The 53207-nt window shown below is 46.8% G+C and carries 45 protein-coding genes; 18 read left to right on the top strand and 27 right to left on the bottom strand.

Features of this window, described 5'->3' with window-relative positions:
• Window positions 1-71 precede the first annotated feature (71 nt).
• Entirely contained in the window at window positions 72-4025 is a 3954-nt protein-coding gene (locus KGF70_RS08635) for an MMPL family transporter (protein ID WP_216768380.1), read from the bottom strand.
• Window positions 4026-4240: 215 nt separating this feature from the next.
• Here KGF70_RS08635 and KGF70_RS08630 point away from each other — a divergent pair, with 215 nt between their 5' ends.
• Entirely contained in the window at window positions 4241-4780 is a 540-nt protein-coding gene (locus tag KGF70_RS08630; RefSeq protein WP_152704808.1) for a TetR/AcrR family transcriptional regulator, read from the top strand.
• A gap of 259 nt (window positions 4781-5039) precedes the next feature.
• Here the strand turns inward: KGF70_RS08630 and KGF70_RS08625 are convergent, their stop codons facing one another.
• The 3 genes from KGF70_RS08625 to KGF70_RS08615 all read right to left on the bottom strand — a co-directional run bounded on the left by KGF70_RS08625 (window position 5040) and on the right by KGF70_RS08615 (window position 7623).
• The gene (locus KGF70_RS08625; RefSeq protein ID WP_050337852.1) at window positions 5040-5732 is read right to left on the bottom strand and encodes a GTP pyrophosphokinase family protein; all 693 of its coding nucleotides are present in this window, start codon (window positions 5730-5732) and stop codon (window positions 5040-5042) included.
• Between the two features lie 44 nt (window positions 5733-5776).
• The gene (locus KGF70_RS08620) at window positions 5777-6061 is read right to left on the bottom strand and encodes a hypothetical protein (RefSeq protein WP_050337853.1); all 285 of its coding nucleotides are present in this window, start codon (window positions 6059-6061) and stop codon (window positions 5777-5779) included.
• A 167-nt stretch (window positions 6062-6228) separates the two neighbouring features.
• A complete protein-coding gene (locus tag KGF70_RS08615; protein ID WP_122211287.1) occupies window positions 6229-7623 on the bottom strand; it encodes an FAD-binding oxidoreductase in 1395 nt (464 codons plus the stop codon).
• Window positions 7624-7901: 278 nt separating this feature from the next.
• Here KGF70_RS08615 and KGF70_RS08610 point away from each other — a divergent pair, with 278 nt between their 5' ends.
• A complete protein-coding gene (locus tag KGF70_RS08610) occupies window positions 7902-8933 on the top strand; it encodes an LCP family protein (protein WP_216768381.1) in 1032 nt (343 codons plus the stop codon).
• A gap of 1248 nt (window positions 8934-10181) precedes the next feature.
• Here KGF70_RS08610 and KGF70_RS08605 read toward each other — a convergent pair.
• A complete protein-coding gene (locus KGF70_RS08605; protein WP_021338208.1) occupies window positions 10182-10439 on the bottom strand; it encodes a hypothetical protein in 258 nt (85 codons plus the stop codon).
• Between the two features lie 225 nt (window positions 10440-10664).
• Here KGF70_RS08605 and KGF70_RS08600 point away from each other — a divergent pair, with 225 nt between their 5' ends.
• Window positions 10665-10976, top strand: coding sequence for a hypothetical protein (locus KGF70_RS08600; RefSeq protein ID WP_216768382.1), 312 nt, complete (start codon window positions 10665-10667; stop codon window positions 10974-10976).
• 160 nt (window positions 10977-11136) lie between these two features.
• Window positions 11137-11424: a type II toxin-antitoxin system RelB/DinJ family antitoxin gene (locus KGF70_RS08595; RefSeq protein WP_216768383.1), complete on the top strand. Its 288-nt coding sequence runs from the start codon at window positions 11137-11139 to the stop codon at window positions 11422-11424.
• Between the two features lie 157 nt (window positions 11425-11581).
• On the opposite strand, the gene celB is transcribed toward KGF70_RS08595, so the two are convergent.
• The 3 genes from celB to KGF70_RS08580 form a co-directional block, all read right to left on the bottom strand.
• Window positions 11582-12904: a PTS cellobiose transporter subunit IIC gene (gene celB, locus KGF70_RS08590; RefSeq protein ID WP_088770184.1), complete on the bottom strand. Its 1323-nt coding sequence runs from the start codon at window positions 12902-12904 to the stop codon at window positions 11582-11584.
• A gap of 298 nt (window positions 12905-13202) precedes the next feature.
• Window positions 13203-13919, bottom strand: a complete 717-nt coding sequence (locus KGF70_RS08585; RefSeq protein ID WP_216768385.1) for a MurR/RpiR family transcriptional regulator — start codon at window positions 13917-13919, stop codon at window positions 13203-13205.
• 77 nt (window positions 13920-13996) lie between these two features.
• Window positions 13997-14284: a hypothetical protein gene (locus KGF70_RS08580; protein WP_216768387.1), complete on the bottom strand. Its 288-nt coding sequence runs from the start codon at window positions 14282-14284 to the stop codon at window positions 13997-13999.
• Between the two features lie 217 nt (window positions 14285-14501).
• On the opposite strand from KGF70_RS08580, the gene KGF70_RS08575 reads away from it, so the two are divergent.
• From KGF70_RS08575 to KGF70_RS08555, 5 genes are all read left to right on the top strand, one after another.
• Window positions 14502-15206 carry a response regulator transcription factor gene (locus KGF70_RS08575; protein ID WP_050337861.1) on the top strand — a complete coding sequence of 235 codons (705 nt, stop codon included), beginning with the start codon at window positions 14502-14504 and terminating at the stop codon, window positions 15204-15206.
• Window positions 15193-16563, top strand: a complete 1371-nt coding sequence (locus KGF70_RS08570) for a cell wall metabolism sensor histidine kinase WalK (protein WP_216768388.1) — start codon at window positions 15193-15195, stop codon at window positions 16561-16563. Before KGF70_RS08575 ends, KGF70_RS08570 begins: the two co-directional genes overlap by 14 nt.
• 257 nt (window positions 16564-16820) lie before the next feature.
• Window positions 16821-17072, top strand: a complete 252-nt coding sequence (locus KGF70_RS08565; RefSeq protein WP_050337863.1) for a hypothetical protein — start codon at window positions 16821-16823, stop codon at window positions 17070-17072.
• A gap of 49 nt (window positions 17073-17121) precedes the next feature.
• The gene (locus KGF70_RS08560) at window positions 17122-17433 is read left to right on the top strand and encodes a hypothetical protein (protein WP_101872708.1); all 312 of its coding nucleotides are present in this window, start codon (window positions 17122-17124) and stop codon (window positions 17431-17433) included.
• Window positions 17434-17522: 89 nt separating this feature from the next.
• Complete coding sequence (locus KGF70_RS08555; RefSeq protein WP_216768389.1) at window positions 17523-18164, top strand: hypothetical protein; 642 nt, start codon at window positions 17523-17525, stop codon at window positions 18162-18164.
• A gap of 69 nt (window positions 18165-18233) precedes the next feature.
• Here KGF70_RS08555 and KGF70_RS08550 read toward each other — a convergent pair whose 3' ends face one another.
• A complete protein-coding gene (locus tag KGF70_RS08550; protein WP_050337866.1) occupies window positions 18234-19628 on the bottom strand; it encodes an Nramp family divalent metal transporter in 1395 nt (464 codons plus the stop codon).
• A 169-nt stretch (window positions 19629-19797) separates the two neighbouring features.
• Window positions 19798-20487, bottom strand: coding sequence for a TetR/AcrR family transcriptional regulator (locus KGF70_RS08545; RefSeq protein WP_003637501.1), 690 nt, complete (start codon window positions 20485-20487; stop codon window positions 19798-19800).
• A gap of 184 nt (window positions 20488-20671) precedes the next feature.
• Between KGF70_RS08545 and KGF70_RS08540 the strand changes: the two genes are divergently transcribed.
• Window positions 20672-21112: an Rrf2 family transcriptional regulator gene (locus KGF70_RS08540; RefSeq protein ID WP_216768390.1), complete on the top strand. Its 441-nt coding sequence runs from the start codon at window positions 20672-20674 to the stop codon at window positions 21110-21112.
• A 188-nt stretch (window positions 21113-21300) separates the two neighbouring features.
• On the opposite strand, the gene KGF70_RS08535 is transcribed toward KGF70_RS08540, so the two are convergent.
• From KGF70_RS08535 to KGF70_RS08525, 3 genes are all read right to left on the bottom strand, one after another.
• Complete coding sequence (locus KGF70_RS08535) at window positions 21301-21609, bottom strand: hypothetical protein (RefSeq protein ID WP_216768391.1); 309 nt, start codon at window positions 21607-21609, stop codon at window positions 21301-21303.
• A 195-nt stretch (window positions 21610-21804) separates the two neighbouring features.
• Window positions 21805-22215, bottom strand: coding sequence for an amino acid decarboxylase (locus KGF70_RS08530; protein WP_216768392.1), 411 nt, complete (start codon window positions 22213-22215; stop codon window positions 21805-21807).
• A 2-nt stretch (window positions 22216-22217) separates the two neighbouring features.
• A complete protein-coding gene (locus KGF70_RS08525) occupies window positions 22218-22781 on the bottom strand; it encodes a UbiX family flavin prenyltransferase (RefSeq protein WP_216768393.1) in 564 nt (187 codons plus the stop codon).
• A gap of 257 nt (window positions 22782-23038) precedes the next feature.
• On the opposite strand from KGF70_RS08525, the gene KGF70_RS08520 reads away from it, so the two are divergent.
• Window positions 23039-23998: a L,D-transpeptidase family protein gene (locus KGF70_RS08520; protein ID WP_253954798.1), complete on the top strand. Its 960-nt coding sequence runs from the start codon at window positions 23039-23041 to the stop codon at window positions 23996-23998.
• Between the two features lie 188 nt (window positions 23999-24186).
• On the opposite strand, the gene KGF70_RS08515 is transcribed toward KGF70_RS08520, so the two are convergent.
• The 3 genes from KGF70_RS08515 to tagD form a co-directional block, all read right to left on the bottom strand.
• Complete coding sequence (locus KGF70_RS08515) at window positions 24187-27456, bottom strand: CDP-glycerol glycerophosphotransferase family protein (protein WP_253954801.1); 3270 nt, start codon at window positions 27454-27456, stop codon at window positions 24187-24189.
• A 109-nt stretch (window positions 27457-27565) separates the two neighbouring features.
• Window positions 27566-28783 carry a CDP-glycerol glycerophosphotransferase family protein gene (locus KGF70_RS08510; protein WP_216768395.1) on the bottom strand — a complete coding sequence of 406 codons (1218 nt, stop codon included), beginning with the start codon at window positions 28781-28783 and terminating at the stop codon, window positions 27566-27568.
• A 22-nt stretch (window positions 28784-28805) separates the two neighbouring features.
• A complete protein-coding gene (gene tagD / locus KGF70_RS08505; RefSeq protein ID WP_105961291.1) occupies window positions 28806-29210 on the bottom strand; it encodes a glycerol-3-phosphate cytidylyltransferase in 405 nt (134 codons plus the stop codon).
• Between the two features lie 318 nt (window positions 29211-29528).
• Here tagD and KGF70_RS08500 point away from each other — a divergent pair, with 318 nt between their 5' ends.
• Complete coding sequence (locus tag KGF70_RS08500; protein ID WP_216768396.1) at window positions 29529-30311, top strand: hypothetical protein; 783 nt, start codon at window positions 29529-29531, stop codon at window positions 30309-30311.
• A 57-nt stretch (window positions 30312-30368) separates the two neighbouring features.
• Here KGF70_RS08500 and KGF70_RS08495 read toward each other — a convergent pair whose 3' ends face one another.
• The 6 genes from KGF70_RS08495 to pnuC form a co-directional block, all read right to left on the bottom strand.
• Window positions 30369-32459, bottom strand: coding sequence for a PTS glucose transporter subunit IIABC (locus KGF70_RS08495; RefSeq protein ID WP_216786433.1), 2091 nt, complete (start codon window positions 32457-32459; stop codon window positions 30369-30371).
• Window positions 32460-32867: 408 nt separating this feature from the next.
• Window positions 32868-34865, bottom strand: a complete 1998-nt coding sequence (locus tag KGF70_RS08490; RefSeq protein WP_216768399.1) for a PTS glucose transporter subunit IIABC — start codon at window positions 34863-34865, stop codon at window positions 32868-32870.
• Between the two features lie 16 nt (window positions 34866-34881).
• Window positions 34882-36525, bottom strand: coding sequence for an alpha,alpha-phosphotrehalase (gene treC, locus KGF70_RS08485; RefSeq protein WP_216768400.1), 1644 nt, complete (start codon window positions 36523-36525; stop codon window positions 34882-34884).
• A 22-nt stretch (window positions 36526-36547) separates the two neighbouring features.
• Window positions 36548-37267: a trehalose operon repressor gene (gene treR, locus KGF70_RS08480; protein WP_216768401.1), complete on the bottom strand. Its 720-nt coding sequence runs from the start codon at window positions 37265-37267 to the stop codon at window positions 36548-36550.
• Between the two features lie 268 nt (window positions 37268-37535).
• Window positions 37536-39044 (bottom strand): DUF6056 family protein, encoded by a 1509-nt coding sequence (locus KGF70_RS08475; protein ID WP_216779189.1) that lies wholly within the window; start codon window positions 39042-39044, stop codon window positions 37536-37538.
• A gap of 394 nt (window positions 39045-39438) precedes the next feature.
• A complete protein-coding gene (gene pnuC, locus KGF70_RS08470) occupies window positions 39439-40227 on the bottom strand; it encodes a nicotinamide riboside transporter PnuC (protein WP_050337875.1) in 789 nt (262 codons plus the stop codon).
• Between the two features lie 361 nt (window positions 40228-40588).
• Between pnuC and map the strand changes: the two genes are divergently transcribed.
• The 4 genes from map (at window position 40589) to epsC (ending at window position 45392) form a co-directional block, all read left to right on the top strand.
• Window positions 40589-41380: a type I methionyl aminopeptidase gene (gene map, locus KGF70_RS08465; protein WP_003637486.1), complete on the top strand. Its 792-nt coding sequence runs from the start codon at window positions 40589-40591 to the stop codon at window positions 41378-41380.
• Between the two features lie 1405 nt (window positions 41381-42785).
• A complete protein-coding gene (locus tag KGF70_RS08460) occupies window positions 42786-43697 on the top strand; it encodes a PLP-dependent cysteine synthase family protein (protein WP_216768403.1) in 912 nt (303 codons plus the stop codon).
• An 11-nt stretch (window positions 43698-43708) separates the two neighbouring features.
• Window positions 43709-44854 (top strand): PLP-dependent aspartate aminotransferase family protein, encoded by a 1146-nt coding sequence (locus KGF70_RS08455; protein ID WP_216768404.1) that lies wholly within the window; start codon window positions 43709-43711, stop codon window positions 44852-44854.
• 4 nt (window positions 44855-44858) lie between these two features.
• The gene (epsC, locus tag KGF70_RS08450; RefSeq protein WP_101872690.1) at window positions 44859-45392 is read left to right on the top strand and encodes a serine O-acetyltransferase EpsC; all 534 of its coding nucleotides are present in this window, start codon (window positions 44859-44861) and stop codon (window positions 45390-45392) included.
• A 347-nt stretch (window positions 45393-45739) separates the two neighbouring features.
• Here epsC and KGF70_RS08445 read toward each other — a convergent pair whose 3' ends face one another.
• The 5 genes from KGF70_RS08445 to KGF70_RS08425 form a co-directional block, all read right to left on the bottom strand.
• Window positions 45740-46831: a DUF871 domain-containing protein gene (locus KGF70_RS08445; protein WP_216768405.1), complete on the bottom strand. Its 1092-nt coding sequence runs from the start codon at window positions 46829-46831 to the stop codon at window positions 45740-45742.
• On the bottom strand, window positions 46828-47091 hold the full coding sequence (locus KGF70_RS08440; protein WP_152704834.1) for a hypothetical protein: 264 nt from the start codon (window positions 47089-47091) through the stop codon (window positions 46828-46830). The genes KGF70_RS08445 and KGF70_RS08440 overlap by 4 nt, the downstream gene beginning before the upstream one ends.
• Window positions 47092-47098: 7 nt before the next feature.
• Window positions 47099-48376 (bottom strand): PTS sugar transporter subunit IIC, encoded by a 1278-nt coding sequence (locus KGF70_RS08435; RefSeq protein WP_050337882.1) that lies wholly within the window; start codon window positions 48374-48376, stop codon window positions 47099-47101.
• Between the two features lie 482 nt (window positions 48377-48858).
• On the bottom strand, window positions 48859-49407 hold the full coding sequence (locus KGF70_RS08430; RefSeq protein WP_050337883.1) for an NADPH-dependent FMN reductase: 549 nt from the start codon (window positions 49405-49407) through the stop codon (window positions 48859-48861).
• Between the two features lie 215 nt (window positions 49408-49622).
• A complete protein-coding gene (locus KGF70_RS08425) occupies window positions 49623-50969 on the bottom strand; it encodes a DUF2252 domain-containing protein (RefSeq protein ID WP_003637478.1) in 1347 nt (448 codons plus the stop codon).
• A gap of 220 nt (window positions 50970-51189) precedes the next feature.
• On the opposite strand from KGF70_RS08425, the gene ndk reads away from it, so the two are divergent.
• Window positions 51190-51654 carry a nucleoside-diphosphate kinase gene (ndk, locus tag KGF70_RS08420; RefSeq protein WP_003637477.1) on the top strand — a complete coding sequence of 155 codons (465 nt, stop codon included), beginning with the start codon at window positions 51190-51192 and terminating at the stop codon, window positions 51652-51654.
• Between the two features lie 230 nt (window positions 51655-51884).
• Window positions 51885-52286, top strand: coding sequence for a hypothetical protein (locus tag KGF70_RS08415; protein WP_050337885.1), 402 nt, complete (start codon window positions 51885-51887; stop codon window positions 52284-52286).
• Window positions 52287-53207: the final 921 nt, after the last annotated feature.

Genomic DNA, 53207 nt, shown 5'->3' with positions numbered 1-53207 from the left:
AAAACGCCGCCCAACACAACGGTTGGACGGCGCCAGTTGGTTATACTTTATTATCGCATAACTTATCGATTTTAGTGACGGTTCCGCTTCGTTTGCTTTTCAGCATCGGATTCGTCTTCCATGCGATCGGTCAACGGGTAAGTTAACCGAATCAAACTTGGAATAATCGTTGGGATGGCGAATACCAGGATAATCAACCCAATGATAACGACCATCGCCACTTGAATCAACGTCAAGACACCGGATGGCATCAAGGCGGCAAATGTCCCACTCAGAATCAGGGCGGCGGATAAGACCACGGCACCGATTACGGCAGAAGCTCTGACGATTCGAGTGCTTGGTGTAGCAGCCGAATTATCAAATTCACGATATTTCATCATCAGGAAGATACTGTAGTCGACCCCAAGGGCAATCAACATGATGAACCCGAAGAATGGTGTGTTCCAAGTCAACATGTCTTGACCCATGAACCAACTACTCAACATCCGCGTGATACTCAAGGACATAATGTAAGCCAATAACAAGGTCCCTAAGATGTAGAACGGTTGTAATACGGAACGTGTGATGACCATCAAGGCAATCAGGATTCCGACTAACATGATCGCTGCCGTCCGAATAAAGTCACTAGAAGCAATTGATTGGGTATCGTTGGTTTCAGATGTTTGACCACCAATGGCAATCGTTGCACCGTCTAACGCAGTCCCCTTCAAGCTATTTTCAGCTTGTTTTTGAATTGCCGTTACCTTATTCATCGCTGACTTCGAACTTGGATTTTCATTCAAGACGATCGTCATCTTCGTGGCATGGTTATTACCAGACATATAAGCCTTCAAAGCAGACTTGTAAGTCTTACCCTTCAAGGTACTCTTTGGCACGTAGTACGTCTTCGAAGCCGCAGAATTCTTCAACCCAGTCAAGTAACTATTAGCTGAGCCAACACCCTTGTTGATCGTCTTAGTCCCATCACTGGCAGTCTTCAAACCGTCTTGGAGGGTCTTCATCTGACCAACTAAGCTTTGAATGCTGGTGTACATCTGTTCGTTACCTGAGGCAACTTGGGAGGCACCGCTGTTAAGCCCGCTTACCCCACTGACTAAAGTAGGCACTTGCGAGTTCAAACTTGATGTCCCACTAGCTAATTGAGAAGCACCACTGTTCAATGTTGAAGAATTTGAAACTAATTGATTAGTCCCAGAATCTAAGGTACTGATGGCACTGGTCAATGTAGGGATTTGTCCCTGTAAACTAGTCAAACCACTTGAAACTTGAGAAGCACCACTATTAACTTTGTTGGCGCCAGTAGTAGCGGTTGATACGCCATTGGTATACGTATTCAATTGAGAGGCTAGAGAGCTTGCCCCACTTTGGAGTTGAGTCAAACCACTTGAAATTTGTTGGGAACCATCTACTAATCCATTCGTTCCATTCAACCCAGATTGAATTTGTTGCATTCCGCTAATTGCAGACTGCAATTTAGCAATCACTTCCAGAGAACCATTATTGGCTTCAATGGATTTAGTAGCTAATTGGTTTAAGTCAGATAACTTGTCCAATTCACTGCTTAATGACGAAAGTTCTTTCAAATCGTCAGATAAATCAGAGCTCGTTTCATTCATGGTCGTTAAGTCTTTTTGCAATTGCGTTGCACTCGTTTCAGTCGAACTAATGCTTGACGACATTGAAGAACTTGCACTTTTAACTTTTTGATTAATCTGTTCACCGGTGGCTTTCAAAGCAGCAGTCAATGCGGCAGTTTGTTGCGTCGTTAATGCTGTTCCACCATTTTTATTGACGGCAGCAACAATTGTCTGAATGTCGCTCTCGCTCAAACTAACAGAGCCAACTCCAGATGCCGAATTTTGCAAATTAGATAATGCATTTTGCAAATTAGTTGCGTCTGTCTTAACAGCCTCACCATTTTTAGAAAGCGTCGATGCAGTTGTCGTAATTCCACTAATATCTGGCACAGAAGTTGAACTAGCCGATGATAAGGATTCCATCGCTTCATTTAATGAAGTTAACCCTTTTTTCAATTCAGCCAACTTTTGTGTATTAGCAGTGCTAGTTGCACTTGAAACACTTGAGTTAACGCTGGTTTGCATCTTTTGAAGCCCTGCAGTTAATTGAGATGCACCTGATTGAAGTGACGAAACACCACTTGTCAGCGTTCCCGTTCCACTAGAAATCTTGGACTTATAACCATTCAGCGTATCCAGGCCAGAACTCAGAGAAGTCGTTCCTCCAAATACTGAACTAGCACCCGAAGCCAGCTGATTAACACCACTAGCCAACGTCCCAGTCTTACTATTCAACTGGTTCAAGCCGCTGTTAACCGTGTAAACACCATTGGTATAGGTAACCAACCCACTAGCAAGTGAACTTGACCCGCTTGCCAATTGACTAGCACCACTAGCTAAAGTCCCGGTCTTACCGTTTAAAGTGTTGAGACCTGATGAGACTTCATCCGCCCCATCCGCCAACTTCTTAGCTGACTTAGCGCTATCAGACATATTTGCACTCTTCAGCTTACTGTTGGCGCTGTCCAGGCCACTGCCAATCTTGGTTAGGCCTTTGCCGGCACTCTTCATACCGCTAGTGACCGTGCCTAATTGATCATTGACGTACAATTGACTCACTTCTGAGCCACCTGGTTGAGTGACTGAAGCGACCGTTTTGACCCCTTTGACCTTTTGGAGCTGCTTGGTCAAACTGTCGATGAGCTTCAAATCTTTTTCATTATTTAAAGCATGGTCGGTCTTGATATACAGCGTTGATGGTTCGGCCGTCCCTTTGGAGAAGTGGTCCTGGACGACTTTGAAACCTTTCTTCGCTGGGATCGAATCGTTCAATTCAGCTAACGTATCATAGTTCAATTGATTGTTGTAAGTCAGGATGAATGGTAATGAGACTCCTAACACAACGACCAACGCGATGATTGGGTAGCGCACGGATGAAGCAGCGATACCGTGCCACATCTTACTCGTACTCCCACCCGCAAACTTCTTGGTCGGCCAGAACAACCGTGGTCCTAACAAAGCCATGAAGAATGGGTTCAAGGTCAACAAGACCAACAGTAAGATTGCAACGGCAATCGCAACACCGACCGCTGACTTGTAGATTGAGAAGTTAGCGAGCCCTAGGGCACTAAACCCAATCAGTAGTGACGACCCACTGTAAAGGATCGTTCGTCCGGCAATCTTTAACGCGCGCCCAGTCGCGGCGACCGGACTATCGCCATGACTGAGTTCTTCTTTGAATTGATCGAACATTAAAATGTTGTAGTCGGTCCCAATCCCGAACAGCACCACAACCATGAAGACTTGGGTGAAGTTCGACAATGGAAAGTTAAATTTATCAACTAAGTTCATCACAACGCTCAGCGAAATGATGAATGAGACCCCGACTGACAACAGCGAAACTAATGGTGTAATCGGTGACCGGAAGACCAAGGTCAACACAATGAAGATGAAGATAACGGTAATAATTTCCGTTTTCTGGATCCCGGCTTCCGTCTCTTGAGTGAAGTCATCATTTAAGATGTCACTCCCTGTCACGTACGTCTTGACACCAGCGGTCTTGGCGCCGTCAGTAATATTCTTCGTCATATTCGCGACAGTTTGCTTTTTACCAACCATTAATTGTAACAATTCGGTTGATTTATCCTTCGAAATCAATTGCTTCTTAGCAGCGGCATTATCGCTGGCTGCCGTCATTGATTTCACGTGATACTTCGATTTCTGATCTTTGAAGTGTTTAATCGTCCCATCGATTGCCTGCTTCTGATCAGCGGTTAATGGTGAATCACCATTATTGAAGACCACGACCACTTGGCGCGTATTATTCTGGTTGCGCCCCCAGTGATTTTGGATAACCTGTGCAACTTGACTCTTCGCACTACTTGGTAGCTTGGTCTGACCCTTGTCGCGGACCAGACTGCTGATATTTGGCAAGAAGATGATGGCCGCTACCATCACGACTAGCCAGATAATCGCTTGAATTGTAAAGCGTCTACGGCTCCCTTTCACTCTGTATCCCTTCCCTTAACTCAGATTCTTAAAACGACATCGTGACATTTAATCAACAATGTGTTTAAATAATAACAACATGTTAAATGAAAACTGTTGTAATTTCAACCAACAATTTTCATAAAATCGTCATTAAATAAACAAATAAACAGTGTACTGTTCAAATAATGGGGTGAACTTCAGTGGTAGGCACTAAAAACAACCGACGTTCGCAAATGACCGAACGTTTAATTCAAGATAGCTTAATCAATCTGCTCCAGCAGCAATCACTCGATGAGATTACGGTGACTGCGGTCTGTAAAGCAGCCGACATCAACCGGGGGACCTTCTATGCGCATTATGAAGATGTCAAAGATTGCATGAAGAAGATGGAACAAGACGCCACCGAGGAATTACTGGCGGTGATCGATGAACATCTCAATCCCGACTCACTACAAGCCATTCTGACGGGAATCTTCGAAGTCGTTAAAAAACGGCATGCCGTGACTTCCTTCATCTTAACGACTGACCAAGACTTCCTGATGAGCTTCATGGCAACTACGAAACGCGAAATCTTGGCGCACAACCAAGCCGAAATCGCCGGCATCGGTAACCGTGAAAAGGAATACATGTTTGAGTATTACATCAACGGCATCATCGGCGTTGTCCGTTACTGGCTAAAGACTGGTCTACATGAGACGCCGAAAGAACTCGCCCGGTTCATCAATGACTGGTGGTACCGGGGCAAGCCCATCAATAACCTCACGGAACACTAACTTCGACGGGGTCCACTGGCTCGCTAGTTAAGCAAACTAACTGATGTGTCACTATATTAAATTAATTATTGTTTCAATACCTTGATATTTATCTGACATATTTAAAGTAACATGGACCCCACCAATCTAAAAGCAATCTAACTTACAAATTTTAAAGCCATGATTAGCATACTAATCACCGCACCTGACCACCTTAACCGCCGTCAAGTGCACAAAAAAAAATCCCTAGCCATTTTTCAACAAAATGACTAGGGATTTTTCAGACTTCCTTTGGAGGGGTCTTCGGTTGATACATCCGACGTTTGATCTCATCCATTTCTTGATCCAGCTCAGTAATTAGCTGCGCCTTCTTCGTCAATGAGGCTCGTAAATCGGCCTGATGTGGGACGTTCTTTTTATAATTTAATTCATGTTCCAACGACGCCCAGAAGTTCATCGCAATCGTCCGGACTTGCAATTCGACCTCGACAATACTTGGGCCATCGACCGTATAGACGGGAACGCCCAGAATCAAATGCAAACTTTGATAGCCGTTTGCTTTCGGATGGTGGATATAATCCTTCACCCGTAAGACTTTAATATCTGCCTGGGTTGCCAACAAATCTTCGACCGTTTTCACATCGCTCAAGAAGCGCACAATCAGCCGAATACCGGCAATGTCATGTAAATTGTTAAAGACCGCGTTCAATGTCAGCGGCAAGTGTTTGCGTTGCATCTTGCCGACGATGCTTTCCGGCGACTTGATTCGGGACTGCTTGCTGTCAATCAAGGCATAGCCGTAACGCAGCTCATATTCACGACTAATATAATCTAACTTATCTAAAACGAGCTTCATCGCCACTTCATACCGTAACGAATAAGCTTTCAACTGATCAACAGCTTGCAAAAGTTCCGGGGGTGCTGGCAGAAGCTGGTCATTATCCGCACTTGCTTGGGATTTTGTTGTGCTCAATCAATATCGCTCCAATATAAGACTCTATTCTCTCTCGATCCTGCTTAGCGGATGGTCACAGTCCACTCACGCGCAATCTGGTCATAGGCAATCTGATAATCGTCTTCACCAACTTGGTAAGCCAATTGCCCATCTACGTCCTTAAAGTCACTCGGAATGAGGCCGTGCCCTTCCAATACGTTCAAGTGGCCAACGACCATTCGATCCGCTAAGAAATTTTCAAACCGCTGCCAAAAATTTTGGAAACTCGCAAAATCATGCACGTCAAAAATCTCATTACGTAACACTTCAGCATTAAATTCTAGCCGAATCCGTACACTTTTCAGCATCAATTGGGGCCTCCTTTATTCCGGTTAACCCACAAGGCACCGCCATTTCAGTGATGCTGTAACCAACCTTTTACGTGGGACTACTTCAATAATAAGACAATCGTAGCACCCAACGCAATGCTTGATTGATGCCATCCGCAATTCTTAAACACAACTTTAGGTCCGACTTAATTGATTTTACGTTTTGGATTCAAGAGGTTCATCGGGTCAAACAGCGCTTTGATCTGGTGCTGCAGCATATCCACGTCCTCGCCTAATTCGGCATTGTTCCACTGATTCTTCAACATGCCAACCGCATGTTCACCCGAAATCGTGCCACCAAGTGCTAAGGTCTTCTTGAACATTTCCTGTAACGCGATGACGACTTTTTCTGGGACCTGCTTCTCCGATGTTGGCCAAACGAGGGTCGGATGAACGTTACCATCACCCGCGTGGCCGGCCGTATAAATCTCAACGTCTAGGCGCTGGGCTAAATCTTGAATATAGTCCATCAGCGGTGCCAATTGTGATAACGGCACTGCCATATCTTCCATAATATGGTTCTGACCCGCAAAAACGGCTGGTAGCATGTCGCGCCGTAACTGTTCGAGTTCGGCCTGCTGCTTAGGCTCAGTCGTAATCGTAACGTTGCTAGCGTGTTGTTCGGCCAATAATTTCTGGACGACAGCCATGCTAGCTTGGCCACCATTATCGAGTTTAAAAATCAACATCGCGGCGCTATCCTTAGCATAATGCGTCTTCTCATAGCGGTCCAGTGCGGCCACCGTATTGCCGTCGAGCGCTTCTAGCATCGTCGGGTAAACCCCTGAGATGCGAATCGCCGTCACCGCTTTGGCCAGCGCCGTCATGTTATCAAAGAAGGCCACGCCCATCACGGGAGTCCCTAATGGAATCGGCAGTAACTTGACCGTCACTTCCGTAATGATCCCCAGCGTCCCCTCTGAACCAATCATCAACTGGGTCAGATCATAGCCAAATGCTTGTTTGAGTGTCCGACCACCAAGCTTGATTTCACGACCGTCAGCCAGTACGACCTTTACACCTAACACGTTATCCTTGGTAGCGCCGTACTTGACGGTACTCATACCACCCGCATTGGTCGCCACGTTACCGCCAATCCCAGAGATTGGTTTGGAGCCTGGATCAGGTGCGTAAAACATGCCCTGTTTGCGCGCTTCTTGGTCTAAATCACCATTAATAACGCCGGGTTGTACGACCGCCACTGAATCGGCCTTACTGATTTCGATGATACGATTCATCTTGGCTGTTGACAGAATCACACTCCCAGTCAGGCCATCGGCACCAATCACCGTACTAGTCGTCTGGTCTTGCGGAATCACGGGCAAATGATATTTGCGGGCGACGCGGAGCACACCTTGGATATCCTGCGTGGAATGGGCTTCCACATAGGCCAGTGCCAGCCCACTGTCGTCATCCGTTAACCGGGGACTAAAGGAATACTTCGTCAGTGTTGCCTGATCGGTGAACACTTGACCATCCGTCACTTGGGCGGTCAAATCCGCTAACACTTCTTCATCTGAAAACGCGCGAAAGACTGTCAAAATACAAGACCTCACTTTATTTAATTAAGTTCAATGTCAGTATAAGCCAAGAATCCGTTTTCGACATTAATACTGTCCGCAAGACGACCGCCCGTCTATTCGCACAGTTTCCAATCCAATACTTTTACGTGGTATCTATTTTTTGAATTGCGTACACTCAAAATAAGTATTTTCCGGCGGCGTTTGAACCGGGTATGCTAGTGATTGTGAATCATTGCAAACGGGTCGTTAATACGGGGAATTAGCCTTAACGACCTTCATTAAGGGAGGATTTGAACATGCGGCATTCAGCATCTTCAAAATTACGGCCGGTGCTCATCACGGTCGGCATTATCATTGTCATCATCGCCATTGCACTGGGTGTTATCATTCGCCAGGCGCAGGCCCGCTACCAGTCGACCATCTACACGGGTAGCAGTAATACCAAAGTCAATCCGACAAAGCCCCTCAGCATCCTGTTGCTCGGGGTCGATACTGGGGCGGACGGGCGCATCGACAAGGGCAATTCGGATACGATCATGGTCGTCACGATCAACCCCAAGACGAAAAAGACCGTCATTACGAGTATCCCCCGCGATACGCTCGCTGAGATGGTCGGTGACCAAGACACCAACGTGCAAAAACTCAATGCCGCTTATAACATTGGCGGTTCCAAAATGGCGAAAGCCAGCGTCAGCCAACTGCTCAACGTTCCCATCAACTACTACGCTACCATTAATATGGGCGGCCTCAAGCAAATCGTGAATGCGGTCGGTGGCGTGACAATTACCAGTCCCCTCAACGTCTCATTCGACCACGTGACCGTCACAAAGGGTGAGCACCATTTGAACGGGACTCAGGCCCTGGCCTATACGCGGATGCGTTACCAAGACCCGCAGGGTGACTATGGCCGACAGCTCCGCCAACAACAGGTCATGCGCGCTGTCCTAGCCAAGCTCGCGCAGACCAAGACTTATAGCCGCTATGATCAATTGCTCACGTCGCTCAAAGGCAACTTGCAAACAGACTTGAGCTTTGACGACTTGGTCGGCCTGGCCACCCACGACCGTGCAAACATGAAGCACATCCAATCCACACAAGTCGTCGGGTTGCCCGCCTGGATCAATACTAGTTCCTATCAGATTTTGACGACTAAGACATTACAACAAACGTCGAATCGCTTACGGACCCAATTAGGACTGAACACGCAGACTCTCAGCAATATGGAGACCAAGTTAAATGCCGCTAACACGGTATATGACGGTAAAACCAATCTCAACTACGATACGCAAGGGCTAGATAAGATTACCTATACTGACAATACGAAGTAACCCTGATTCCAAAAACGGATGGCAGCTCGAAGTCGTGTGCTTCGAACTGCCATCCGTTTTCTAGTGCAATCAGCTGTTAAAATTCTTCATTGAAATAAGAAATAAGACGTTAGAACTGGTTGTTAGAATCAGTCGCCGACATCGTAACATATATATTTACGCGGTGTGCTAGTTATTATTTAGAATTAAAAATGATTGAATCCTGCTATTTCCAAGTTCAAAAGGCTGCCAGCTGAGACCAGCTGGGAACAGTGCGAGTTTGCGTAAACCTGCTGTTGTAGAGACGTCCTAGTCCGGCTTCCAGGTATTTCTGACAACGCTGGAACGCGATGGACACAGATTTAAGCCGACAACCCACGTCTTAAATACTGGTCTTTCACTAACCAAGCAAAAGACGCTTGTTAAGTGAAATTTCATCGCTGAGCATTGTCAGAAACACCTTCCAGCCTGGATGGTATTCGAAAGGCAGACGCGTGCGAACTCAACTTTTTCTTAGATTAGTCGTTGATTCATAGTCCAAGGTCATTTTGACATTCAACTGTCAGACTAGTTTCTAATGATAGCTAAGCTTCCTAACTCATGTTTTAACTTTTCAAATCAGCAGTTTCACTGAATTTGTCAGAACTTTCCCTAATCGTTTGAGATAGCAAAGCCTCAAATTATAAACGAAGGTAATTTATCAACTAAATTCAAGACTAATGTCCGTTGAATCTTGCGAAGAAAATTCAACTGATTTTTTTAGTGATTAAGTGTGATAAAGCATTATTGAGGCCAATTAAAAGTTTGCCTGAAGGACCAGTCCTTAATATTCAGTGGTCAGTTGTACCCAGATAGGTGGCCGTTCATCTGCCATTCGAGCGGGTTCCCGACTGTAGGGGTTGGCTGACAATGCTCAAGGGCGAAATTCTTCTTGTCCGGGTGGTTTTCCCGGGCTAGAAGAAGACTCGTATTTGAAATTGCGCAGTGGGTTTCTGCGTGAGTTCAAATCGATGTCCGCCCTGTTCCAGCGTTGTCAGCCAGCCCCGGAGGTCGGACTAAGGCGCGCATCGGCTGACGAACAGGACGCCAACTTGTCATGATTGAACCATTGAATCATGACAAATTAACTAGCACAATGCGTATATATTTAGTAACATTGACAACTTTCACGATTTACTTTACATGTTACAAAATTATGATAGCGCAGGTATTGAACACAACGACCGCGCTGGTCATGCCAATAACGCCCCAATCACAATCCCAACGTCCTTAGCTGACCCAATCCGCCAATTGTGTGACCAAGCCACCGGTATCATCATTGAATTCGTATTGCACGTCGCCACGAGCAGCGACCGCCCGATGCTGACTGACCCGCAAATCACTCAGCCGAAAGGTCAATTCCAGTGGTTTGAAATTTTGAACCGAGCGAATCCAGATATAGCCTGCTAACCGTTGCGCTTGCACGAAAAAATAACGCTCAGTGGTCGTCGTTAAATCAACTTGTTTTAAAATCCCCGTCTCCATCATCGCTGCACTCCCTTCATCTATTTTTCACCATTAAATATAAGCGCTGAAACGCGTTTCAGGTCAAGGGGGCACACTTATTTATTTTTAATTGAAACTTCAAATATTACATTTTAATAACACTAAGTAAAAAAGCTAGTCAAATTAGTCAAACGGTTGTACTATAATTGGTGACATTTACTGATTAATATTAAACAATTGAAACCATCATAAAGGAGCATCCTGACCATGAGCCAGCTCGACACACTGCATCCCCAAGCCTACTGCTACTACATTGAATTAACGGGTAACGAACGCCCGGAATTACTCACCTCATTAACTGCTAGTGAACAGGCCCTCGGAGAATGGGAGCGTATCCATGCCGCTAAGCTCCCGACCTGGCGATTATGGACGAACGCTAACGCGGACACGATTCGCTACACCGTCGCCCACGTCATCGCCCGTAGCGCTTTACCACAAAACGCCTACTGGTTACTGCAATATAAAGGCGCTGACCATGGTCATCCGCGGATGCTGCACCCGCAGTTTCATACGCGGTGAGCTTTGTTGATTCGCTATGGCACTACTATCTGAGATGATAGTTGGTTTGCTGTTCGTCAGCCAAAAGCTTGCTTGTCCGACTGGATCTTCAGGCAAACTTTGAATCTGTAAAATTCGTCAGTATGGTATTTCTAACATTTTTAGAAACGGAAGGTGCACGATGACGACGAGAACTGATACCAATAAAACCCAGTTGCGTGTCTCTGTAGCGACAGCTGACTATGATACGGCTAGCCAGTTATTTCACGAGCTCGGTATGGATATGACCACAGCAATCAATCTCTTTCTGAAACAAAGTATTGCGGTAAACGGATTACCCTTTCGACCACACCTAATCACCAACACTGACAAGGCCATTCGTGAAGCCCATAGCGACCAAGTTCAGCACTTTACTAGTGAGACTGACTGGCAGAGTAGTGTCCGTCATGAACTTAACAAGGCTGACTAATTCAAGACCAGCCTGTGCCATGACTTGAAGCATGTCATAATATCCGCAATCTTATAGACACGTTACACAAAAACACCACCACACAAAAACACCACGCCAAACCTACGACAATCGTCGCACTGGTCTAAGCGTGGTGTTATTTATTTTCAGCAGTTAATTAAGCTTCAACCGTTTCGCCGGCAGCTTCCTTAGCAGCGAAGGTCTTTTCTTCCTTAACCTTGTCACGATCCAAGGCCTTGAAGAAGAAGTAGTAGATGGCACCGTCGAGCACGATATTGACAACTTGTAATACCGCACCAGAGATGTGCATCGTGGCTAAGTAACCAGAGATAATTGGCGGCGTGGTCCAAGGAACCATGACCCCAACCGTCTTAGCAACTAAGCCGGTCGACATCGCAATATAGGTCGTCGTAACGTTAACTAATGGTGCCAAGATGAATGGAACGGCAATCCGATAGTTCATAACGATTGGCAACCCGAAGACGATTGGTTCGTTGATATTGAACAATGCTGGTCCAATCACCAACTTACCCAAGGTCTTAAATTCGGCACTCTTCGACACAAAGGCAATCATGAAGGCTAACCCCAAGGTCGCACCTGAACCACCCATGTGAACGAAGTTATCGAAGAATTGTTGCGTTACAACGTTTGGCAAAGCTTTGCCCGCCTTAAGTGCTTCCGCGTTTTGTGACATCGCAGCCAACCAGATTGGTTGCATAACCCCAGAAACCACGTTGGCACCGTGAATCCCGAAGATCCATAAGATACATACGACGAATTCGGCAACTAAGGCCCCTGGTAACGTATTACTCAATAAGCCCAGTGGTTTAGCCAAGACGAAGGAAATCACGTTAGGAATGCTGTGCATTGGTGATGCTTCGACGGCTAACCGGAGTAACCACATCAAGAATAAGATAATGAAGCCAGGAACTAAGGCTGCAAATGAGTTGCTGACAGCCGGTGGCACACTATCTGGCATCTTAATCGTCCAGTTGCGGTGAACCATGAAGACGTAAAAATCAGTGATGAATAACCCAATCAACAGTGCGGTAAACAGACCAGCAGAGTCCAGTTGAGTTAAGGGTACCCACAGTGCCCCTGCCTTATCCGTGTTTAACGGAATCGTTAAGAACCAAGCGCCTAACGAAACGATTGACGCGGAGATTGGGTCGACCTTATAACTCTTTGCCAAGTTATAAGAAATCCCGATGACCGCAATCAGTCCCATAATATGGAACGATGCGTTGGTTGGATATTGAACGATCGTTGCCCAGTTCGAACCAAAGGTATTCGCCATAAAGGTTTGATAGCCTTTGATTGGGAATTGCGCGATAATCATGAAGACCGACCCGATGATAATCATTGGCACCGCGAGTGTCATCCCATCACGTAACGCAATCAAGTGACGAGAACCCGCGATTTTACCAAAGAATGGGACAAGTCGGTCATTAACAAAGCTCGACTTATTGTTTTCGCTCATGTCGTGACCCCCTAGAATAATTTAATAACCTAACGTATTCAACGGACAGCTGATTTTAAAAGACAGAATAATTGATATACCAAACGGTCAATGGCCAGTTAACCGTTTACAAAATTAAAATCAGCTCTCACTGAGTCGTCCTGTCATCTGACATTTGTACCCATGAATACGTTTCCTACAATTTTCATTATACCTGTCATCACGCGAATGTATACCCTTACACTTTAAATTGGAAGTTCGTTCCAGATATCGGAACTTGTTCTATTTTTGGAACATGTTTCACAAATTGGTCACGAACTTAATTCAATGGTTGCACGATCATGGCTAATTGCTCTAAATAATAGACGACTGGCAACTGTGACAAGGTGCTCCCACCGCTGACGGCTTGCACTTCCGGCGTGTCATAATTCAACACCACGTCCGCGATTCCCGCCAGCGTCGAGTGACTGCTAGCGGTAATTGCGACTACCTTGGCCCCATTTTGTTGGTAATAGACGCCCTGTTCATTAATGTCCTCGGACTCCCCAGAGACGGAGAGTACCAAAAAGACGGTGTCCGATAAGTCTTGTGGTTGCCCAGTGTCCGTCAGCATTAGACTATACAGGCCAAAGTTGGCAAACAAGTGACTGCCATAGGTCGCTAAGCCCGCACTGGTCCCGGCTCCGGTCAAAATCACCATCCGCGCTTGCTGCAATAGTTCCGCCACCTGATGGAGTTTCGCCGTCACATCAGGTAAACTCATGTGGTCAAAAAAGGTCCGCATTGGTATCACGGTCCGCGCCAACGGTTGGGTGGCATCTTGCCGCAATTGTTCCTTGAGCGTGAACTTGAATTCCGCGTATCCGTCGTATCCCATGTGCTTTAAAAAGCGCAGAATCGTGGTCGCCGAAACGTGGCTGTGGTCTGCGAGTTGGCGAATCGTCATGGTGCTCACTTCAACGGGATGGCCCACAATATATTTATAAATTTCTATCTCCAACCGATTGAGCTGTTGGACTTGGTCGTACGAAAACATGGTTTCACCCCATTAAAATTGATTGGTCTATCTGATAAATTGATGTCATCACTTGGATTAGTAGGAACAAATTCCACTTATTTATCGCCCCACCGGCCGTCAATCTGTGGTTTGATCTCGATATCGCTCATTTCTAAGGCACAAGTGGCCACCGCCGCCGTTAGTTTGGCCGTGAATTCAGCGGTCTTGTAGGGGGAATCAACGGACCAGGTTTTAAAGTTCGGCGTGCGATTGATTCGGCCGAGTGCGGCGATTGCTGGCACTTCCTTCGTGTCGACTGCCGGGGCCGACTTCTTCACGTTGACGTTGTAGCCATAGTGCCCACTATGATAGAGTGCTTGCATGGCATCACCAAAAAGTCCCATCTTACTCACTTACTTTCCGTTTTATTAGTCCAATTTTAGCATAAGTTCTAAGGCGCTTTCATTGCGCATGCTAATTATCCACAAAAATAAGTCAAAATATCGGAAAACCATCATAAATATCCGCTATAATTGAGGATAAATTATGATGGGCTAGTTGGGATTTTCCGGTCATCGCCACCCTGCTAGCTGTGATTGAATCCTCTGGAGGCGTATATCATTGAAAAATACGATTTTAATTGTTGAAGATGAGGACAGCCTATCAGGTTACCTCACTAAGGAACTTCAATTCGAAGATTTTAACGTCCTGGTCGCCGCTGACGGTTTGGCCGCTATGGACACCTATCAGGCTCACCAAAACGAGCTCTTACTCATCCTATTAGATTGGATGCTGCCCAAGCTGGATGGTATGGAAGTCCTGCGACGCATTCGCAAACACGACCAAGTCCCCGTCATCATCATGACTGCCCGTGATTATGTTGGCGATAAGGTCGCTGGTTTAGATAACGGTGCCGACGACTACATTACGAAGCCGTTTGAAATTGAAGAATTACTGGCACGGATACGGGTCATTCAGCGGCGGGCTGAGAATCAAGTCGAGCCTAACCAGGTCTATCAGCTTGACGATATCCAACTAGATACCAAGGCCCACCGCGTCACGAACGCTGGGGAAGAAGTCACTCTGACGCATCGTGAATATGATTTACTACAATTCTTCCTCGCGCACCCGGACGAAGTCTTTACCCGTGATGACCTACTCGACCAGGTCTGGGGCGCAGATTTTCTCGGCCAACAGAATGTCGTGGACGTTTACGTCGGTTATTTGCGCAATAAAATTACCACACCCGATGCGGCACCATTGATTCAAACGGTGCGTGGCGTCGGCTATAAGCTAAGGGAGTCGATCACCAATGCCCAAAACTAAGGACACGCCAACGTACGAACAACTGATCAATCAAGCGATTCGCCGATTGATGCTGACCATCACACTACTCGTCAGTCTGATTACCTTGATCATGGTCGGCGCCCAACAAACGCTCAATACGACCCGTGAAGCCCGTGATTTGATGACCAGCCTCAATCAAGCCAACATCAAGGACGTGCCGAGCTTTGTTCAGTGGAACAATACGACGACGCGCAATACCAAGCAGCCCGCATTCATCCGGGTGACGACGAAAAAAGCCACCTGGACGACGGCAACCAAGACTAAGCGGACAATTATTACGACCCCGTCTTCCAAAGCGTTCTTCGCCAAGCACCAGACGAAATTAGTCGGGCCACTGGTCTATGTTCAGGACTTCGGTTTCTTCTTATCTTATCAACAAAAGGACGGCCATAACACGTACCAGCTGTGGGTCAGTTTGCGGCGACTCTTCAACAGTCTCTTCATCTTGATTCTACTCATGATTGCCGCACTCGCGCTTGGAACCTGGTGGGCACATCGGCTCGCTGGTCGTCTGAGTGAACCGACCATCAAGCTCCTGCACGAGACGCGCTACACGTCCAATAATCCTGACAGTGACCAGCCGACCTTGGATGTGCCAGCCAGCCCTCGAGAAATCAATGATTTAGGGCGTGCGTTCAATGAACTGCTCGTGACGCAAAACCAGCGGCTGCAACACGAGCGCCAATTTATCTCCGACGCTTCTCATGAACTGCGGACACCAATTGCGGCGATTCGTGGCAATCTCAGTCTGATTCGTCGGCGTGGTGACGCCCATCCGGAAGTTATGCCCGAGTCATTGCAATTTATCGATGAGGAATCATTGCGGATGCAGCATTTGATTGAGAATTTACTCCACTTATCACGTGCGGATCGCGCCAAGCTCACCTTGACTGACCAAGACTTATCGACACTACTACTGAGTCTGGCCGAACACTACCAGCCGTCCATTGACCAACCACTCGACCTTGAAATCGATGCTGGGATTCACGTTCAGGGTAATGCCGAGATGCTACAACAAATCGTGGTGGCGCTCTTGGATAACGCCCACAAGTATTCTCCGCATGACCAGCCAATCACGCTGCGGTTGCACCAAACGGACACCGCTATTGAACTGGCAGTCGCCGACCACGGTGATGGCATTCCGGACGACCAAAAACAGGCCGTTTTCCAGCGCTTCTATCGCGTCGACCAATCCCATTCGCAGGCCGTCGAAGGTAGTGGCCTAGGCCTAGCCATCGTCCAACAATTAGTCACATTGAACCAAGCAACGATCAAAATCAGCGATAATCACCCAACTGGCAGTATTTTTACCATCAGTTGGCCCGTCGCGAAATAAGTCTTCTCAACTAGTTTTAGGGTTATTTCAGCCTGAAAACTAGTTTTTTTATGTCGTCAAAAGGCCGTCACGATGCGGGATTGGTCGAATCTAAGTGCTAATCTAAGAATTTCTTAGATAAAGTTTATGGTAAGTCGATAGTTACAGCCGCACTTTGCCGGTAAACTATAGTCATTCAATAAATAAAACAACCGATGCTTAAACATCAATTCATTAATTAAAAACGATTAAGCCAACCGATTAAGGAGAAATCAAATATGTTATTAGATACCGACCCTAAAATTAAAAATATCACCGCCGTACAACTGGTCAAGGTGACTTATCCGTTGGTCATTGCTAAGACTGAAGACGGTGAATTCGTCAAAGTTAAACTGAGCGACGACCAATTACAAGATCCCTTATTCTGGGATACGTTAAAGAACATTCGCAAGTCGCAGCTCTGGGTGCCGCTTGGCCGCCACTTCCATCAGTTACTTTCCAACGACTGGTTAATGCCAGCTGCTCAGTAAACCGTCCGTCTCACAACCACGATTATCACTTAAAAGGAGTTCGATCATCATGAAAAACACATTCAAAAAATTAACGTTAACCTTAATGGCCGCCGGAACACTTTTTGCCACTTCAGTTTCCGCTTCCGCTGATACCACCGCTACTAGTCATTCTGAAACGACTTCCACGACCCTCGTCAACAAAGTCACCCGCGATACGGACCTCGCCACTGGTGGGTCAACGACGCAACCTAAGCACGTTTTAACGCCCAAGCCAACGCGGCTAGTGGTCAAAGCATCCACCCAGAACCAGGTGTTAGCCACGATTGATGCTAGCAGCCAAAGCATTACCAAGATGAAATACCTGACCAACGCCCACTAACCGGCCTCGTTTCAAAGCGTCCACCCCGTCCCTAGCAACCCGCTCAAGAAAAGTGTGCATCACAATAACTCATGTAAGGAGGCCTCGCGATGAGTCAATTGACTAAGGCAATCACCCGCCAACTACAACGTCAATACGCCGAGCCCGTCTTCAAAGCTAGTAATGGTACCTGGTATACCGGGGCCGACATCTTGGAAGACTTAGTGTTGTGTGAAACCAGCCTACAACAACAAAATGTCCACGCGGGCCAAGCAATCCTGCTGAGTCCGATGCAAGCAATGACGATTCCGAGCTTACTCCTGGCGAGTTGGCAATTGGGACTGACGGTCACCCTGACACCGCCGAGTCCCCGCCTCCCCGAACTCGCCCCGCAAGTCTACGCGGCAATGGTCTATTCACCGACCCAGACGAACCAACTGGCGACCAAGCTTGACCCTAGCGAAATCAGCGTGCTGACCTTGATTTTAAATACCGCCCCCAACTTCGCCTACTTGGTCCACGACCACGCCCAGCCACTCGCTCGCCACAGTCAGCCGGACTTGATTCTCCCAGCCAGTCAGCTGCAATTCACCCAGTCCCAATTGCTCAAGCTAGCTGAACACGGCCACCCCCGCGAGCAAGTCGCTGATTTGTACGATTTTGAAACCGGGCTACTCCCTTGCCTGACCGACCTCATCACCGCGACTCCCATCACGATGCAGGCAACTAAAAACGCGTTTCTACCAAATTAAAGGCAGAAACGCGTTTTTAGTCGGTATCATTGATCCACGCAGGTGCTGACTTAATCAGCTGGCCTGGTGTTACTTAACGATTCCCAAAGTTTGTAAAATCAGATAAATGTTCAAAATAATTAAGATGACGGTCACGACCCACGCGGTCCACTTGACCCACGCACGGTTGGTGAAATTCCCCATCAATTGGCGATTGCTGGTAAACATCACTAGCGGAATCATCGCGAATGGTAAGGCGATACTCAGGAACACTTGTGACATCGTCAGCAAATCTTCAATCTTCGCTTCATTACCATGGTAGTAAATCGCGAAGGCCAGCACTGGTGTCACGGAGATCAACCGGGTCAATAACCGTTGGGCCCAGAGTGGCATCTTCAAACGGATGAACCCTTCCATGATGATTTGCCCAGATAACGTCCCGGTAATCGTGGAACTTTGCCCAGATGACAGTAACGCGATGGCAAACAACATGCTGAGTAGCGGACTGGCAATCGAACCGACGACCTTACTATCGCCCAGTGCGTTGTATAAATCAACGAACCGGCCAAGGTCACCATTCGTACCGAAGAACAGTGCCGCACCCAAAATCAGGAGCAAACTGTTCACAACGAACGCAACTGACAATTGGATATTCGAATCAATCGTCGTAAACTTAACGGCTTTCGCCACTTCTTTTTCATCACTACGGTCAACTTGCCGCGTTTGTGAAATCGATGAGCCCAAGTATAAGTTATGCGGCATCACCGTTGCCCCAACGATCCCCAATGCTAAGAAGAGCATCGACCGGTCGCTGACGATCCGGCTGGTTGGGACGTAGCCCTTGAACATTTCTGGAATGTTGGGCTGTGAGATAATTACTTCGTACAAGAAGACGAACAGAATCACGGCAACCAAGGTCGCCACGATGGCTTCGATCTTCCGGAACCCTAACTTCATTAATAGCAGTAAAATCAAGACGTCGGCGGTCGTAATCAGAATACCGACGATCAGTGGAAATCCGAATAATAGCTTCAAAGCAATCCCAGAACCAATGATTTCAGCAACATCGGTCGCCATAATCGCGAGTTCTGTGACGATCCACAGAAAGATTCCCATTCCTTTTGACGTTCGTTCCCGTGTCAGTTGCGCTAAATCTTTACCGGTCACGATCCCCAACCGGGCCGCCATGGCTTGTAGCAACATGGCAATTAGACTTGATAACAGAATGACTGAAAGTAACGCGTATTTATATTGTGACCCACCGGCAATTGACGTGATCCAGTTCCCTGGGTCCATGTAACCAACTGCAACTAGCGCGCCCGGTCCAGTGTAGGCAATTAAGGTTCGCCAGAAATTGGCATCCTTAGGGACCCGGACACTCCCATTGACTTCGTCCAAGCTCTTACTATCGGCACCCGTTGAATGAATCGCCTTTTCTTCGGCGGTCTTCATCTTGGCGTGATCCTTCGTTTTTGCTGATTTCATTATGAAACCCTCTCTTCTATTGGTTTAGAATTCAGGTTGTGGACTACTATGTGATCCTCAACAGTGCGGCCCTTAATTGAGCACTCACTTTAATTCCACTTGGTAGTATAGCACCATTAACCTATTAGTCAACTATTATTAATTATTAATTTGGCATCCCTAAAGCTTGCTACGACGCGGTGTTATCACTTTGTAAGGGGATACGCCGTGGGCTCAAACCGTTAACTAAGAAATCGCTGAGATAATGCACCACCTGTTGGTCACTCAAAGTGGCGGCTTGCGGATACAGGACTTGCTCGACCAAGTACCCGCCAATCGTTGAAAAGACCAATTGTAAAATCATGTGATTGGGCCATTCAACGAGCTCACCAGTTGCTTTCAGCCGCTCCATGGCTTCAGTGGCCTGTGTTAAGATTGCCGGTGAGACCATTCCTAACACGGCAGCACGGTCCTCTGCGTTATTGAAGAACTGCGACAAAATCACCGCCAAGGACGCCCGGTTACGCGTCACAAACTTGACTCGGTCGCGAACCAGCGCCACAATAAAGGCTTCTAGCGTCTGATTGGGACTGTCCAACACCGCTTGGTCTAACGTATTCAACATCGTGGGCAAAATATTCTTCACGATTGGCTGCATGATTGCATCTAAAATACCGTTTTTATTAACAAAATTATGAAAAATCGTACCTTCCGCAACGCCTGCCCGTTCGGCAATCTCGCGGGTTCCAACTTCCTCATAGCCTTTTTCTGCAAATAAATCGAGGGCCGCGGCTAGAATCTGCCGCTGGGTCCGGGTAATCCGACCATCCTTGCCCAAAGAGGCCGCATAGTAGGCTTGAATGGTTTCAATTTCACTCATGGTCATAAGCTCCTTTTTTGCAGTGACTGCTCATTTTTGGCACTTATATCATAACTGATTCGGTTACCCGAAACAACCTTCAAGTTAAAAGTTACATGATACCTTCCCATAATCTTGTTAATTGCTTTTATTAACGAATCTATTTATAATCGTAGTAATCAATTAAGTTACAGGAAGTGATTTCATGCGTGTTTCAACCCGGTTTAGCGACTCGATCCACCTATTGGCCTACATTAAAATTTACGCGGACACTCGCTTAACGAGTGACGCCATCGCCGCAAGTATCGAAACAAGTCCGGTCGTCGTACGCCGTCTGATGAGCAAGCTCCGCCAAGCTGGCCTGCTTACAACGACTCCCGGCACCGCCCAACCCGCGCTAGCTAAGCCACTGAGCCAAATCTCACTACTCAGTATTTTCTACGCCATCGAAGGCGACAAGCCACTGCTTGCTGTCGACCCCAAGACCAATCCCGACTGCATCGTCGGTGGCAATATTCAAACCGTCCTGAAGCAATATTATCAGGAAGCACAAACTGCCGCCGAAGCACGCCTAGCCAAGACGAACTTGCAAGACGTCGTAGATAATATCCTGGTCGAACAGGCCAAGAAGGATGCGCGCCAGTAAGTTGGCGTGACTTGGCATGGTGACGTATGGTTGATTGTAGTCAGTAAAAAGGACCATCCGTGTTGTGGATGGTCCTTTGCTTATTTTATGGCTCATGATAATTTAACTAGCACACTGTGTATCGTAATATAAAAAATAAAACGTTAGCACGGATTTCACACCATGCTAACGCTTTATTTGCTTTTCCCTTACAGACCCAAACGATCAAATTGGATAACCGAATCAGGAATGGACCGTATTTCAATTTCGATAGGTTCGTCTTTGGAAATCAGTAAGGATGCGGCGCCAGACTGGGAGTTTGAGACATAGGAAACATCAAAAACAACCCCTAGTCCGCCAAGTTGGTTTAATAAGTCAAATGCTGTTGTGACTCGATACGCTAACAGGTGCATAAAATTATCTTCATCGTCAGAATTATCAACGATTGACCAGAAGCTATCGAAGCCATTAACACCTATTTTTAAAAAATGTGCGAGAACTGCTTGATTTTCATTCATTAAAAGGACGCCCTTGGATGATAGATTGTGTTCACACGGCCGATAACCGCTGTTAATATTAACATAACTCGTTTGAGTTTGAACGTTGTGTTACCTCTGAACATTAAAATGAAGCTCACTGATTAATAAAAAGTGCCCAATTATCAGACGGTTTCGTCCAACAATTAGCGCACTTAAAATTTTTAAATATTAACCCTACTTCGGCTGTTCATCATCCCCGTAGTATTCCGGCCGAGCAGCCTGAATGGGGTGTGCTTGTAGCCAGGTGATAATTTGCTGGCTTAAATCATCCGTCATTGGTGCAGCGGCCGCAATCTGTGCCTTAGTAATCTGGTTGACATGAATTCCAGCAGTAATCGTGCAACTTCCCGGCAACGACGACTGCAGGCGCTTCGCCATTCGATCCGAAATGAAGTTATCCTTGTGAAAACGGCCATCGTGACTAGGAAATTTGACGGTTTGGGCCGGCGTCGTTGCCGTAATAGTGGGCACATCACCGATATGCGGATTGGTGCCGCCCGTAACGACAATCAACAGGTCATATCCGATAACCTGAACGGTAGCTTGCATCTGATAACCTGCTTGTTCAATCGTAAAAGTGGGCATGGCTAGTCTCCTTCCCAACGGCGATCCGTTTCATTATGAATATGGAAGGCATCTAAGATTTTCATCGTCTGATGGTTAACCAAGTCTTGAATCGTGGTCGGGTGGTTATAAAAGGCCGGAATCGGTGGAATGATTTGTGCACCCAACTTGGCTAATTTCGTCAGGTTTTCCAAATGAATCACACTTAAGGGTGTTTCACGTGGAACAATGACGAGTTTACGTTGCTCCTTGATCGTCACATCGGCTGCACGTGAAATCAAATTATCGCCAAAGCCGTAAGCAATTCCGGCAACGGTCTTCATGCTGGCTGGAACGATCACCATACCGTCATTTAAAAATGAGCCACTCGCGATTGCCGCCCCCTGGTCGTTAGCACGGTAAGTCGCATCCGCCAATGCCGTCAATTGTGCAGGTGAGTAATCCGTCTCGAGCTCCAAGTTCTTCTTCGCCCAAGCACTCATAACTAGATGCACTTCAACATCAGGGAGTTGGTGTAACTTCTCTAATAAATCAACGGCATAAATCGTTCCTGACGCCCCTGTAATTCCGACAACAATTCGCTTCATCCTGACACCCTCATTTCAATTATTTTATTAATCCTGCTTATTAATCCTCACCCTTATCATAACTTGTCCCAGAGCCGTGAACAAATCGTGTTTCGACTGGTTAATATTCTATTTTCGAATATTAACGTTTACTGGGCCACATCCGCCAAACAGTTAGTGCGCGGTTCCCGGCATTATATTATAATAAACATGTTAATTATTTGGATATAAATTATTCATTGAAGCTGAAATTACAGCTTCGACGGGGGGACCTCATATTGAAGCATTTTAAATTACTCATGTTGGGATTCGGACTAGTTTTGACGCTAGTTTTAGTCGTACAACCAGCACAGGCTAGCCGCACTTATCATCGGACACCAACAACAGCCATCAGACACCAGACCTACTATACAACTAATAGTACGTCGCATACTTTTAGAGCTAATGATAACTATAATCGGTGGACGTTCAGAGCGAACCATAACTTGAAGAATTACCGTAATACGGCTTGGACCGCAACGCAGAAGACCTACATTACGAAGGACGGCAAACGGTGCCTTTATTATTGGGTGCACAATGGTGCTAACGGGGCTTCCGGATGGATTTGGCACGGCTTTCTCAAGCCAATTAAAAATTCACAAGCTGCGATGGTCTCGCAATTAAACGTCGCACGTAACGCCCGCCAAATCGTCACGGTCGTCCAATCAGGCAAATCAACGGCCACGCTCCGCTTATGGGAAAAGAATCGTGGCTTATCTTGGCGTAATACACTGACTGCCAGCAGTCGGATTGGTGGCAGTGGTATTGGCTATTCACGCGAAGGCAGTAGTCGTACGCCTATCGGGACTTATCATCTGAGCTTTGCTTTCGGTAAAGCAGCCCATGTTCGGACGAACGGCATCGGTTACCGGCAAATCCAGAAAAACAGTTATTGGATTGAAGACTTAAAAGACCGCCAGTATAATACCTGGCAAAATCGCAAGTGGGCGAACAATAAGAATGAACATCTAATTGACTACACCAAAGCGGCACCGCGTAATCAGTATCAGTTGGCAGTCGTCATGGATAATCATGGACAGAATAACGGCTCCGGCTTCTTCATTCACGTTCGTAATCAGTGGGCAACTCAAGGCTGCGTCTCCATCAGTTTAGGAAACATGCAAAAGTTAGTCAGCAAGCTAAGCACACGGGCTTACGTCACTAACGTCCAATATGCAACGCAGCTGTTAAACTACTAAGCTACTGATTCATAAATTAATCACGCTTTACAATCATCTTAATCGAGGTAAATAAAAATGTTGTTGCTGACTGAGCGGTCATCAACAACATTTTTATTCTTACGGATAATCTCTGACTGTGCTGACGCTAATTACAAAGCAACGATTTTCAAGATAGCTTCCTGAAAACCGTTGTTTTTTAGTGTGTATTAGTGTTTGTTAACCATCGAGAAGAACGTCTGATAAACGGTGCTAGCCGTATGCTTACCATCATGCGGGGCAAACTTCTGCTTGAATGCTTGGTACTTCTCACCATAAGTCTGCCAATATTGATCACCTTGGCTGATTTCATCAAACAAGGCCGATGCACTCTCGACTAGTGGCCCCGGCACTTCCTTAGTAAAGTCGAAGTAAACGCCTCGCAAGGTCAAATACTTCTCCAAGTCGTAGCAGAAGAAATAAATTGGCTTGTTAGTATCCAAATAATCAAACATAATCGATGAATAATCGGTAATCAGCATATCGCTCGCAATCATCAGTTCCTGAACACTCGGATAATTAGAAACATTAATAATGTTATGCCTCATCGCTTCTGGAATTTGTAATTTTGAAGCGACCACCACGTGTTCACGCATCAACAAGACATAATCGTCACCCAATTGACGTTCGAATGCATCAAAGTCTAATTGATTATCTAGAACAAAACGGCCATGTGACTTTTCATAATCTCGAAAAGTTGGCGCATACAAAATCACCTTTTTATCCGCTGCAATGTCTAATTGTTTACGAATTTTTTGCCGCGTTTCTTCCACGTCATCCGCAAAAAATAAATCATTCCGCGGATAGCCTTTTTCAATAACGGGGCCCTCATATTGAAATGCCGAACGGAAAGCCTTAGTCGCGTATGGTGACGGCGATACTAAAGCGGTCCACTGGTTCTTAGCATGCGTCACCCGCTTCAGATAACCCGGCTTGCGACCGGAAATAACTTCCTGGTCATGCTGCATTTTCTTCAACGGGGTCCCATGCCAAGTCTGCAGGTAGGCAGTCCCCTTACGCTTCGTCAGATAGGTCGGAAAGTTCTGATTATTAATCCAATACCGACTAGTAGCAAGGTAGCGATAGTAATCGAAGGATAGTCGCCGGACAATCTTCGTATTGGCATTTGCCTGCAGAGGTTGATTGTCTCTCGACACCCAAATGTATTCTAAATCCGGATACAAGTTGACCATTGCTTCATAAATGACCCGCGGCGAATCCTCGTAGCGTTTCCCAACACTACTTTCAAACATGATTCGGTTGGGCTTCACGGCACTGAAATGTGACCAGAACCAGTACAAGAACTTCATCGTTGGAAAATATAACTTACGCGTACGCCGGAAACGTTGCTGAAGCTTCAGATAGAACACATCACTGCGTACTTTTTCTTTGACGGTCTTATCTTGCAACTGGGTCACGGCACTAAAAATCCGGTCACAGGATTGTGTATCCCGATGTGCAATGAAGCGGTCAGCCTTCTGAATATCCTGTGGTCGCATCGCAAAGTCCTGGGCACCATATTGAAATAACTGATCAAAAATCTGATCGAGTGAATCCGTAATCGGCCCTGGTAATTCCTTATCCAAATCAATATGAGAAGTGTATTGACCAATAAAACGTTTTCGGTCAAATTGATAATAAAGTACTGGCCGATGCAAAAAGCTGAAATCAAATGCAACACTAGAATAGTCCGTCAGCATCATCGCACTTTCTTTGATCAACACCTGCACATCTACCTCGCCCTGATGAACAATCGTCACTGGGGCATCTTTAAAGTAATCGACGTAGGCTTGCATGTTGGGATGTAAACAAAACACGATTTCCATCTGGTAGCGTTCCGAAAATTCTTTCAAACGAGCATCAAATAATAACTCACGATAGCGCGCCAAATACTCACTCTTCTCAAAAATTTCGTCGTTAGTGATCCAATCGCGCCACGTTGGAATAATCAGTAACTGGCGTTTGACGGGCAAATCGTTTTTAAACAAGCTATCAAAACGCGCTAAACCCGTCACTGCGACTTCCTTATCATCATAGCCTAAGTCAGATACCGCAATTTGCTTTTCTTTTTGTGAGCTCGTGATAAACAAATCTGTATAGAACCCATTCACGACGGATTTGCCATAGAACGGGGCAATATTCTTCGTTCCAAAGACCCCGTGCTGTAAAAAGATTCGTTTGGCATGAATATTCTGTTCATAAGACTTACTTCGAATGGGATATAGAAAGTCCGGATGATGCGTCCCGCAAATGTACTTAGCTTGAATAACCTTCTCGAAATGTTCGGCTGAACCGAAGTCGATCACATTTCCAAGTGGTTCGACATTCTTGCGCTCAATCGAATCTTTGCGGATGACATAGTACGCTTCAACTTCCGAATGCTGTTCACGCAAATATTTAAAGAATCGAAAACCGTTGTCCTGAGCCTTATACGACCGCTCACCAATAATCCAGATATCGCGGTCCGCAGCCTGCTTAGCAACGGCCCGCCAGTGATGCTGGTGCGCTCTAAAGTACGCATAGGCATCTTGCTGATAAGCGTTGAACGTGAACGACAAATTCAATCCTTTGATTGTAAAATACGGGACCAATGACAGCCACTGTTTCTTGGCTGAATCCTGTAGTGCGAGTTCACCCTTCATCGTATAGTTGGTAATAAAGCGTGGGTTACCAATTCGGAATTTTAACGGCGCATCGGTACCTGCTAAGTGACCGATGAAAAATAAGTCCAAGCTCAATTCGTTGGATTGATCCAACTGTTTGAGGTAGTCACTCAATTCCGCCATGGTCAGTTCAATTTTGTACGCATACCGATAAATGCGTGAATATTTGGTCTCGACCGAATGATATTCGAAGGACCGTTGATACGTCTTTTCACCGCTCCGCTCAACAATTGCCATCCGACAATCAGCCAGTGGGAAAAACAGGGTATCAAAGAAGCCTTCAAATGCGACCCGGTCTTCTTGAACTTTAATCTTCCGAATGACTTTATAGTTCACATAATGTTTCAGACTAAGTTCACGGTCAAGTAGGAATGCTAAGGCGTTCTTTTTCGTCACATATGGTTGTAGATAGTGGCTGTGCTCAGCGTCCCAAAAACGCTCAACATTCGCTAGCTGCCATTCTCGCCGAACTGGAATTCGGAGTGAACGGTCATATTCACGGACTTCACCAGTCGTTTCATCTGTATATGTATACTGGTGCATCATCGTAAATTTAGTTGCCACATCATCAAGCTGTTGGTCATCCACCATTGCGCTCAATGTTTGCGCTAAGTCCAACGTAAACCGGTAGTTAACTGCATCATCTTCAACACTGAGCACTTCTTTATTTAAATAATATGATTGAACATGATTAGTGAGAAGCAATTGTAAGTTCTCAAATTTACTGTTCTGAGAGGTCTCAATCACTAACTTACCAGAACTAATCGCTACCGCCATCTTTTTCAAACAGATTCCCTCCAAAATTCCAGCGCCACTTACCGCTGTGGTGTTGAGCCATGTTTCATTTATAATTTTGTTGTTTATTCAACTAAAACACTATCATTATCTAACGTTCCACAGAAGTCACTGATTTCTTCTCACAACTAACTGCCTCCATCAACGCCACGACCCGTTCACTAGCGGTTCCCTTTTCCCACGTCGTAAATTGCTGACGGAAGGCGGTCATTTTAGTCGCGTATGCCGGATAATTGCCCTGACTTAAGAATTGTTCCAAGGCACTGACGAAATCCAGTTCGTTCGTGACGACTGGACCGGGGACCTTGTCATAGTCAAAGTAAAAGCCGCGAATATCCCCTTGATAATGCGCCAAATCATACGGGTAAAATAACATCGGCCGATTTAAAATCGCATAATCAAACATGACAGAAGAATAATCCGTAATCAATAAATCACTAATTAAATATAAATCATCAATATCTTCATCGACACAGACTTTAACCTGCGCTTCAAAGCCATGGATATTGATTGATTCTGCCACTAAATAGTGCGGCCGGATGATGAGCACATCATCTTTACCCAAAGCGTTAACAACTTTGCTCAAGCTAAAAGGCAAGTTCATTTTATACATACCCTGGCGAATGAAATAATCATCTCGCCAAGTTGGCGCGTACAAAATCACTTTACCTGTCTTGTGACCAATGATTTTTTGCTTAATTGCTGCCAAGGCTTGTGGATTCTTAGCCTGATTCACTAACCGGTCATTGCGCGGATAGCCATAATCCAAAAATTGATTATGAAAATCAAACGCCCGGCGAAAAATATCCTTAGAGAATTGATTAGGTGCAATTAAGTAATCCCACCGCCGACTTTCAGTGGTGAAATTCTGACGATACTGTTCCGTATCCGTTCCCGGCATGGAGACGTTCGGAATATCAATCCCGAGTCGCTTTAACGGCGTCCCGTGCCAAGTCTGAATATAGGTCGTCTTCGAATTCTTGCGCAGCCAATATGGCAAGCGCGCATTTAAGACCCAGAACTCAGCGACCGGCGCCACCCATAGCCATTGCAGGGAAAAACGGGGAATAATCGTCATTTGCGGGTATTGGCGCTTAGCTTCAGCCAATAAACGCTGCTTAACGCCCCAGACTAAATGCCAGTCAGGATGTGCCGCTTGAAGCGCTTGGTAGACGTACAACGGATTATCCGTTGGTACCTTACCATTAAATGCTTCAAATAGCACGACATGTTTTCGCACTGGGCACAGGATCGCAATCAAATTGAATAATTTGCGATAAACAAGGCTGATTATATTTTTTACTGCCATTTATTAACTTCTCCGTTCAAGCCTAATCCTTTTTGAAGTTCAAATCCTTTTTAATCTTAGTCGTTGAGATTTCTGGCGTCCGTGGTAGGTAGATGACTTCAGCATCCGTTTGTTCACCGACAAAGTCAAACTTACCTGTCCAGTCATCCCCCATTACAAAGCGGTCAATCTGGTATAATTTCACATCGCTGACTTTTTGATCCCATGACTTTTCTGGAATAACTAAATCGACGTAACGAATGGCTTCAAGCAAGGCCTTCCGCTTTTCATATGAGAAGTAAGCTTTTTTCTGTTTGCTTTCCCAGTTGAATTCATCCGTTGACAACGCAACAATCAAATAGTCCCCCAATGATTTTGCCCGCTTCAGCAATTCAATGTGACCATAGTGTAATAAATCAAATGTTCCGTATGTGATAACACGCTTCATAATAAAACTCCTCCTAAAATCGATATCAGTATAGGCATTAACAAAACAATTATATCATGCAATACCAATCATACCGAATATTATACAAATTTTGTTGGTGTCAACTTATGAATTAGACAATTATTGAAAGACTAATTTCATCCAACCTCCATCGTTATCCCATTATATCAACTTAGAATCAATCAGATTAAGAAATTTCTAAAATCATGACCAATAAGTTAGCGGCACTCAAATTATCCCCGCAACTTAAGGATTCATTGCGCCACTCCCCCTATTTTGGCCTATAATTAAGGCAGTGTATCAATGGGAGGAATGTCCATGGCAAAACGTCGTATCACACATGATCCACATCAGTTTGTTAACACCGCCGCTGACCGTCGTCGACTACAGTTAGCCGTTCAACTCGCATTACCCACAAACGCACACGTCTTAGCACGTAATTTTGCGCGGTCTAGTGCCAGCTCATATTGGCTACTTATGTTGACGCAACCGAATCACGCGACGCCGCGTTTTTTGACATTACGTATCGCCGACCACTTGCTCTGGTTAACGAATCATGACCAGCTTGTAATTAGTTGGGAAGCCGGTAATTTTACCGCGGTCCAGCAGACCTTGCATCGCCAATTGACGCCGGAAACGTTGCAGCGCTACAGTTATCAGTTCACGACCACTGATATCATCACGCTCCGACTGATTCTACACCTCGAGCAATATCAATTAATCTGGCTGATTCAGCTGGCGCCGGAAATTGCCAAGGCCTATAAGAACCAGCACCTCGACTTACGCGATGATTTTGGTCAAGCCAAATTACTGTTAGGCAATATGAATAATAGCAGTCTTCAGCTGGTGCCTGTTAAGCAACCAGCATTTCAGAACCGGCTCAGCCAATACTTCGGTCGCAACCTGTTATTTTCACAGTTCACCAGTCACCATTTGTTACGGCTATTGCCGACCAATCAATGGATTCGGCCACTACTCAAAGTCTTGCCACCGACGCCCAATCTCGAGCAACAGCTGTCAACGCTGTACGGCACCGACTTTGTCCGCATCTACGTTGAAGCCATTCGTCAACAGGCCCGGCTACAAGCAATCAGTTCCTAAAAATAAGACCCCCGCTACTTTTGAGCAGGAGTCTTTTGTTGATTCAACCGTCAAACGCTATTTTGCGGTCGCCGAGGTTGCCGGTAACATTTTGTCAGAAAAGCCGAATAAATAAACTAGGATCGTCGCAATCAGGAGGGTGCCATAGTGTGAGATCAAGTAGCCATAGAAGTTAGGGCCAATGCCCACGCCCGGTGTAATGAAGGCTGGGAAACCGATCAAGGAACCCGATAACGCGTAATTATTGACGTGCAACAATCCCGTTAACAGGCCACCTAAGCCGCTGGCGGTGCTGGCGACCACGAACACCCGTTTATACTTCAAATTAACGCCGTAAAGTGCCGGCTCCGTTACCCCGCAAAACGCGGAGATGGCTGCCGCTAACGAGATTTCCTTGAGCGGCTTATTCTTCGACTTCAAGAACACGGCCAGCACCGCACCACCCTGAGCGACCATCGTGATCGATAGAATCGCATTCAGGTAGCTGTGCCCATTCGTCGCAATATCGTTGATGACGACGGGAATGATGCCCCAATGCAGGCCAAAGATAACCATCGTTTGATATAAGCCACCAATAACGAGCCCCGACAAGGCCGGACTAAAGTTGTAAATCGCTAAAATACCACTCGCGAGCCCCTTACTAATCATCGTAATCAGGGGACCAATCACCACTAGAACGATGACTGACAAGATCAACGCTTCAAGAATGGGCACAAAGACACTGCGCAGATAAAGGGGAATCACGCGCTTAAGCCCACGTTCCACAGATACACCGAGCCACGCGGCGACAATCATCGGAAAGACCGACGCCGCATACGACATCAGGTGGGTCGGAACCCCGAAGAACGTGATTTGGGCCGTCGTGGCGTGGCCTGCCGCGGTCATTAAGCTTGGGTAAATCAGAATCGCACCCACGATTGCTAGTACGATCGGGTCAGAACCCAACTTCTTAGCGGCAGTAAAGCCCAACACGACTGGAAGAAAATAGAAGGTCGCATCCGCGACGGCGTTCAGAACCATATAAGTCCCGCTCGTCACGGTCAACACGTGAAACCCAGTCAGGGCCGCCAAAATTCCCTTTAAAATCCCGGACCCAGCCAGAATGCCAATCACCAGAATCATGGCCGCAGTCATCACACCAATCACCTGACTCACGCCATGCCGCAGTCGCGGTAGCCAGCCGGTTGGCACGTCGGTTTCCGTCGGTGCACCAGCTGCCTGGGTCACCGTCGCGGTTGGTGTGCCAGCCGTCGCATCCGCAAATGCAGGCCCTAACTGAGCCATCACGGCATCGTAGACCTCATTAACCGCGGGTCCAATCACCACTTGGTATTGACCACCCGCCTTGGCAACGTCAATCACCCCATCGAGATTGGCAATCACGGCATCCTGCGCACGGTGCTCGTCTTTTAAGTAAAAACGCAAGCGCGTAATACAATGAATCACGCTGATAATGTTGCCCGGGCCGCCGACGTTCGTCACAATTGCCGTGGCGAGTACCGCATATTTTGACGTTGAGTTTGGTTTAGATTTGGCTTTGGATTTGGATCCAGATTCGGATTTGAATCCAGATTCGGATTCAGATTCAAATTCAGATTCAGATTCAGATTCTAGTTTCGCGTCTGATGCTGCCGTTGTCGATGGCACCGCTTGCGTTCCTGGTACCGTCGTGACGGCCAATACCGCGGTTGCCACGGCAGTTTTAGCAGTCACCATTTGGTCCGTCGCAGCGACGATTAAGTCATCCAACACGGTTTGGCCGTTCGTCACCACGACGATGACCGTCGCTAACTTCTGCGCTCGTTGTAGCGCCGCCAGATCCATCTCGGCTAGCACTTCACCCGCTTGGACCGTATCGCCGACCTGCACATGACAAACAAACGGCGCACCATTCAACTCGACCGTATCGATACCCATATGCACCAGCACTTCTAAGCCGCTCGCCGTCACGAGTCCAACTGCATGCTTAGTCGCAGCCACGACCGTCACCCGACCGCTGACTGGCGCAACGACGCGCCCGTCAGTTGGTTGAATCGCAAATCCCGGTCCCATCGTCGCAGTCGCAAAGACCGGGTCTTGCACGTCAGCCAAAGCTAGGACCCGCCCCGCAACCGGCGCCAAGAGTCGTCTTGTTGCTGCCTTCTTCATGATGATTATCCCCCCTCTTAAGATTGTGTCCCGACCTCACTGCTCATTATTGGGTTGACCACTCGCATTATTCACTAAAAGTCTATCATCACGTTTCGCCCCTTCACAACCACTTGGCACTATTGTCACCGATTCGTACGGTCGACTAATCATCAGCGGGGGCTCGGCGGGCTAATTCTCGCTAAAAAAACAAGCATTTCTCGAGTGAGAAATGCTTGTTTAAACGTGTCCGTTAGTTGTTTTGCCGTGTGCCAGCGAATGTACGCCCCAATCCAACCTCCAGAAATGAAATTAGAACTTGTCTATCGCTGCATATTTACACAGACTCGTATTTTTCCAGCGGTCCTCCGCTGGCCGCTTTTGACCTGAAAATCCGCACGTTTAAACCCTGCTTCATGGCAAGTTAACTTAAGCAGTTGCACCCAAGTGGCGTTTCTTAGGCGCTACTTTGACAGCATTGACGTCTTCGTCCTTGAACCCGAACATCCAAGTCAAGGCAAATGAGACGACGATGGTAGCTGCAGATGCAATCAAGAAGCCGTATAAGCTGAAGTCGAGGCCCTTGGGGTTAACGAAGGATGTGAACCCAATCAGTGAACCGGTAAATCCCCACATATTAACGTTCAGGAGGCCAGTTAAGAAACCACCGACTGCCGCACCAATGCTGGCAGTGATAAAGGCCCGACCGTATTTCAAGTTAATCCCGTACATGGCGGGTTCCGTAACACCGCAAAAGGCTGAGATGGTTGCGGGCCAGGCGAGTTCTTGAATATTGGCTAGTTTAGATTTCAATGCAATCGCTAGAACCGCGCCACCTTGGGCAACCATCGTCGCAGAAACGATCGCATTCAAGTAGCTGTGGCCGGTCGTCGCAATATCGTTCGCCACGATTGGAATAACGGCCCAGTGCAACCCAAAGATAACCAACACTTGGTAAAAACCACCGATAATGAGCCCAGAGATAGCGGGACTCAAGTTGTAGATCCAGACGATCAAGTTGGCTAAACCAGTCGATAATACCGTAATGATCGGGCCGAGGAATAATAGAATGGCCCCAGAAACAATCACAACTTCAAATAATGGCACAAAAATCATCCGTAAAACCGTTGGAATCACCCGTTTTAACCACGGTTCGAGCTTGCTTGCTAACCAAGCGCCCGCAATCATTGGGAAAATCGAATACGTGTACGACGCAATGTGAACGGGTAATCCGAAGAAGTCAGCATTGATGCCCATTCCTAGTAGCGTCCCGGTCGCTTTGCCGCTCGCCATGGTCACAATCGCAGGATACGTGAGCACCCCACCGATGATTCCCATGATAACAGGGTCGGCACCCAACTTTTTACCAGCCGTGAAGCCGACAAAAATTGGCAGGAAGTAGAAGACGGAATCGCCCATCGCATTAATAATCACATAAGTTGGCGCGGTCGTGCTGACAACTTTGAAGGTCGTCAGTAGCGCCAAGATTCCCTTTAAAATACCAGAAGCAGCCAACAGTCCAATCACCGGAATCATCGAACCAGTGATGACGCCAATCAGGCTGCTAAAGCCCCATTTGACCTTGCCCCAAGTCGTTGTTGGTCGATTAGCAGCGGCCGCCGTTTCAGCCACCGCCTGAGCAGTTGCCGAATCGTTGGAGAAGTGCGGCCCAATTTGCTTGATAACGGCATCGTAAACATCCGTGACCGCCGGACCAATGACGACTTGATACTGACCGCCTGCCTTGGCGACATCGATGACGCCTTTTAAGTTCCGAATCGCGTCATCGTTGGCTTTGCTCTCATCTTTCAGATAAAAACGGAGCCGCGTAATGCAGTGAATCAAACTATTGATATTGTCGACTCCTCCAACATTGGCGACGATGTCCGTCGCGAGTTGGTCATATTTGCCCGCCTTAGGTAGCCGATTCTGACGTTTGGCATTAAACGTATTCGCGTTCAAACGCCCGGTCGCCGTCACGTCACCGGCTGTTTTTTGTCCAGTCGTCACGTCCAATAATTCGAGTTTGTCACTGGAATTTGTAACGGCCAGAATGACCGTCGTCTGACGGTTAGCGGCGACGATGGCCTCCAGATTCATCGTCGCGATCACATCACCCGCTTGAACGTCATCACCCACGGCCACCTGAACGTCAAACGGCGCACCCTTTAAATCGACCGTATCAATGCCCAAGTGCACCAATACTTCCAGATGATCGTCCGGGGTCGTAAAGCCAATCGCATGCTTCGTCTCAGCGACCATCGTAACCTTACCACTGACTGGCGCCACCACTTGACCACTTGTTGGTTGCACGCCAAATCCTAAGCCCATCATTCCTGCTGAAAAGACCGGATCTTTGACGGTATCGAGCGTCATGACATCCCCACTGACTGGCGCTAATATTTTAACTGTTTGTTCCTTTGCCATACCCATTCCTCCATTCTTAACCTAACAACAATGCAACGGCTTGATACGGTTGCATCGTCAACTGCGACGTCATTTTGACATCGTCGTAATTTGACAATAAGACGCGTGCGCCCACCATTTCATCCGGCAACGTGACCGTGGTCGGTTGCTCGTAAAAATTCGTCAAAACGAGCAATTTCTGTTGGTGATACGTCCGCCAATAACCAAAGACTTGTGGATCATCTAACCGCCAAGATTGATAGCCGCCGTCTGCAATAATTGGCATCGTCTTGCGTAATTTAATGAGCTGTTGATAATAATTGAAGATTTCACCGTGCGCCAGTTCGTTGTTGACATTAATCGTCGCCTGATTGGTCGGGGCCAACCACGGCCGGCCAGTCGTAAAACCAGCCTGGGCGCTGTCATCCCACTGCATCGGTGTCCGTGAATTGTCGCGCGCCTTCGTCTTAACAATCGTAAAGGCATAGTGGTGACTATATCCGCTTCGAATCAGGGCCCGATACGCATTGAGCGCTTCAACGTCCACGTAATCCGCCATGTTATCGTAGTCCGGGTCGGTCATCCCTAATTCTTCACCCATGTAGATGAAGGGCGTCCCCCGCAGTAAATGAATGACGGTCGCCAACATTTCAGCTGATTTTTCACGATACTGGCCGACATTTCCAAATCGGTTCAGGGCCCGCGGTTGGTCATGATTGTTCCAGAAGAGCGCTTGCCAACCGCCACCAGCGGCCATGCCACTCGCCCAGCTATCTAATAATTGCTTCAACCGTGGAAAATCAAAGGCCATCCGTGACCATTTGCGGCCATCTACATAATCCGTCTTGAGATGGTGAAAGTTAAAGACCATCGATAATTCATGATTGGCCGGATTGGTATAGCCAACGCTATTTTCAACGGTCGTCGACGACATTTCACCAACCGTCACACTATCTGGGTCTTGACCGAAGCTCGCCGCGTTCAGTTCCTTGAGATAGTCATGAACGATTGGCGTATCAGTATACAACGTCTTACTTGGAACACCTTTCGGAGCGTCAACTAACTGTTCGGCCTTACCCGTGACGTTGATGACATCGAAGCGGAAACCCTGAACCCCCTTGTGCCGCCAAAAGTTGACGACATCGGCACATGCTTGGCGGACATCCGGGCTATGCCAATCCAGGTCTGCCTGGGTCGGATCATATAAGTGCAAGTAATATTTTCCAGTATCTCCAAAGGGCGCCCAGGCCGGCCCACCAAACTTCGATTCCCAATTAGTTGGGAGTTGGCCATCCGGCTTCGGCGGCCGTAAATAATAAAATTTTTGATAGTGTTCATCACCTGCCAAGGCCTTTTGGAACCACTCATGTGCAGTGGAGGTGTGATTGAGCACCATGTCGAGCATGACACCGATACCATTAGCTTTCAGCTTCGCGACGAGTTCTTCGAAATCAGTCATCGTCCCAAACATCGGGTCAATGTGATAGTAATCAGCGATGTCGTAACCGTTATCATTTTGGGGTGAGACAAAAAATGGATTGAACCAAATCATGTCGACATTCAGTTGCTTAAGATAGTCAATCTTCTGAATAACTCCCTGTAAATCCCCGATCCCGTCACCGTTGCTATCATAAAATGATTTCGGGTAAATCTGGTAAATCACTTGTTCTGATAATTTCATTCTGCAATCCTCTCATGCTAGGTTATTTCTTGGTCCGGCGAGCAAAATCCCGGAAACTGAACCGGTCGGCCCGATGACGGGATTCCGTGTACTGGAACGCCCGCGCATCCGTTAAGCTCGTCACACTGCTGACGATTGCCACATAGGCGCCCTTATTCAACGCTAAGTGCTCACGGTCTTCCTCAGTAGCCGGGGCCATCGTAATTTCCTTCGTCGCATACCCAATCGTCAATCCCAATTGGTCTTCAAAGTAGGCGTACAACGACTCCTCAGCCGCCCGTTTGGGAACGTCCGGAACGACTGACTTCAAAATATAATCCTTATCAATAATGGCTGGTTCCCCATTGATGACCCGCACGCGCTTGATCGCCGTGACGGGTGCTTCGGTCAATTCCGTGCCTAACGACGTAAAATCAGCTACCGGTAATAGGGCGTCCGGTTGATAATCGTAAACCACATTCTCCGTTTTAATGTGTAACTTCGCGGCTAATTCCTTATAACTGACGATTCCCGAAACCGGAAATTCATATTGGCGGTGCTCAATCACAATGGACCCTTTCCCCCGAATCTTCTGGATATAGCCATCGTCGGCCAAGGTCGCTAACGCTTTACGACCAGTCTCACGGGAGATGCCATATAATTCGCACAATTGATGTTCGCTAGGCAAATAACTGCCAATCGGATAAACTTCCGCGTCAATTTTCTGTAACAGATCTTGATACACTAACGCCGCTTTGTTCACGGCCAACACCTCGCTTTGTTATCGCTTTCATTTAAGAATATAATCTTATTTAGACAAGTTGTCAACAATTTGAATTATTAGGCCTTAAATCAGCTGTTCATCAACGTTATATAATTATATCGGAATTTTACAGACGTCTAGACATGAGGCTTATGCTCGAATTTTCAATTTCAAGGTACTGCATCATGTATCCAAAATAAAAATCAGTAGCTATAACATGGGTTTAATAACTACTGATTTTTTCACTGTTTAAAGTTAACGTTATAATTCACTTATCCCATTTTGTTGACTGCCATTGTGAGTATGGCACATAAATAAGCTTTTGATTTTTTTGGATATGCATACGACGCTTATACATTGAATATTGAAAACGCGTTCTAGCAGGCGAACTATCCCACAAGAATTGTTCGAAAGGTAATTTACGCACATAAACGACTTTCGCATGACGAGCCAATTGTGTTTTTATCACCGCTACTCTAGCATGATTAACATGGCCGTTCATCCCCATAGTTACCAACATAAAGGCCATCGAGACTACCCCAAAGATTTCAAAGACATTCGAAATTTCCGACTGATCATTTGACACAACCACATTAATGACATCAATAGCTGCTAGTATTATAAACGCAACGGTATTAAATGCACATCGTGGACCATATGGTGTAATTGCAACAAATGGTGCCGACAATAATAATGCCGAAACGATATAAAAACATAATCGTAACTTCAATTCTTTTTCTTGGATAAAAGCAAAAATCGTGACCACCAGCACTGCAATATAGAAAACACTACCAACGGCTAAATATTCATTAACAACCGTCATATTAAAATTGTTAGTCGGAAAAAGATTACGAATGAACGCGGCGAACACAGAGTACCCTAGCAAGTAAGAACTCAAGATACCTTTGAGCAGACGATTACCACGTGTGTCTCGATACATTAGAATGATTATTCCCATACTCAATACAAGTAACAGCAATCCGTTTTGTTGAAAAACATACTTGGCCATTTGGTTCGTGTACATCGTAATGGCTTGAGAAAACAATCCATTATGTGCTGTATGTCGCAGCGTATCATGGCCTGTAAAAACACGAACATACGATGGATTCAAAAACATGATTAAACCACCGACAACAATGCCACTAAAATATGCAACATTTAGTCGAAGCTGTCGGCGTGATTTACGCAAATATAAGAATGCCATTAGCGATAAACATAACAAATAAAAAGTAACATGTTCAATAATTAACGCAGAGGCTACGCCTAGAACGAACATCCCAATGTAATTAATTGCTTTAACTTTTAACGAAATCGGATGATACGTAGCAATCCAGTGACAATAAACAAATATGACAAGTGCGCCCAAAATATAATTGATAAATCCGGCGAACCATCCGAATGATTGAGCATAGACTGAAGTTGAAATTGTCGTAAATAATCCAGTTGCTAGCAAATAATGCCAGGGTTTAGCTTTGTCTTTGCCAACAGCAATGTTTACGACAAAATAAACCAGTAGCGTATTTATAACTGTAAATAAAATCACTCTTATTAGAGTGCTACGTGAAATTATAATTTCAAGTGTATTACTCAATATTCGGCCATTATATCCGACATATCCATTGGCTAAACGATTGAGACCAATTTGTGACCCCCATGTCCAATCATCGCCAGTCAGTGGTGTCACAAATCCTAAAATAGCCCAAAAAATACCAATTCCAAATAAAATGATGTGGGTCGTATTAATCTGACTTTTCCTTTTTTGTTCCAAAATTTTCAAGTTCCCCCTTGTTACATTAAACCTAGCTACGGCACAGGTTAGAATGTGTCATTATCAATCATTATCAATAATACAGTATAGATATCTCAATTAAAAGCGAGTCATCATAATACTTATCCAATTAGAAGAATAGTTAAACAGTATAGATTAAATCAAATTGAGAAAAGATTTCCTCATGAAGTGTGCGTCTTCTATACCAGATCAGCCATTATAAATAACGCTGAACACTAACTTAATTAACCACCAAATGCATCTCATCTACCTTATGCAATGTTTTAATTCTTCGAGTATCCGGGCATCGGTGCGCCTTGTACTTTGACTTACCACAATATCCGACTTTGTGCGACGAAAAAAGCACGACCGGCCTAGCCAGTCATGCTTCATACTTACCTAATTAATGATTTAATTCGAATGCTTGATTATGAGTGGCGTCTACACTAGCAGCATCACTAGCCGCTTGTTCTTCGGCCATCAAACGAGCCCGTTCATGCTTGTTGTACCAAGGTGAGACCGTGAAGGCTAAGATATCGTTGATCAAATAAATTGAGCTGTTGATAAACATCGCCAACGTTGCGGAACCTTGACGGAACGAAATGAACCAGAGTACCATCTGAGCTAGCCCAGAAGCAATCCACCAGAAGTACTGGTTGTTGTAACGGAGGAAGCAGATGACCCCTGCCGTCAAACAAATGGCGAAACTAATGGCATCGACCCACGGCCGCGGATCATCAGTCAACGCACCAATGAGGTAACCAGAGATGGCGTAAACGACGAGGGTTGCAACAATTGCGACGACCCAAGTCTTACCGGTGAATTTCCGAATCTTGGACACCATGTTCACGTTCCAGTTAGCACTCAGTAACACTGGGATATCGAGCGTTACAACGTAGGCTAATTGTTCGCCGATACTTAAGTAGTTTTTGGCTGAAAAACCAACCACGATGAAACAAGCTGCTGAAATAACACCCAATAATCCATTGACTGATTTGGCGGCGTTAATGGCTAACACGCAAAGAACACCCAAAGTTGTCCCAATAAATGTTAGAATAGACAATGCTGTGATTGGGGCACTGACCAAAGTCATCACTTGACACCCTAAGCTAAAATAGAATAAGTAGTAGTTCTGTTGTGGCCAACCCTTCAGTTGGTGTGATAAGAATTTAAAATAATTACTCAAAATCATGCTCCTCTTTCCGTTCATCATATGCGGTTGTAGGTGTCTAGTTGGCCAACCAGTCACGTCACACTACTACATGTAGTGTTTCCGTTCGAAACAACACAATATATTGTATCATTATCTCAGCCGATGAAAAGAGAAAAATTCCATTTTTATATTAGATTGTTCGCAACCAATCCGCTTCCGTCCCGCCAATTTGGCTTTTTTGGCGTGGCGATTTTTTTCGTTTTTTTTAGCGTTAAGTTACTGGAAACGCTATCATTAGCAAGTGCAGACAATGGCTTTTGTCGGACCACCTCGCTTGCAGTATACTGGAGGAGAACAATCTTTTAGCTTTACAATATAATTAATTTTTTGGAGGAACCTCATGATTACGCTTAAATCAGATCGTGAAATCCAAGGGATGCAAGCTGCCGGTGACATTATGGTGGGCTTGTTCCACGCCCTTGAAGATTACATCAAACCAGGTATCACGACTTGGGATGTCGATCACTTTGCTTACGAATACATCACCGCGCACGATGCGACCCCTGGTGAACTTAACTTTGAAGGCTACAAATACTCAACTTGTGTCAGCGTCAACGACATGATTTGCCATGGCTGCCCAAGTAAGGACATCTTAGTTAAGGACGGTGACTTATTAAAGGTCGATACGGTCATTAACTACCACGGTTACCTCAGTGACTCTTGCCACGCCTTCGTTGCCGGGACTCCTGCACCAGAAGTTAAGAAATTAATGGAAGTGACCCACAAAGCGCTATACCTGGGCATCGACCAAGCCGTTGTTGGCAACCGTATCGGTGATATTGGTTGGGCAATTCAAAACTACGCTGAAAACGAAATGGGTTACGGTGTCGTTCGCGAATACATCGGCCACGGCATTGGACCGACGATGCACGAAAAGCCCGACGTTCCTCACTATGGCGAAGCAGGTCACGGTACCCGCTTGAAAGCCGGCATGACCATAACGATCGAACCCATGGTCAACATTGGCGACTGGCGCTCCGGCGAAACTGCTGATGATGGCTGGACCGTTCGGACGTTAGACGGCAGCTTGAGTTGCCAATACGAACACACCTTGGTTGTCACGGATGACGGTCCTAAGATCTTATCTTCATTCGATAACGACTTCGACGCTAAGTATTTATGGCATAAATAATCATCACTTTATTAGATAGTAACCAACCGCTTGAACAAGCCGACCTTGAACTTGTTCAGGCGGTTTTTGTCTAGATTTACGCATTGTCCTAAGTAATTTGGCATGAATCATGATTAAATCATGCCAATCGTTTGGCTTACTGTTCGTCAGCCGATGCGCGTCCCATTCCGACTTCCGGGGCCGGCTGACAATTGCTGGAACGTAAGCCGACATCGATTTGAACTCACGCAGAAACCCACTGCGCAATTTCAAATACGAGTCTTATTCTAAGCCGGAAGCAACCCACTTCCAGCTAAGAATAATTTGGTTACTGAGCATTGTCAGCCAGCCCCTCCAGTCGGGAAGCCGCTCGAATGGCAGATGAACGGCCACCTATCTGGGTATAATTGACCACTGAATATTAGGTGACTGGTCCTTCGGGCAAACTTTTAGTTGGTATCGATAATGACTTATCGTATTTATTTACTGAAAAGATTTCTGAATGCTATTTGCTCATCTCAACACCACGAATTCAATGGCAATTAGTCTTGAAATGAATCGATGAAATTGCCGTCGCTTAGAATTCAAGGCTTTGTTATCTCGAACGACTTGGGAAAATTCTGACAAGTTAAGCGAATCCGCGATTTAAAAAAGTTAAAACACGAGTATGGAAGTTTAGCTGTCATTAGGAACCAGCAACTAATCCAACAAAAAGTTGAGTCCGCACATGTCTGCCTTTCGAATACCATCCCAGGCTGGAAGGCGTTTCTGACAATGCTCAGCGATGAAATTCCACTTAGCAAGCGTCTTTGGCTTGGTTAGTGGAAGACCAGTATTTAAGACGCGAGTTTCGGCTTAAATCTGTGTCCATCGCGTTCCAGCGTTGTCAGAAATGCCTGGAAGCCGGAATAAGACGCAGCTATCACAGAAAGTTTACGCTAGCTCGCACCGTTTCCAGCGGTCCTTAGCTGGCAGCTCTTGAACTTAGAAAATAACATGACTTAATCATCTTTAGTGCTCAAAATAACCGGCACAATGCGTTAAATTATTTTCAATTGCTGACCACTTTTCAAGCGAGTTGTGGCAAGGATTATCGCTGATAACGCGATTAAACATTACGTCAACCAGGCTCAACTTAAACTTGACAGCCACAAATTCAACTTGTATAGTTATCACCAACCAAACCAGAGGAGGATCAGACATGACTCAATTAACTAGCAATGCTTTGAATAACTGTTGTTGCCGAACCGCGCGCTTATTGCGATGTTCGGCCTGTTAAGCATTGACTTTTTGAGGAGTGTCATCCTAAAAATCAATGTCCAGCACGGCTGGATATTGAACTGGGCGCGACGAATTCATTCGAATTCTCGCGCCCTTTTTGTCGTTTTTGGCACCCCCGCCAACAAACCTACTGGGAGGAATTTTCATGCTCGTACACCATATCCAAGAACTAATCGGTCACACCCCATTAATCGAACTACCCATCGCCGTTCCTAACGACAGCCATATTTATGCCAAACTCGAGATGTTCAACCCGGGCGGCAGCATCAAAGATCGGCTGGGCGATTACTTGATTCAAGATGGCTTGCAAAGTGGCAAAATCAACGCCACGACCACCATCATTGAGCCCACAGCTGGCAATACCGGAATTGGGTTAGCTCTAGCTGCTCAACATCACCAGCTCAAAACAATTCTAGTCGTTCCGGAAAAATTCAGTATGGAAAAACAGGTTTTGATGCAAGCACTCGGCGCTGAAATCGTACACACACCTAGTGAACAAGGGATTCAAGGTGCCATCAAGAAAGCAACTGAACTGGCTGTCAGCATTCCAAATAGTTACGTCCCGATGCAATTCAAGAATCCTGCTAATCCCGCGGCCTACTACCACAGTCTGGCGCCGGAGATTCTCGCTGATATGCCGCACTCGGTCACTGCCTTTGTCGCTGGTGCCGGTAGTGGTGGCACGTTCGCTGGCGTCGCGGCCTATCTTCAGGCACACGACGCTGCGACTCAGGCCGTGGTTGTTGAACCAGAGGGCTCGATCCTAAATGGTGGCCCCGCGCATGCTCACCGGACTGAAGGAATCGGCGTCGAATTCATCCCGCCATTCTTCGAGCAAGTCCGAATCGACCAGACGTTGACCATCGCGGACGACGATGCCTTTGCGGCCGTTCGCCAGTTAGCCCGCAAACACGGCTTATTCGTCGGTAGCTCGAGTGGTGCGGCGCTGGTTGCGAGCCTGAAATTAGCTGAAACTTTGCCACACAACAGCCATATCGTCACTATTTTCCCAGACAGCAGCGAACGCTATCTCAGTCAAAAAATTTATTCGAAATGAGGCCTTTTAAAATGAAATTTGAAACGCAATTAATCCATGGTGGTATCAGTGAAGACGCAACGACCGGCGCGACCTCCGTGCCAATCTACATGGCGTCGACCTTCCGTCAAACTAAGATTGGTCAAAATCAATACGAATACTCCCGGACGGGTAATCCGACCCGAGCAGCCGTCGAAGCACTGATTGCGACCCTGGAACACGGCACTGCCGGCTTCGCGTTTGCATCCGGTTCAGCGGCCATCAACACGGTCTTCTCCCTGTTTTCCGCTGGCGACCACATTATTGTGGGCAATGATGTCTACGGTGGGACTTTCCGGCTGATTGATGCCGTCTTAAAGCACTTCGGCATGACATTTACCGCCGTCGACACCCGCGATTTAGCCGCAGTATCAGCTGCGATCACCCCGGATACCAAAGCGATTTATTTAGAAACACCGACTAATCCGCTGCTACACATCACGGACATTGCCGCCATCGCGACGCTTGCGCACCAGCACGGGTTACTCAGCATCATCGACAACACCTTTGCTTCGCCATACGTGCAAAAGCCCCTTGATTTAGGCGTCGACATCGTCTTGCACAGCGCATCCAAATATCTTGGCGGCCATAGCGATGTCATCGGCGGACTGGTAGTCACAAAGGACGCGGCATTGGGTGATAAGATCGGCTACCTCCAAAACGCCATCGGCAGTATCCTCGCGCCCCAAGAAAGTTGGTTACTCCAACGCGGGATGAAGACCTTGGCCTTACGCATGCAGGCACACCTGGCCAACGCCGAAAAAATCTTCGCGGCACTCAAAGCAAATCCCGCCGTGGCGAAGATTTACTACCCAGGCGACCCAGACAATCCAGATTATGAAATCGCGAAGAAACAAATGAATGGGTTTGGCGCCATGATTTCATTTGAACTCCAGCCCGGGATGAACCCTCAGACATTCGTGGAGCATCTGCAAGTGATCACCTTAGCTGAAAGTCTTGGCGTCCTTGAAAGTTTGATTGAGATTCCGGCCCTCATGACTCACGGCGCAATTCCACGTCCAATTCGGCTACAAAATGGCATTCAAGACGAACTCATTCGGTTGTCCGTGGGCGTCGAAGCCATCGATGATTTATTAGCTGATTTAGACCGTGGATTTGCCAGCGTCGAAGCGGGGTAATGCGATGTGGCAGACAGCACGTGCAATTCTAAAACGCGACCCCGCGGCCACTAATCTCCGCACGGTCCTACTCACCTATCCCGGCTTACACGCGCTCGCTTGGCATCGCCTAGCCCACTACTGCGAGCGGCACCATTGGTCGTTACTGGCTGCTCTCATTAGCCAACACGCGGCGCATCGGACGGGTATTTTGATTCATCCGGCTGCTCAGATTGGCCAGCGCGTCTTCATTGATCACGGCATCGGCACCGTCATCGGGGCAACAGCCGTCATCGAAGACGATGTCACCCTACTGCACGGCGTGACGCTCGGGGCACGCCAAGCTGGGCAAACTGGGCAGCGTCATCCGCATATTGGGGCCGGTGCCTTCATCGGTGCCAACGCTCAAATCTTAGGTCCAATCTCGATTGGCGCCCACAGTAAGGTCGGTGCTGGCGCCATCGTCTTGACCAACGTCCCAGCTTACGCCACCGCAGTCGGTAATCCCGCTAGAATCATCAATGCACAACTCCACGCTTATCATCAGGCCGTCCAGTGACAGCTAATTTTAGGGACTGACGAATTAGAACTGACGAATTAGAACTGACGAATTAGAACTGACGAATTAGAACTGACGAAAAGGCGATTCAGCCTATCCTGAATCGCCTTTTTGCGTACAATCTTCACGATACAAAACTACTCACCTGAGTCTCAGTACAGATCCGTCCGACAGCCCAATCTGAGGTTAACCTGTCAGTCACTGGTCCGTGACGCTAACCGTGCAGCTGACAAGGCTCAACAGACCCGCAATACCCGTGCCGACCTGAATCTGGCATCCAGCAAACCGCTATGGTCTCGTAGCGCAGCGAATCAAATCAGCCGCAGTTATCTGAATCAGCAACTTCCCTAGTCAGTAGCGACAAACGCAAATTTCGACCAAGGGCCAACAGCGTCTAACAGAACGAGTTGGTCTGGTGCAATCGTTGCGACTAAGTTCTTGCGCTGATCTTGATGGGGTTGTAACACGATTTGAAGTTCATTTTGATACTTGCCAAATTGGTCGTTTCCGATGACGACATCACCGCGTTGAAACGTGTGCCGGTCCTCATTGACTGGATTGGCGTCATGATACCGTTTGCGGACCGCTGTCGACCGAATGGTTAGGTCATTAATATCCCCGCGCCGTTCATGCAAGTTATCCAGTAAAATCTGCCGTTCCACCGGATGGCTCGCCGCGGTAGGTGTCACCGTAAACGTCAAGTGGTAGCGGTTCAGTCGTCCCAACTGTTGCAAGTCCGTCTGTGAAGCGTAGGCGTTCCCAATAATGGCACTGTCGATCAGTCCGGTCGAAAATAGATGCTGGACCTGAACTGCGAGTGGCCAATCACGATGCATTTCTAAGGTCGGTAAACCGTCATTGATGTCCCACGGTCCGATGGTCGCTCCCGGTGCCGTAACGAAGGCTGCTGTCTCAATGCCCGCACGTTTGAACCGCTGAGAACACGCAATGAAGAAATCAAGGGGCAGACCAGTTCCGCGCTGCGGATAAAAGTTATGGCAACCATAAAGAAACGGCTGATTCGCACCGTACGTCAAAATATTAGGTAAGTACTCGACGTCGTTACTCATGTTCAGCTCCAAATCGAGTCCTGGTGGGTTGTAAGACATCCAGGCTTCTTCATGCCCATCAAAGCCCGCATCTAGTCGCAGCGCGTCCGCTCCCAGTGACGCAAAATAACTCAAATCCTGATACGATACGCCTAGCTGGTCAAAGATATTGGGCGCGACATCGAGCGTCGTCTTGAAGCCGAGCTGGTGCGCGTGCTGAATCAGCCGTTGATATTTCTCCGTAACGCGCGCTTTACCGTCCTGTACTTCCAGCATACTGACGAACAAACGTGTAAAACCAGCCTGTGCGGCAATGTCTAAGTAAGCGCAATCCTGCTCAAAATCACTGTGGTCTGGATATAGCGAAATTCCTAAAGTCCGTTTCGTCATTCACGTTTCCCCCGTTCTAGTGCCTCAAAGGCTTGCAAGTAGCGATTCGCAATCACAGTAGCCAAGTAAATCGTCGTGACGACCGTTATCATCACTGGTAGGTGCCACCAAGCGACTAGGCCAATCACGACCAGTAGACTCGCTAATGCCCGCCAGACAATGTGCCGGTGTCGCAAGTAACCTGGAATCAACCCCCGATTGACCAGCCATTCGCTAACAATCAGTGGCACAGCTAACATCAATAATCCCAACACGTGCATGAACCCCCTATTCTTTGCTCAATTGCTGTTTTTCAAACACTTTGAAGAATGGATAGTAGATGATCAGGTCAATCACAAAATTGACACAGGATAAAATCAGCGCCGGCACGCTCCAGTTAGTACTGACAAACGCACCAAGCGGTCCCGGAACGGTAAATGGCAGCCGCGCCATCATCATCGGCACCACGCCGGTAATGGTTAGGACGTAGCTCAACGTACCCGTGATGAGTGGACCAACAATAAAAGGAATCCCTAAGATCGGGTTCATCACGATTGGCGCCCCAAACACAATCGGTTCGTTAATATTGAACAGACCGGGCAACAGGGATAGTTTGCCCAAGTCGCGCAGATAGGTCGATTTGGAGAAGATGAACAACACCACCAAGGCCAAAGTTCCCCCGGCACCACCAATCCAAATAAACCACTGTAAAAATTGCTCAGTAAAAATCGTGGATAAGTTGTGCGCACTCGTCCCGCTCGTAAATTCACTCATATTTTGGGCAATCGACATTTCCCAAAACGGCCGAATGACCGGGTCCATGATTGCCGCCCCGTGAATCCCAAGGGTCCAAAAACCGGTAATCAGGAAAATCGTCAGTAAGCCACCAAATAAGCTATTACCGACTAAGACCCCTTTTAAAGGCATCAATAGTGAACTTAAGAATGAAGAAATATTGAAATCAAAGACATAGCGAATGACCCAAAACAGTATCAAAATCACCGCAGCGGGCACCAACGCGACGAACGAATTCGAAACTTCTGGCGGAACACCTTCTGGCATTTTGATCGTAATATTGCGGTTTTTCAAATAGCGAAAGATTTCGACGGTCAATAGGCCGGTAATAATTGACCCAAAGAGGGACGACGCGCTCAGGTTCGCAATATTGATATAGCGACCAGTATTGATGACATCACTCACATTTTTGGTCACGTGCACCGGAACCGCTGTCGACACGAGGAAGGCGAGAATCGCCAGAATTCCGTTAGTTAACTTATCTAACTGATAACTTTCAGCTAGTGACGACGCAATCCCAAACGTTGCGTATAGTGCTAAAATCCCGACCGTATAGCGAAATGGCACGTCGAGAATTTCTGCATAGGGTGCTAAAAAATTAGCCACTGCTTCAATCGGCATGTTGTTTAAAATGGTGAAGAACGACCCGACGATCGTTAGCGGTAGCGTGGAAATAATTCCTTTCCGAATCGCTGTCATATGGCGCTGAGTCCCCACCTTATTCGCCACTGGCAGGACTTTGGCATTCAGTAAATTGATAAAGTTATCCATATCGTTCCTATTAGCCAACTATGGTGAACGCAAAATGTGTCACGCTATTTTGCGTCAAGAAAGATTGCATCCTTTCTTTCAATCATTTATACCCATCAAGTTGATTGACGAAACCACTACAACGGTCCTCACCGTGACACGGATTGACCCCCTTCAATCCGCCACCATATCACTTTCTTATGGATTGTCTGGCATCCGCCCCGGCAACGTTGCGACCACGACATTGCAGAATTTACAGGACCTCCTTTTGTCACACATCATATCATGTGACCGTTACCGCGTAAAAGATAGTGAAGCCTAAATTGTACACCAGTCTGATGGGTCGCTAAATCGGCCAAAGATCCGGCAATCAGTCGCTTCTGCCATCATTGATGACGCCCCAAAAAAGCTCCCGATAATCAGTGATCGATTATCGGGAGCCTAATATTAGTCATTTTCTGCAATTAGCAGTGACCGTCTTTTAATGTTAAATCCGGCTTTAACTAGTCCACGAACTTAGCAGCAAATTCGCTAAATTGCTTCCCGGCACCAGCTAAGAACTTTTGAGTGCCTTCATTCGTGATTTGGCCGTTTTCATCCGCCAACTTGTCGGTGTTACCAATGTATAATTCTGGTTGTTGCATCGTTGGCATGTCTAAGAAGACTAAGGATTGACGCAAAACATGGTGTGCCAAAACGCCGGAGATGCCGGAGATTGATTGTGAAGCAACCAAGGCTGGCTTGCCACCCCAAACACTTTGACCCCATGGACGTGACGCAACATCCAACGCATTCTTCAATGCTGCGGGGATGCTACGGTTGTGTTCTGGTGTGACAAAGATGAAGGCGTCTTGAGCAGCCACGGCTTCACGGAATTCCGTGTATTCTGCAGGTGAATCTGCATCGTAGTCTTGGTTGTACAGTGGTAACTTAGCGATGTTGAGATAAGTTACTTCTGCATCAGCTGGTAAGCCAGCAACGATTGCATCCGCAACCCCTTTAGAATAAGAATTTTTACGAATAGAACCTACGATTACACCATATTTAGTCATTATCAAACAATCCTTTCAAAATTAATTTTTTCATTTCACTTACTAATAGTAAGTATATCAAGTTGATTCAAAAGTGCAACCTTTTTCACCCATTAATTTTAACAGTCAGACCCATCATTCGTCATAAATGTTGATATATCAATGTTTATCAGCATTAAAAAAAGCGACTCACAACGGTCTGACCCGGTGAGTCGCACTAATCAACATGTCTGGCGTTATCCTTCTAAGAAATCTTGATAGTCATTATCGACCTGCGTCACGTACGCGGCCGCCCATTTCGCCATGGCTTCATCAAATTTCGTCGAGTGACCAACGTAGCCGCGAATCATGGCTGCCGTCGGGCTTTGGGCATGGGCTTTCGCCAGAATCATGGCACAAGTGTTGGCATAGGCCTGGAATTGGCCCCAATCCAACGTTGGAATGTCGATCGACTCCTTCATGTCCCGGAACTGACGCACATAGAAGCTCTTGTCTCCCACTTGGAAATAACCTAAGAACGCATCCGACGTCGCTTGCAAAATCCGCTGGGAGCTCACGATCCGTTGTCCTTCCGTCAATTCCATCGCCGCCGTCAATGCTGGCCGTGACCGACTACCGACTTGCCGCGTGGGCAGCGCTTCCTTGATTTGAAGGACCAGATGGCTACCGTCCGTACTCGTCAATAAGACTAAGTAGCATAAGGAACCGAAGCTACCGACCCCGACACTATGCCGAATAATGTCCGTCACTTCGTATTGTGAGAGCAACAAGGCGACATCCGTTCGCACATTCAATAAATAATCCTGAATCCCCACTTTCAAATCATGGGTCGTCTGACGATCAACGTGGACCGAGCGCGGCGCATTCTCCTTAAATTGGCGTTCACCGCGGCTATTGGTCACGGTAAACTTCCGAACGACTTGCTCAGAATTCCGTTTTTGAGCCTTTTTGACCAGCCCCGCAATCAAGTCAGCGGTATCTTCTGGTGCCCCACCAAAATTCAGGACGGCTTGCACTTCATTGTCGCGATAAAAGCGGTCGAGCGTCGTCTGGTCAAACATCCGTTGAAGTGCGTCTCGGTAACTCGCACTTGCGGCTTGAACCAGCTTTTCAACTTTTTTGGGTTTAAAATTGGAATCGCGAGCCGCAAGAAAAATGCTCACGAGTAAGCGCCGTAAATCCCATTCCCAGGGATGGACGCCAGCTTCATCGAAGTCATTCAGGTCAAAGACCAAGCGGCGTTCCGGTGAGGCATAGAAGCCAAAATTACCGAGATGGGCATCGCCACAAACGACGGCCGGAATCTCGGTCGACGCCTGGTAGTCCAAGTCATAATCCATTAATTCCACGGACCCCCGAAAAAAGGCAAAGGCCGACGCTGACATGCGTTCACGCCGTAATGGCAGCAGTTCAGGAACTAGCATCTCACGCACGTGGCGGAGGTAGTCACCGGCGTTCCGTTTTACTGGGGTGAAAACACCTAATTGTTCAAATGACGTGACTTGGCGCCGGGCCTTCCCAAGCGCAATCAATTCGGCGACCGTGTGATGTTGCCGAATATGTGTTAAATCAAGTGGTGGCATGGTATCAAATCCTTTTAAAATTGTTTTAATTGTAAGTCGTCATTCGCCGTCGCAATATGTTATTATTGCGGTGGTCGCGTCCTAATTATTAAACAGCTTATCTTAATTTACAAGCGATTTTCATGATAAAACGATGATTCTAGTTGACGTGTTCCCTAAAGTCACCTACAATTTAAAGTATAAATGATACCGCTTTCAAAAAGCGAGGAGGTCACGTATTATGGCAAATTCTGAAAAAACACTAGTCCTAGTTAAACCCGATGGTGTCAGTGAAGGACACATCGGTGAGGTCATCACTCGGTTAGAACGTAAAGGTTATCAAATTGCCGCCTTGAAGGTGATTAAAGCGACTGCTGAACAGCTCCAACAACATTACAGCGAAAAAGTCGGCAAACCATACTTTAAGGAAATCGAGACCTATATGATGGAAGGCCCAATGGTAGCCATTATTGTGAGTGGCTCCGGCGTCGTTAAAGCTGTCCACCGGCTTGCTGGGAGCACCCGGCCAGCTGAAGCGCAACCCGGCACCATTCGGGGTGACTACGCTCATGAATATCCAGATGGTATCTTGAGAAACATCATTCATACCTCAGATAGTCGTGAAAACGCCCATCACGAAATCGCCATTTGGTTCCCTGAACTGGCGGTTAAGGCGCGTAAAGCTGAAGCCAAAGTGAAGGCTTAACTCACGCACCAATCAAGTTAGACTGATAAGATCAAAACCCGCGTCCAGCACCACTCGGACGCGGGTTTTCTGTTTGCTGATGGCGACCAACTGCCGCTACGTTAGTAAAGCTTCCGAAGCTAACCGGTAAAGTAACCCAACTAACCGCCCCAATCCGTCGAAATCTTCGCACTAATTGTTCGTACTGGTTATGATTAAACCAATCAACTAATTGGTTTGGGGGAATCATTATGAATTTAGTCGTTGGACCATACGTAAGGCGGCCACGTGCCACCAAGACAGCCACTATCAATACGAGTAAGTTTTCGATGTTCAACTCACTACGGCGCATCGACGAATGTCTGGCACTCATCAAACGAACCGGTACACCGGGCCTGACTGATTCCACTGCGACACTCGGATTGAATCTGACCCATTTGATGGGCTTAAATGTCATCGTGACTAGCAATCATCGGAGCTTCACAATTATTGTCCAGGGCCGGCAGAATACCTTTACCTTGACTGGCTGCATCATCGAAGACACCTTCCACAACATGGCACACCCGCTGCGGACGGATTACCTTATTTCATTGAACCGGCAACTCATCACTAATAGCGATGACTTGATTGAGCAATTGTATGACCACTATTAATCAGCACCACCTCATCAATTAGGGACAAGCAACCGCCGCTCAGATCTTTCTGAGTCCGGCATGGCTTGTCCCTATTTTTGTGTGTAGCACTTTCAGAGTGCGAGGTTCAGACGGGTTGGGATTGAGGATTAGCCTAGCTAGAACGTTAAGCGGTGACTTTCTGCTTGGCGTTCTGGCGTAGCTAACCGGAAGTCCCAGTCTGACCGAACACGTTTCGGCAATACCACATCGGACGTGGAATATTAATATTTGAGAGGCGGACTGTCTACTTGACACTAAAGACGATTGAGGCATGCCAGTTTGGATTGTTATTCGTCAGCCGGTGCTCTCCTTATTCCGCCTTCCGGGGCCGGCTGACAACGCTGGAACAGGGCGGACATCGATTTGAACTCACGCAGAAGTTCGCTGCGTAATTTCAAATACGAGTCTTCTTCTAGCCCGGGAACCCCACCCGGACAAGAAGAACTTCGCCCTTGAGCATTGTCAGCCAGCCCCTCCAGTCGGGAAGCCGTTCGAATGGCGGATGAACGGCCACCTATCTGGGTACAATTGGACATTGAATTTTGAAAGACTGATCTTTCAGGCAAAGGCCTAATCAGTATCGATAATAATTTATGGTATTTAAATGCTAGGAAGATTATTCATCAACTTCAATAGCAACTAATCTTGAACCCAGTCAATAGAATTGCCTTTCGTTTAACGTGCAGCCTTTGCTATTTTAGGTGATTAGACAAAATCCATATAACGTTTCGGCAACGCTGCTGTTTCACCAACACAAGTCTGCCAACATGCAACTAGTGGGACAAGTTTTACAGTTAGATGTCAAATAGCTGTTTACTTAAGTGTCAACGACCAGCTCCTCAAAGGTTGGGTCCGCACATGTCCGCCTTTCGAATACCATCTCCGGCTGGAAGGCGTTTT

It is taken from the genome of Lactiplantibacillus sp. 7.2.4 (assembly GCF_018991185.1).
Lineage (GTDB): Bacteria > Bacillota > Bacilli > Lactobacillales > Lactobacillaceae > Lactiplantibacillus > Lactiplantibacillus pentosus.
This window is presented reverse-complemented; position numbering and strand designations above follow the sequence as displayed.

What these genes read in the sequence shown, in the direction of transcription:
- KGF70_RS08630 (WP_152704808.1), top strand. Translation starts at nt 4,241, where the DNA reads ATGACCGAACGTTTAATTCAAGATAGCTTAATCAATCTGCTCCAGCAG.
- KGF70_RS08620 (WP_050337853.1), bottom strand. Translation starts at nt 6,061, where the DNA reads ATGCTGAAAAGTGTACGGATTCGGCTAGAATTTAATGCTGAAGTGTTA.
- KGF70_RS08610 (WP_216768381.1), top strand. Translation starts at nt 7,902, where the DNA reads ATGCGGCATTCAGCATCTTCAAAATTACGGCCGGTGCTCATCACGGTC.
- KGF70_RS08605 (WP_021338208.1), bottom strand. Translation starts at nt 10,439, where the DNA reads ATGATGGAGACGGGGATTTTAAAACAAGTTGATTTAACGACGACCACT.
- KGF70_RS08600 (WP_216768382.1), top strand. Translation starts at nt 10,665, where the DNA reads ATGAGCCAGCTCGACACACTGCATCCCCAAGCCTACTGCTACTACATT.
- KGF70_RS08595 (WP_216768383.1), top strand. Translation starts at nt 11,137, where the DNA reads ATGACGACGAGAACTGATACCAATAAAACCCAGTTGCGTGTCTCTGTA.
- celB (WP_088770184.1), bottom strand. Translation starts at nt 12,904, where the DNA reads ATGAGCGAAAACAATAAGTCGAGCTTTGTTAATGACCGACTTGTCCCA.
- KGF70_RS08585 (WP_216768385.1), bottom strand. Translation starts at nt 13,919, where the DNA reads ATGTTTTCGTACGACCAAGTCCAACAGCTCAATCGGTTGGAGATAGAA.
- KGF70_RS08580 (WP_216768387.1), bottom strand. Translation starts at nt 14,284, where the DNA reads ATGGGACTTTTTGGTGATGCCATGCAAGCACTCTATCATAGTGGGCAC.
- KGF70_RS08570 (WP_216768388.1), top strand. Translation starts at nt 15,193, where the DNA reads ATGCCCAAAACTAAGGACACGCCAACGTACGAACAACTGATCAATCAA.
- KGF70_RS08565 (WP_050337863.1), top strand. Translation starts at nt 16,821, where the DNA reads ATGTTATTAGATACCGACCCTAAAATTAAAAATATCACCGCCGTACAA.
- KGF70_RS08560 (WP_101872708.1), top strand. Translation starts at nt 17,122, where the DNA reads ATGAAAAACACATTCAAAAAATTAACGTTAACCTTAATGGCCGCCGGA.
- KGF70_RS08555 (WP_216768389.1), top strand. Translation starts at nt 17,523, where the DNA reads ATGAGTCAATTGACTAAGGCAATCACCCGCCAACTACAACGTCAATAC.
- KGF70_RS08550 (WP_050337866.1), bottom strand. Translation starts at nt 19,628, where the DNA reads ATGAAATCAGCAAAAACGAAGGATCACGCCAAGATGAAGACCGCCGAA.
- KGF70_RS08545 (WP_003637501.1), bottom strand. Translation starts at nt 20,487, where the DNA reads ATGAGTGAAATTGAAACCATTCAAGCCTACTATGCGGCCTCTTTGGGC.
- KGF70_RS08540 (WP_216768390.1), top strand. Translation starts at nt 20,672, where the DNA reads ATGCGTGTTTCAACCCGGTTTAGCGACTCGATCCACCTATTGGCCTAC.
- KGF70_RS08535 (WP_216768391.1), bottom strand. Translation starts at nt 21,609, where the DNA reads ATGAATGAAAATCAAGCAGTTCTCGCACATTTTTTAAAAATAGGTGTT.
- KGF70_RS08530 (WP_216768392.1), bottom strand. Translation starts at nt 22,215, where the DNA reads ATGCCCACTTTTACGATTGAACAAGCAGGTTATCAGATGCAAGCTACC.
- KGF70_RS08525 (WP_216768393.1), bottom strand. Translation starts at nt 22,781, where the DNA reads ATGAAGCGAATTGTTGTCGGAATTACAGGGGCGTCAGGAACGATTTAT.
- KGF70_RS08515 (WP_253954801.1), bottom strand. Translation starts at nt 27,456, where the DNA reads ATGGCGGTAGCGATTAGTTCTGGTAAGTTAGTGATTGAGACCTCTCAG.
- KGF70_RS08510 (WP_216768395.1), bottom strand. Translation starts at nt 28,783, where the DNA reads ATGGCAGTAAAAAATATAATCAGCCTTGTTTATCGCAAATTATTCAAT.
- tagD (WP_105961291.1), bottom strand. Translation starts at nt 29,210, where the DNA reads ATGAAGCGTGTTATCACATACGGAACATTTGATTTATTACACTATGGT.
- KGF70_RS08500 (WP_216768396.1), top strand. Translation starts at nt 29,529, where the DNA reads ATGGCAAAACGTCGTATCACACATGATCCACATCAGTTTGTTAACACC.
- KGF70_RS08495 (WP_216786433.1), bottom strand. Translation starts at nt 32,459, where the DNA reads ATGAAGAAGGCAGCAACAAGACGACTCTTGGCGCCGGTTGCGGGGCGG.
- KGF70_RS08490 (WP_216768399.1), bottom strand. Translation starts at nt 34,865, where the DNA reads ATGGCAAAGGAACAAACAGTTAAAATATTAGCGCCAGTCAGTGGGGAT.
- treC (WP_216768400.1), bottom strand. Translation starts at nt 36,525, where the DNA reads ATGAAATTATCAGAACAAGTGATTTACCAGATTTACCCGAAATCATTT.
- pnuC (WP_050337875.1), bottom strand. Translation starts at nt 40,227, where the DNA reads ATGATTTTGAGTAATTATTTTAAATTCTTATCACACCAACTGAAGGGT.
- map (WP_003637486.1), top strand. Translation starts at nt 40,589, where the DNA reads ATGATTACGCTTAAATCAGATCGTGAAATCCAAGGGATGCAAGCTGCC.
- KGF70_RS08460 (WP_216768403.1), top strand. Translation starts at nt 42,786, where the DNA reads ATGCTCGTACACCATATCCAAGAACTAATCGGTCACACCCCATTAATC.
- KGF70_RS08455 (WP_216768404.1), top strand. Translation starts at nt 43,709, where the DNA reads ATGAAATTTGAAACGCAATTAATCCATGGTGGTATCAGTGAAGACGCA.
- epsC (WP_101872690.1), top strand. Translation starts at nt 44,859, where the DNA reads ATGTGGCAGACAGCACGTGCAATTCTAAAACGCGACCCCGCGGCCACT.
- KGF70_RS08445 (WP_216768405.1), bottom strand. Translation starts at nt 46,831, where the DNA reads ATGACGAAACGGACTTTAGGAATTTCGCTATATCCAGACCACAGTGAT.
- KGF70_RS08440 (WP_152704834.1), bottom strand. Translation starts at nt 47,091, where the DNA reads ATGCACGTGTTGGGATTATTGATGTTAGCTGTGCCACTGATTGTTAGC.
- KGF70_RS08435 (WP_050337882.1), bottom strand. Translation starts at nt 48,376, where the DNA reads ATGGATAACTTTATCAATTTACTGAATGCCAAAGTCCTGCCAGTGGCG.
- KGF70_RS08430 (WP_050337883.1), bottom strand. Translation starts at nt 49,407, where the DNA reads ATGACTAAATATGGTGTAATCGTAGGTTCTATTCGTAAAAATTCTTAT.
- KGF70_RS08425 (WP_003637478.1), bottom strand. Translation starts at nt 50,969, where the DNA reads ATGCCACCACTTGATTTAACACATATTCGGCAACATCACACGGTCGCC.
- ndk (WP_003637477.1), top strand. Translation starts at nt 51,190, where the DNA reads ATGGCAAATTCTGAAAAAACACTAGTCCTAGTTAAACCCGATGGTGTC.
- KGF70_RS08415 (WP_050337885.1), top strand. Translation starts at nt 51,885, where the DNA reads ATGAATTTAGTCGTTGGACCATACGTAAGGCGGCCACGTGCCACCAAG.